48 protein-coding genes (1 of these 48 only partly in view) are annotated in these 56,973 nt (G+C 70.5%); 31 read left to right on the top strand and 17 right to left on the bottom strand.

The genetic code is table 11. From position 1 onward, the window contains the following. A protein-coding gene (locus ACGFNP_RS52385; protein ID WP_393331307.1) for a LacI family DNA-binding transcriptional regulator crosses the window boundary here: on the bottom strand, positions 1 to 1,080 show its 5' portion. It extends 24 nt beyond the left edge of the window; only the first 1,080 of its 1,104 coding nucleotides appear in the window; its start codon is at positions 1,078 to 1,080; the stop codon falls past the left edge of the window. A gap of 139 nt (positions 1,081 to 1,219) precedes the next feature. Between ACGFNP_RS52385 and ACGFNP_RS52380 the strand changes: the two genes are divergently transcribed. The 7 genes from ACGFNP_RS52380 to ACGFNP_RS52350 are packed head-to-tail and all read left to right on the top strand — an operon-like array spanning position 1,220 to position 13,679. After that, complete coding sequence (locus ACGFNP_RS52380) at positions 1,220 to 4,282, top strand: alpha-mannosidase (protein ID WP_393331304.1); 3,063 nt, start codon at positions 1,220 to 1,222, stop codon at positions 4,280 to 4,282. Further along, complete coding sequence (locus ACGFNP_RS52375; protein ID WP_393331302.1) at positions 4,279 to 5,559, top strand: extracellular solute-binding protein; 1,281 nt, start codon at positions 4,279 to 4,281, stop codon at positions 5,557 to 5,559. Before ACGFNP_RS52380 ends, ACGFNP_RS52375 begins: the two co-directional genes overlap by 4 nt. Next, complete coding sequence (locus ACGFNP_RS52370) at positions 5,556 to 6,452, top strand: carbohydrate ABC transporter permease (protein ID WP_393331300.1); 897 nt, start codon at positions 5,556 to 5,558, stop codon at positions 6,450 to 6,452. Before ACGFNP_RS52375 ends, ACGFNP_RS52370 begins: the two co-directional genes overlap by 4 nt. Then, positions 6,452 to 7,288: a carbohydrate ABC transporter permease gene (locus ACGFNP_RS52365; RefSeq protein WP_358320948.1), complete on the top strand. Its 837-nt coding sequence runs from the start codon at positions 6,452 to 6,454 to the stop codon at positions 7,286 to 7,288. The genes ACGFNP_RS52370 and ACGFNP_RS52365 overlap by 1 nt, the downstream gene beginning before the upstream one ends. A 1-nt stretch (position 7,289) precedes the next feature. After that, on the top strand, positions 7,290 to 8,591 hold the full coding sequence (locus tag ACGFNP_RS52360; protein WP_393331297.1) for a glycosyl hydrolase: 1,302 nt from the start codon (positions 7,290 to 7,292) through the stop codon (positions 8,589 to 8,591). Next, positions 8,578 to 11,007, top strand: coding sequence for a glycoside hydrolase family 3 N-terminal domain-containing protein (locus ACGFNP_RS52355; protein WP_393331295.1), 2,430 nt, complete (start codon positions 8,578 to 8,580; stop codon positions 11,005 to 11,007). The genes ACGFNP_RS52360 and ACGFNP_RS52355 overlap by 14 nt, the downstream gene beginning before the upstream one ends. After that, positions 11,007 to 13,679, top strand: a complete 2,673-nt coding sequence (locus ACGFNP_RS52350) for a hypothetical protein (RefSeq protein WP_393331292.1) — start codon at positions 11,007 to 11,009, stop codon at positions 13,677 to 13,679. Before ACGFNP_RS52355 ends, ACGFNP_RS52350 begins: the two co-directional genes overlap by 1 nt. 36 nt (positions 13,680 to 13,715) lie before the next feature. Here the strand turns inward: ACGFNP_RS52350 and ACGFNP_RS52345 are convergent, their stop codons facing one another. Further along, positions 13,716 to 15,323, bottom strand: coding sequence for a CocE/NonD family hydrolase (locus ACGFNP_RS52345; protein ID WP_393331289.1), 1,608 nt, complete (start codon positions 15,321 to 15,323; stop codon positions 13,716 to 13,718). A gap of 212 nt (positions 15,324 to 15,535) precedes the next feature. Between ACGFNP_RS52345 and ACGFNP_RS52340 the strand changes: the two genes are divergently transcribed. Both ACGFNP_RS52340 and ACGFNP_RS52335 read left to right on the top strand, forming a co-directional pair. Next, a complete protein-coding gene (locus ACGFNP_RS52340; RefSeq protein WP_393331286.1) occupies positions 15,536 to 17,143 on the top strand; it encodes a phospholipase A2 in 1,608 nt (535 codons plus the stop codon). A 101-nt stretch (positions 17,144 to 17,244) separates the two neighbouring features. Continuing rightward, complete coding sequence (locus ACGFNP_RS52335) at positions 17,245 to 19,653, top strand: S8 family serine peptidase (RefSeq protein ID WP_393331283.1); 2,409 nt, start codon at positions 17,245 to 17,247, stop codon at positions 19,651 to 19,653. Here ACGFNP_RS52335 and ACGFNP_RS52330 read toward each other — a convergent pair. Then, positions 19,635 to 20,858 (bottom strand): MFS transporter, encoded by a 1,224-nt coding sequence (locus ACGFNP_RS52330; RefSeq protein WP_393331280.1) that lies wholly within the window; start codon positions 20,856 to 20,858, stop codon positions 19,635 to 19,637. The two genes, ACGFNP_RS52335 and ACGFNP_RS52330, sit on opposite strands and share 19 nt — an antisense overlap. A 226-nt stretch (positions 20,859 to 21,084) precedes the next feature. Here ACGFNP_RS52330 and ACGFNP_RS52325 point away from each other — a divergent pair, with 226 nt between their 5' ends. Continuing rightward, entirely contained in the window at positions 21,085 to 22,149 is a 1,065-nt protein-coding gene (locus tag ACGFNP_RS52325) for a LysR family transcriptional regulator (protein WP_393331278.1), read from the top strand. On the opposite strand, the gene ACGFNP_RS52320 is transcribed toward ACGFNP_RS52325, so the two are convergent. Beyond that, positions 22,150 to 22,722 carry a TetR family transcriptional regulator gene (locus ACGFNP_RS52320; protein WP_358320922.1) on the bottom strand — a complete coding sequence of 191 codons (573 nt, stop codon included), beginning with the start codon at positions 22,720 to 22,722 and terminating at the stop codon, positions 22,150 to 22,152. Between the two features lie 80 nt (positions 22,723 to 22,802). On the opposite strand from ACGFNP_RS52320, the gene ACGFNP_RS52315 reads away from it, so the two are divergent. Continuing rightward, a complete protein-coding gene (locus ACGFNP_RS52315; RefSeq protein ID WP_393331273.1) occupies positions 22,803 to 24,326 on the top strand; it encodes a carboxylesterase/lipase family protein in 1,524 nt (507 codons plus the stop codon). Here the strand turns inward: ACGFNP_RS52315 and ACGFNP_RS52310 are convergent. Beyond that, the gene (locus ACGFNP_RS52310; protein WP_393331270.1) at positions 24,312 to 25,214 is read right to left on the bottom strand and encodes a LysR family transcriptional regulator; all 903 of its coding nucleotides are present in this window, start codon (positions 25,212 to 25,214) and stop codon (positions 24,312 to 24,314) included. The genes ACGFNP_RS52315 and ACGFNP_RS52310 overlap by 15 nt on opposite strands. 80 nt (positions 25,215 to 25,294) lie before the next feature. Between ACGFNP_RS52310 and ACGFNP_RS52305 the strand changes: the two genes are divergently transcribed. Both ACGFNP_RS52305 and ACGFNP_RS52300 read left to right on the top strand, forming a co-directional pair. Beyond that, complete coding sequence (locus tag ACGFNP_RS52305; RefSeq protein WP_393331268.1) at positions 25,295 to 26,521, top strand: MFS transporter; 1,227 nt, start codon at positions 25,295 to 25,297, stop codon at positions 26,519 to 26,521. A 2-nt stretch (positions 26,522 to 26,523) separates the two neighbouring features. Then, a complete protein-coding gene (locus tag ACGFNP_RS52300) occupies positions 26,524 to 27,405 on the top strand; it encodes an SDR family oxidoreductase (protein ID WP_393331266.1) in 882 nt (293 codons plus the stop codon). A gap of 280 nt (positions 27,406 to 27,685) precedes the next feature. On the opposite strand, the gene ACGFNP_RS52295 is transcribed toward ACGFNP_RS52300, so the two are convergent. Next, positions 27,686 to 28,357, bottom strand: a complete 672-nt coding sequence (locus ACGFNP_RS52295) for a TetR/AcrR family transcriptional regulator (protein WP_393331263.1) — start codon at positions 28,355 to 28,357, stop codon at positions 27,686 to 27,688. A gap of 720 nt (positions 28,358 to 29,077) precedes the next feature. Between ACGFNP_RS52295 and ACGFNP_RS52290 the strand changes: the two genes are divergently transcribed. From ACGFNP_RS52290 to ACGFNP_RS52265, 6 genes are read left to right on the top strand one after another with little or no spacing between them, the layout of a single operon-like run. Next, on the top strand, positions 29,078 to 29,227 hold the full coding sequence (locus tag ACGFNP_RS52290) for a hypothetical protein (RefSeq protein ID WP_358320905.1): 150 nt from the start codon (positions 29,078 to 29,080) through the stop codon (positions 29,225 to 29,227). After that, on the top strand, positions 29,227 to 30,195 hold the full coding sequence (gene iolC, locus ACGFNP_RS52285; protein ID WP_393331260.1) for a 5-dehydro-2-deoxygluconokinase: 969 nt from the start codon (positions 29,227 to 29,229) through the stop codon (positions 30,193 to 30,195). The genes ACGFNP_RS52290 and iolC overlap by 1 nt, the downstream gene beginning before the upstream one ends. Further along, positions 30,192 to 31,094: a deoxyribose-phosphate aldolase gene (locus ACGFNP_RS52280; RefSeq protein ID WP_358320899.1), complete on the top strand. Its 903-nt coding sequence runs from the start codon at positions 30,192 to 30,194 to the stop codon at positions 31,092 to 31,094. The genes iolC and ACGFNP_RS52280 overlap by 4 nt, the downstream gene beginning before the upstream one ends. Further along, positions 31,091 to 31,963 (top strand): 5-deoxy-glucuronate isomerase, encoded by an 873-nt coding sequence (iolB, locus tag ACGFNP_RS52275; protein WP_393331257.1) that lies wholly within the window; start codon positions 31,091 to 31,093, stop codon positions 31,961 to 31,963. The genes ACGFNP_RS52280 and iolB overlap by 4 nt, the downstream gene beginning before the upstream one ends. Next, positions 31,960 to 33,912 carry a 3D-(3,5/4)-trihydroxycyclohexane-1,2-dione acylhydrolase (decyclizing) gene (gene iolD / locus ACGFNP_RS52270; protein ID WP_393331254.1) on the top strand — a complete coding sequence of 651 codons (1,953 nt, stop codon included), beginning with the start codon at positions 31,960 to 31,962 and terminating at the stop codon, positions 33,910 to 33,912. The genes iolB and iolD overlap by 4 nt, the downstream gene beginning before the upstream one ends. Then, complete coding sequence (locus ACGFNP_RS52265; RefSeq protein ID WP_358320891.1) at positions 33,909 to 35,402, top strand: CoA-acylating methylmalonate-semialdehyde dehydrogenase; 1,494 nt, start codon at positions 33,909 to 33,911, stop codon at positions 35,400 to 35,402. Before iolD ends, ACGFNP_RS52265 begins: the two co-directional genes overlap by 4 nt. A 62-nt stretch (positions 35,403 to 35,464) precedes the next feature. Here ACGFNP_RS52265 and ACGFNP_RS52260 read toward each other — a convergent pair whose 3' ends face one another. After that, positions 35,465 to 36,490, bottom strand: coding sequence for a LacI family DNA-binding transcriptional regulator (locus ACGFNP_RS52260; protein ID WP_393331251.1), 1,026 nt, complete (start codon positions 36,488 to 36,490; stop codon positions 35,465 to 35,467). A gap of 169 nt (positions 36,491 to 36,659) precedes the next feature. Here ACGFNP_RS52260 and ACGFNP_RS52255 point away from each other — a divergent pair, with 169 nt between their 5' ends. From ACGFNP_RS52255 to ACGFNP_RS52230, 6 genes are all read left to right on the top strand, one after another. Beyond that, a complete protein-coding gene (locus tag ACGFNP_RS52255; protein WP_393331248.1) occupies positions 36,660 to 37,856 on the top strand; it encodes a Gfo/Idh/MocA family protein in 1,197 nt (398 codons plus the stop codon). Beyond that, a complete protein-coding gene (locus ACGFNP_RS52250) occupies positions 37,853 to 38,845 on the top strand; it encodes a sugar phosphate isomerase/epimerase (RefSeq protein WP_358320883.1) in 993 nt (330 codons plus the stop codon). The genes ACGFNP_RS52255 and ACGFNP_RS52250 overlap by 4 nt, the downstream gene beginning before the upstream one ends. A 227-nt stretch (positions 38,846 to 39,072) precedes the next feature. Continuing rightward, the gene (locus tag ACGFNP_RS52245) at positions 39,073 to 40,188 is read left to right on the top strand and encodes a sugar ABC transporter substrate-binding protein (RefSeq protein WP_358320879.1); all 1,116 of its coding nucleotides are present in this window, start codon (positions 39,073 to 39,075) and stop codon (positions 40,186 to 40,188) included. Between the two features lie 42 nt (positions 40,189 to 40,230). Next, complete coding sequence (locus ACGFNP_RS52240; RefSeq protein WP_393331244.1) at positions 40,231 to 41,283, top strand: ABC transporter permease; 1,053 nt, start codon at positions 40,231 to 40,233, stop codon at positions 41,281 to 41,283. 2 nt (positions 41,284 to 41,285) lie between these two features. After that, positions 41,286 to 42,074, top strand: a complete 789-nt coding sequence (locus ACGFNP_RS52235) for an ATP-binding cassette domain-containing protein (protein WP_358320874.1) — start codon at positions 41,286 to 41,288, stop codon at positions 42,072 to 42,074. A gap of 1 nt (position 42,075) precedes the next feature. Beyond that, complete coding sequence (locus ACGFNP_RS52230) at positions 42,076 to 42,942, top strand: sugar phosphate isomerase/epimerase family protein (RefSeq protein ID WP_393331241.1); 867 nt, start codon at positions 42,076 to 42,078, stop codon at positions 42,940 to 42,942. A gap of 4 nt (positions 42,943 to 42,946) precedes the next feature. On the opposite strand, the gene ACGFNP_RS52225 is transcribed toward ACGFNP_RS52230, so the two are convergent. Next, positions 42,947 to 43,111, bottom strand: a complete 165-nt coding sequence (locus tag ACGFNP_RS52225) for a hypothetical protein (RefSeq protein ID WP_393331238.1) — start codon at positions 43,109 to 43,111, stop codon at positions 42,947 to 42,949. 140 nt (positions 43,112 to 43,251) lie between these two features. Between ACGFNP_RS52225 and ACGFNP_RS52220 the strand changes: the two genes are divergently transcribed. Continuing rightward, a complete protein-coding gene (locus ACGFNP_RS52220) occupies positions 43,252 to 43,401 on the top strand; it encodes a helix-turn-helix transcriptional regulator (RefSeq protein ID WP_393331235.1) in 150 nt (49 codons plus the stop codon). A 16-nt stretch (positions 43,402 to 43,417) separates the two neighbouring features. Here the strand turns inward: ACGFNP_RS52220 and ACGFNP_RS52215 are convergent, their stop codons facing one another. Beyond that, a complete protein-coding gene (locus ACGFNP_RS52215) occupies positions 43,418 to 43,894 on the bottom strand; it encodes a hypothetical protein (RefSeq protein ID WP_358320865.1) in 477 nt (158 codons plus the stop codon). A 358-nt stretch (positions 43,895 to 44,252) separates the two neighbouring features. On the opposite strand from ACGFNP_RS52215, the gene ACGFNP_RS52210 reads away from it, so the two are divergent. The 3 genes from ACGFNP_RS52210 (at position 44,253) to ACGFNP_RS52200 (ending at position 48,740) form a co-directional block, all read left to right on the top strand. Beyond that, complete coding sequence (locus ACGFNP_RS52210; RefSeq protein ID WP_393331231.1) at positions 44,253 to 45,149, top strand: alpha/beta hydrolase; 897 nt, start codon at positions 44,253 to 44,255, stop codon at positions 45,147 to 45,149. Between the two features lie 76 nt (positions 45,150 to 45,225). Continuing rightward, complete coding sequence (locus ACGFNP_RS52205) at positions 45,226 to 47,028, top strand: ABC transporter ATP-binding protein (protein ID WP_393331228.1); 1,803 nt, start codon at positions 45,226 to 45,228, stop codon at positions 47,026 to 47,028. Further along, complete coding sequence (locus ACGFNP_RS52200) at positions 47,025 to 48,740, top strand: ABC transporter ATP-binding protein (protein WP_393331224.1); 1,716 nt, start codon at positions 47,025 to 47,027, stop codon at positions 48,738 to 48,740. The genes ACGFNP_RS52205 and ACGFNP_RS52200 overlap by 4 nt, the downstream gene beginning before the upstream one ends. Before the next feature lie 62 nt (positions 48,741 to 48,802). On the opposite strand, the gene ACGFNP_RS52195 is transcribed toward ACGFNP_RS52200, so the two are convergent. After that, positions 48,803 to 49,744 (bottom strand): RNA polymerase sigma-70 factor, encoded by a 942-nt coding sequence (locus ACGFNP_RS52195; protein ID WP_393331221.1) that lies wholly within the window; start codon positions 49,742 to 49,744, stop codon positions 48,803 to 48,805. A gap of 88 nt (positions 49,745 to 49,832) precedes the next feature. Here ACGFNP_RS52195 and ACGFNP_RS52190 point away from each other — a divergent pair, with 88 nt between their 5' ends. Beyond that, positions 49,833 to 51,242 carry an FAD-binding oxidoreductase gene (locus tag ACGFNP_RS52190; protein ID WP_393331218.1) on the top strand — a complete coding sequence of 470 codons (1,410 nt, stop codon included), beginning with the start codon at positions 49,833 to 49,835 and terminating at the stop codon, positions 51,240 to 51,242. A gap of 40 nt (positions 51,243 to 51,282) precedes the next feature. Here the strand turns inward: ACGFNP_RS52190 and ACGFNP_RS52185 are convergent, their stop codons facing one another. The 5 genes from ACGFNP_RS52185 to ACGFNP_RS52165 form a co-directional block, all read right to left on the bottom strand. Continuing rightward, positions 51,283 to 51,768: an Ohr family peroxiredoxin gene (locus ACGFNP_RS52185; protein WP_393331215.1), complete on the bottom strand. Its 486-nt coding sequence runs from the start codon at positions 51,766 to 51,768 to the stop codon at positions 51,283 to 51,285. A gap of 38 nt (positions 51,769 to 51,806) precedes the next feature. After that, positions 51,807 to 52,550 (bottom strand): hypothetical protein, encoded by a 744-nt coding sequence (locus ACGFNP_RS52180; protein WP_393331212.1) that lies wholly within the window; start codon positions 52,548 to 52,550, stop codon positions 51,807 to 51,809. 183 nt (positions 52,551 to 52,733) lie between these two features. Continuing rightward, positions 52,734 to 53,654, bottom strand: a complete 921-nt coding sequence (locus ACGFNP_RS52175; RefSeq protein WP_358320844.1) for an RNA polymerase sigma-70 factor — start codon at positions 53,652 to 53,654, stop codon at positions 52,734 to 52,736. Between the two features lie 70 nt (positions 53,655 to 53,724). After that, a complete protein-coding gene (locus tag ACGFNP_RS52170; RefSeq protein WP_393331209.1) occupies positions 53,725 to 53,958 on the bottom strand; it encodes a hypothetical protein in 234 nt (77 codons plus the stop codon). A 158-nt stretch (positions 53,959 to 54,116) separates the two neighbouring features. Next, positions 54,117 to 54,872 (bottom strand): SDR family oxidoreductase, encoded by a 756-nt coding sequence (locus ACGFNP_RS52165; protein WP_358320839.1) that lies wholly within the window; start codon positions 54,870 to 54,872, stop codon positions 54,117 to 54,119. A 285-nt stretch (positions 54,873 to 55,157) separates the two neighbouring features. Here ACGFNP_RS52165 and ACGFNP_RS52160 point away from each other — a divergent pair, with 285 nt between their 5' ends. Beyond that, positions 55,158 to 55,823, top strand: coding sequence for a nitroreductase (locus ACGFNP_RS52160; protein ID WP_393331204.1), 666 nt, complete (start codon positions 55,158 to 55,160; stop codon positions 55,821 to 55,823). Between the two features lie 30 nt (positions 55,824 to 55,853). Here ACGFNP_RS52160 and ACGFNP_RS52155 read toward each other — a convergent pair whose 3' ends face one another. Then, positions 55,854 to 56,246 carry an EamA family transporter gene (locus ACGFNP_RS52155; protein ID WP_393331201.1) on the bottom strand — a complete coding sequence of 131 codons (393 nt, stop codon included), beginning with the start codon at positions 56,244 to 56,246 and terminating at the stop codon, positions 55,854 to 55,856. 539 nt (positions 56,247 to 56,785) lie between these two features. Beyond that, positions 56,786 to 56,973, bottom strand: a 188-nt coding sequence (locus tag ACGFNP_RS52150; RefSeq protein WP_393331198.1) for a hypothetical protein, incomplete at its 5' end; no start/stop codon positions are given.

The raw sequence follows: 56,973 nt of genomic DNA, 5'->3' as shown, positions 1-56,973 counted from the left end.
GTCGGCTGGAGGCGCGGTGCTGGCGCGTATGACGAGGTCGGGGGTGGGAGCCTGCACCGCGCGGGGCTCCGGACGCTCGGCCATCACGTGGAGCAGTTCGGTCGCGGTGAGCGTGCCGAGCGCGTACGTGTCGCGGGTCAGCGCGGTGATCGGGGGATGCGGCAACTGGGTGAGGATGGAATCGTCGAAGGACAAGATGGAGACGTCGCCGGGGACCCGTACGGACCTCTCGGTGGCCACGCCCAGCCCCGCCGCCGCCATGACGTCGCTGTCATAAATGATCGCCGTGCACCGGGGGCTCGCCTCCAGCAACTGGCGCGTGGCCGACGCTCCTTGGGTGTCGGAGTAGTCGGTCGCCACGCTCACGATGTCGACGCCGAGCGTTTCGCGCGCGTCGGCGACGGCCTGGAGGCGGCGTCGTGTGTGCTGGTAGGAGGGGATGCCGCTGACGTGGCCGAGGAACCGGTGGCCGAGCGCGGCGAGGTAGGCGAGGACGCGGGTCATCGCCGCGTGGTCGTCGACCCAGACGCTGGTCAGCGGCAGGGGAGCCCCGTGGCCGCCCAGGATGACGGCGGGGATGCCGAGGCCGGCGATGAGCCGCGGCCGGACGTCGTCGACCGTGAGGTCGAAGAGCACCAGCCCGTCGACCCGGTTCTCGGCGGCCCAGCGGCGGTAGACCGCCACCTCCGCCTGGGGATCCTCGACGATGAGGAGCTGGGTGGCGATGCCCTCGTTGGACAGGCGGGACTGCAGGCCCGACAGGACGTGCGCGAAGAACGGCTCGACGCCCAGCGTGCGGGCCGGACGGGCGAGGACGATGCCGACCGCGTCGTTGCTGGCCCCCTTGAGGGAGCGCGCGGCCCGGTGCGGGCGCCAGTTGAGCTCCTCGGCGACCTCGAGGATGCGCTTGCGCGTCGCGTCGCTGATGCCGGGGCGGGCGTTGAACGCCAGTGACACCGCAGAGACGGAGACGCCCGCCAGCCGCGCGATGTCGGTGCTCTTCAGCCGGGCCGGTGGGGCGGGCGCCGAGGGCTCGGGGGAGCCGGATGAAGCAGGCGGAACCTCGTCGTTCGGTGGCATCGCTCCTCCATCGTCGTTACGCAAACGAGATGATCCTCCCTCGTGACCATGAGAACTAAACCGTATTAGTCTTCGGTCACTTGCCACAACTAAAACGTTTCAGGCATATTGTCACACCTCCGCTACGGAGAGGCGCGCGATGCACAACCTCCTCAGCCGCACCCTTGAGCGGCTCGACCGCGTGCGGCGAGACCGGATCCTGCCCCGGATTCACACCCGGTCGGCAGGCGTCGAGGTCGAGGCATGGACCGTCGCGGACGACGGGGAGCCGGTGAGCGCCCGGCACGCCCTCGGGCTCGCCCGCGACCCCGGCCGTACCGCGCCCGGCTACCGTCCCTTCCCGCTGGGCGCGGCCTGGGGACAGGCCTGGGCCACGACCTGGTTCCGGATCCGCGGCACGGCCGGGCAGCAGGCCGGTCCCCTTGACCTCGTCCTCGACCTGGGCTGGTTCGACCACTCCGTGGGCGGCCACTGTGAGGGCCTGGTCTTCACCCCGGACGGCACGATCGTCAAAGGCCTGCACCCTCGGCAGCCCCACGTCCGGTTACGCGGAGACGGAGCCGTCCCCGGCCTGCTCGACGCCGACGGCACGTTCGTGCTCTACGTCGAGGCGGCGGCGAATCCGCTGCTGCTCGGGTTGCCGCCGTTCGTCGTCACCGATCACGGTGAGAAGGGGGCGGAGGAGCCGTTCGAGCAGTTCAGGCTGCGCCGCGCGGAGCTCGCCGCGTTCTCGCCGGAGATCCACGCCCTGGCCTGCGACCTGGACGTCGCCGGTGGCCTGGCCGCCGAGCTGAGCGCGGACGAGCCGCGGCACTGGCGGCTGCTGCGCGCGATAGAGGAGGCCCTGGATGTCTACGACGAGGCGGACGCCGAGGACGGCGCCCGGCGGGCGCGCGCGATCCTGGCTCCCGTCCTGGCCGCGCCCGCGCACGCCAGCGCCCACCGGATCACCGCCGTCGGGCACGCGCACATGGACACGGCGTGGCTGTGGCCGCTGCGCGAGACGGTACGCAAGCTCGCCCGTACGGTCTCCAACGCGCTCGCCCTGCTCGACGCCGACCCCGCGCTGGTGTACACGATGTCGGCGGCCCAGCACTTCAGCTGGCTCGAAGAGCACTACCCGGAGCTGTTCGATCGGGTGCGGCACCACGTTGAGCGGGGCCGGTTCGTACCGGTCGGCGGCATGTGGGTCGAGGCGGACGGCGTCATTCCCACCGGCGAATCGATGGTGCGCCAGCTCACCTACGGCAAGCGCTACTTCATCAGCCGGTTCGGCCGCGAACCACGGGAGATGTGGCTGCCCGACTCGTTCGGCTACTCGGGCGCCCTGCCCCAGTTGGCCCGCCGGGCCGGGTCCCGCTGGTTCCTGACCCAGAAGATCTCCTGGAACGACACCACGGTCTTCCCGCACCACACCTTCTGGTGGGAGGGCATCGACGGCACGCGGATCTTCACCCACTTCCCACCTGCGGAGACGTACGCCGCCGAGGTGACCGCCCGCGAGCTCCGCCACGCGGTCACCACCTTCAAGGACAAGGCGATCGCGTCCCATTCGCTGCTGCCCTACGGGTACGGCGACGGAGGCGGCGGACCCACCAGGGAGATGGCCGAACGGCTGCACCGCTTCGCCGACCTGGAAGGCGCGCCACGGGTGACCTCCAGGTCGCCGGCGGAGTTCTTCCAGGAGGCCGAGGCCGAGCTGCTGGACGCCGGATCCCTGGAACCGGTCTACCGTGGTGAGCTCTATCTGGAGCTGCACCGGGGCACCCTGACCTCGCAGACGGCCATGAAACAGGGCAACCGGCGCTGCGAGTCGCTGCTGCGGGCGGCCGAATACCTCAGCGCGGCGGCGAGCACGCTGCGCGACGCGCCCTACCCGCACGCGGACCTCGACGAGATCTGGCGCACCGTGCTGCTGCACCAGTTCCACGACATCCTCCCCGGAACCTCGATCGCCTGGGTGCACCGCGAGGCCCGCGACACCTACCGGATGGTCGAGGAACGGCTGCACGATCTGATCAAACAGGCCACGGCGGCACTGGGCGGCGAGCGGGCCGACCCACTCGCTGCGGCGGAACCGAGTGCGGCCGTCGTCGAGGTCACCGACGGCGAGGCCGGCGCCACCGTACTGGATGACGGTCTGCTGCGGGTCGTGGTGGACGGCGGCGGCCATGTCGTCTCCCTCCTCGACCAGCGCGGCGGCCGGGAGGTCGTCCCGCCCGGGCGGCGCCTCAACGAACTGCAGCTCTTCCGCGACGAGCCGGTGCGCTGGGACGCCTGGGACGTGGACCGGCACGTGCTGCGCCACCCCCAGGTGCTCGACGACGTCACGAGCCGGAAGGTGATCCGCGACGGATCCGACGCAGGCGTGGAGGTGGTCCGGCGGACCGGCGCGTCCACGATCACGCTGACCATGTGGTTGCGGGCCGGCACCGGGCGGTTCGAGACCGAGTGCGCCGTCGACTGGCAGGAGCGGGAACGCCTGCTGAAGGTGGCCATCCCGGCGCGGGTCAGCGCGCGGACCGCGCGGTTCGAGACCCAGTACGGGTACGTCGAACGCCCGCTGCTCGCGAACACCGCGTCCGAGGAGGCGATGTTCGAGGCCGCGATGCACCGCTACGTGCAGGTGGCCGACGCCGACTTCGGCCTCGCGATCGTCAACGACACGATGTACGGAGCCGACGCCCGCGCCGACGGCGACTCCACCGTCGTCCGGCTGTCCCTGCTCCGGAGCGCGCGCTTCCCCGACCCCCACGCCGACCAGGGCACGCACGCCTTCCGCTGGGCGGTGCTGCCCGGCGCGGACGTGCCCACCGCCGTCGAGGCCGCCTACGCGTTCAACGCACCCGACCTCGCCGGGCTGTCGCCGATAGCACCGCTGGTCCGCCTGGAGCTCCTCACCGGCCACGCGGTCGTCGACTGGGTGAAGCAGGCCGACGACTGCTCCGGTGACCTGGTCGTCCGCGTGTACGAGACCCAGGGAGGACGGGCGAGCGCACGGATGCACTGCCACGAGGAACTCGGCGCGGGAGCCGTCCTGTGGGAGACCGACCTGCTCGAACGAGAGCTCACCGGTGACGAGGACCTGCCCCTGGCCGTGGGGCCGACACACCGTTCCGTGAGCGAGGCCCGGCTGGATCTCGGCCCTTTCCAGGTGGCGACCCTGCGGATCGCCGCCCCACCCAAGGAGGACATCCAATGAAAAGATGGACCGGTGTCGCGGCACTCGCCCTAGGATCGCTACTGCTGTCCGGGTGCGGCGGCGGCGATCCGACGCCGCAGGCCTCTGGCGGGGCGCTGTCGGGCACGATCAAGTTCCAGACCTGGAACCTGAAGAACGACAAGTTCACGCCCTACTTCACCGAGCTGATCGCGGCCTTCGAGAAGGAACACGCCGGCACGAAGATCACCTGGGTGGACCAGCCCGCCGAGGGCTACCAGGACAAGCTGTCGGCCGACGCCGCCGCGGGGGCGCTGCCCGACGTCGTCGACATGGGACCCGAGGCCGCCTACACCCTGGCCCAGGCCGGGGTCCTGCTCGACCTCAGCAAGGCCGACCCCCAGGCCAAGAGCCTGTACCTGGACAAGGCGTGGGAGGCGATGACGTTCAGCGGGCTCGGCGGCGGAACCTTCGGCTACCCGTGGTACCTGAACACCGGGCCGTCGTTCTTCAACACGGCGCTGTTCAAGAAGTGCGGTCTGGACCCGGCCAAGCTGCCCGCCACCTATGACGAGCTCTTCAGCCAGGCCGAGACCATGGCCAAGAAGTGCTCGGACGTGTCGATGATCGCCCGGATGCCGGTCATCGAGATGTTCGGTGAGGCCGGCGTGCCCCTCATGGACGCCGCGGGCAAGAAGTTCACCTACAACGACGCCAAGGGCGTGGAGCTGGTCGAGCGCTTCAGGAAGCTGTACGCCGGCAAGGGCCTGACCCAGGAGTCGCTGAACAACCTCCAGACCAAGGAGGTGGAGGAGTTCAAAGCCGGGCGGCTGGCGTACCTGTCGGGCAGTTCCTACACCCTCAACGACCTGAAGGAGACCGCGCCCGACATCTACAAGGCGCTCGGGATCGGGCCGCGGATCAGCACCGCCGCCCCCAACATGTACATCGAGTCGCTCGTCGTGAACGCCACCGGCAAGAACCAGCCCCTGGCCACGGCCTTCGCCAAGTACGTGACCAACGCCGCCAACCAGCTCGCCTTCGCCAAGAAGGCCTCGGTGTTCCCCTCGTCGGCCGGGTCTATGGACGACGAGTACTTCACCAAGGACGACGGCGACCCCGCCACGAAGACGCGCCTGGAGAGCGCCGCCCAGGTCAAGAAGGCGGTCGTGTGGTGGCCGCCGGCCTTCTCCGGCTCGGCCGACGCCGACACGCTCCGCGAGCAGATCGCCCAGGCCCTGCTGGGCAAGAAGTCGGTGCAGCAGGCGCTGGACGAGTCGGTCAAGTACTCCAACGACCGGCTGGCCTCGCACGGATGACCGACTCCACCCCGGCCACCCACAAGTGGCGCGTGACCCCCTGGTTGTTCCTGGTGCCGGGCCTGGCCGTCGTCGTGCTCCTGGTCCTCGTGCCGTTCCTGAACACGCTGCGGCTGGCGTTCACGGACTCCATGCTGCTGCGGCCCGGGGACTTCGTCGGACTGGACAACTTCCGGCGGATGTTCGCCGACGAGCGGTTCGGCACCGCGCTGCTGAACTCCAGCCTGTACGTGGTGTGCGTCGTGCCGTTCATGGTGGTGCTGCCCCTGGTCCTCGCCTCGCTGCTCAGCGGGGCCGGGCGGCTCATGGGGTTCTTCCGCACCACCATGTACCTGCCGGTGATCATGTCACCGGTGATCGTCGGCCTGATCTGGACGAACCTGCTCGACAAACGCGGCCTGGTCAACGAGCTGCTCGGCACGCTCAAGCTCGTCGCCCAGCCCGTGCCGTTCCTCACCGACCGCTGGCTGCTGCTGTTCAGCGCGATGTTCGTCACCGTGTGGACGGGCCTGGGCTACTACATGGTCATCTACCTGGCCGCGCTGGCGAACATCGACCCCAGCCTGTACGACGCGGCGGCGATGGACGGCGCCGGCCCGGTACGCGCGTTCCTGAACGTCACCGTTCCGGGCGTGCGCTCGACGATGGCGCTCATCGGCGTCCTGTCGTCCGTGGCGGCCTTCCGGGTCTTCGGCGAGATCTACGTGCTCACCGACGGCACCGGAGGGGTGGGCGGCGGCGATCTGACGATGACCATGCTCATCCAGCGCGAAGGCACCGGCCTGCAGGCGCGTACCGGATACGCCGGCGCGATCAGCCTGGTCATGTCCGTCATCCTCGGCGCGCTGCTGATCGCGCAACTCGTGATGCAACGCAAGCAGAGGTCTTTCTGATGTCCACCCGACGTCGCTTCTCGCCGGGTTCGGCCGTGCGTTACCTGATCCTGGTCCTGATGGCCGTGCTGCTGGCCGGCCCCCTGCTCTGGCAGCTCTCGCTGTCGCTCAAGGGCGCCGGCGACGCGCTGTACACCCGGCCGCCCGAGCTGATCCCCGGCCATCCCACGCTGGGGAACTTCTCGACCGTGCTCGATCGCATCCCGGTGCCCCACTACCTGCTCAACTCGCTGACCGTGGCCGCCATGGCCGTCGCCGGCAACGTCGTGGGCGCCACCTGCGCCGGTTACGCACTGGGCAGGCTGCGCTTCCGCGGCCGCGGGGTGGCGGCCGGCATCTTCGTCGCCGCCCTGCTCGTCCCGGCCGAGACGGTCCTCATCTCCCAGTTCCTGCTGGTCAGGGCGGCCGGTCTGGCCAACACCCTGATCGGCGTCGTCCTGCCGACGATCGTGGCCGCGCTGAACGTGCTGCTCATGCGCAACGCGTTCGCCAACCTGCCCGCCGAGTTCGACGAGGCGGCCGTCATCGACGGCGCCAACGCCTGGCAGCGGTTCATCCGCGTCTCCGTCCCCCAGGTCAAGGGCGTCATCACCGTCGTGGCGATCTTCGCCTTCGTCGGCTCGTGGAACGACTTCCTGTGGCCCCTCATCGTGCTGTCCGACGAGGACAACTACACCCTCACCGTCGGACTGAACCGGCTGCGCGGCACCTTCTACGACGATCCGCGCCTCATCGCGGCCGGCACGATCATCGCCCTGGTTCCCATCGTCACGTTCTTCGCCGTGTTGCAGCGCTACTTCTTCCGCGGGCTCGAAGCGGGAGGCTTGAAAGGGTGAAATGCTGAGATTCGGGGTCAACTACACGCCCTCCCGGGACTGGTTCTACTCCTGGCTGGATCCGGACTGGACGGCTACCCGGCGCGACATGACGGCCCTGGCCGGGCTCGGCCTGGATCACGTCCGCGTCATGCCGCTGTGGCCCGTCCTGCAGCCGAACCGGACGCTGATCCGCCGCCGCGCCCTCGACGACGTGCGTCACGTCGTGGAGATCGCCGGCGAGGCCGGTCTCGACGCCAGCGTCGACGTCCTGCAGGGACACCTGTCGGGCTTCGACTTCGTGCCGAGCTGGCTGACGGACTGGCACCGCCGCAGCATGTTCACCGACCCGGACGCGATCGGCGCGCAGGCCCACCTGGTCGAGGCCCTCGACGAGCACCTGCGCGACCTGCCCAACTTCCTCGGCCTGACCCTGGGCAACGAGGTCAACCAGTTCACCTCCGCCCTGCACCCGAGCCCGATGCCGGCCACCGCGCAGCAGGTCACGGCCTGGCTCCGGGCGCTGCACGGCGAAGGTCCGCGCGACCGGCGCCACTTCCGGCTCAACGCCGAATACGACGCCGTCTGGTACGCCGACGGTCACGCCTTCACCCCCGCGCACTCCACCCGGCACGGCCAGATGAGCGTGATCCACTCGTGGATCTTCAACGGCACGGCGCAGGGGTACGGCGCGATGTCGCACGAGAGCGTCAGCCACGCCGCGTACCTCATCGAGCTGTCGCGCGCCTTCGCCCTCGACCCGGCCCGCCCGGTGTGGCTGCAGGAGGTCGGCGCGCCGCTCAACCACCTCACCGAGGACCAGGCGCCGGACTTCTGCGAGGGCACCGTGCGGGCGGCGGCCGACAGCGACGCCCTGTGGGGTGTCACGTGGTGGTGCTCGCACGACGTGGAACGCGGGCTGGCCGACTTCCCCGACCTGGAGTACAGCCTCGGCCTGATCGGCGCCGACGCCGGCGTCAAGCCGATCGGCAGGCGCTTCGCCGAACTGGCCGCCGAACTGCGGCACCGGCCGCGCCCTTCCCCACGGCGGGAGGCCGTCGTCGTCCCGGTCGACGCCGAGGACGTCCCCGTGTCCCGGGCGGAGCTCTCTCCCGGCGGCGGCGTGTTCGAGACCTGGATGAGCCGCGCCCGCGCCGGAGCCCGGCCCGCCGTGGTCACCTCCACGGTCGCGGGCGACCCGTCGGCGCTACGCGCCCGCGGCATCGAACGGCTCGTCCACGCCGAGCCGACGGGTCGCACCTTCTACAGCTCGGTCGCCGATGTCGAGGTACTCGAACGGATGGCCGCACATGCTGATCGTTGAGCCCGGCAGCGGCAGCGGCAGCGGCAGCGGAAGCGGAAGCGGGAGCGGGAGCGGGAGCGGCGGTGGCGGTGGCGGTGGCGGTGGCGAGCCCGGGACCAGGACCGGCATGGGGCCGGGGATCGGCGTCGTGGAGCCGCTGCTCGCCGAGCTTTCCCTGCGGGAGAAGGTCGGCCAGCTCAACCAGCGCCTGTTCGGCTGGCAGGCCGTCGAGCGGGCTCCCCGGGGCGGTTTCCGGCTCACCGACCTCGCTCGTGCCGAGCTCGATCGGTGGGGCGGACTCGGCGCACTGTACGGGGTTTTCCGCGCCGACGCCTGGTCGGGCCGCTCGTGGGCCGACGGGATCCGGCCGGAGGAACGCGCCGAGGTGGCCGCCCTGGTCCAGGACGAGGTGTCGCGGGCGGGCGGGCGCCACATCGGAGTGCTGCTGTCCGAGGAGGCCCCGCACGGGCACCAGGCGCTGGGCGGGACGCTGCTGCCGACCAACCTCGCGGTGGCCGCGGGGTGGGATCCGGCGCTGCTGACCGAGGCCGCGGCCGCCGTCGCGGCCGAGCTCGCGGCCAGCGGGGTGCACCTGGCGCTGGTGTCCGCGCTCGACCTGCTGCGCGACCCACGCTGGGGGCGGGCGGAGGAGTGCTTTGGCGAAGATCCGCTGCTGGCCGCGGAGCTCACCAGAGCGCTGGTGATCGGCATGCAGGGTAGTGATCGCGGCGCGGTGGGCGGCGGCGGAGTGGCGATCGTGGTCAAGCATCTGGCCGCTCAAGGCGAAGCCGTCGGCGGGCGCAACGGCCAGTCCGCCGTCATCGGCGCCCGCGACCTGCGCGAGCTGCACCTCCCGGCGGTCCGGGCCGCTGTGGAGGCTGGGGCGCTGGGGTTCATGGCGGCTTACAACGACATCGACGGGGTGCCGTGCTGCGCCAACCGCGACCTGCTCACCGGCTTCCTGCGGGCCGAATGCGGCTTCGACGGAATCGTCATGGCCGACGGCCTGGCCGTCGATCGGCTCACCTCGATGACGGGCGACCCGACGGCCACCGCCGTGGCGGCGCTCGAGGCCGGCGTGGACCTGTCGCTCTGGGACGAGTCCTTCGGCCTGCTGGAGCAGGCCGCCACCGAGGACCCGCGGGTGGCCGAGCTGGTCGACACCGCCTGTCGCCGGGTCCTCACGCTCAAGCAGCGCTTCGGCTTGCTCACGGAAAGCCTGCCTGCGGCCACCGCGCCCGTCACGCTCAACCATCGCGAAACGCTCGCCCTGGCCGGCCGCGCCGCCGACGGCCTGTCCCGTCGGCTGGCCCGGCAGTCGCTGGTGCTGCTCCACAATGGCGGCGGGCTCCTGCCGCTGGACCGGCGGGCGCTGACCAAGGTGGTCCTCGCCGGTCCGAACGCCCGCGACGTCACCGCCCTGCTGGGCGACTACGTGCCGCCCCTGCCCCCGGGGTCGGCCGCCGGCCTGGACCTGGCCCTGCGGCAGGCGCTTCCCCACGCCGAGGTGAGGTGCGTGTCCGGCGTGCCGACGGTGGCCGACCTGAGCGGTGCCGAGGTGAGGTGTGTATCCGGAGTGCCTACGGCGGCCGATCTAAAAGGCGCTGACGTAGTGATCCTGGCGCTCGGCGGGACGAGCCACCGTACGTACGCGGAGGACTTCGCCGCCAACGGGGCGATCGCGGGTCCGGCGACCGTCGCGACGGCAGGGGAGGGCGTCGACCTGGCCGACCTCTCCTTGCCAGGCGGTCAGGACGACCTGGTCGCCGAAGTTCGCGCGCGGGCCCGCTGCCCCGTGGTGGCCGTCGTCATCGCCGGCCGTCCGCATGTGCTCACCGGCGTGCTCGCCCACACCGACGCCCTGCTGTGGGCCGGTTACCCCGGTCCGCACGGAGGCCATGCGATCGTCGACGCGCTGCTCGGTGTCCACGAGCCGGTCGGCCGCCTGCCGTTCACCGCACCACGCCATCCGGGGGCCGTGCCGGTCCGCCACAACGACCGGCACCCGGCCCATGGTGTCTACCAGGACGCGCCGGACCCGGTGCTGTTCCCCTTCGGCTCCGGCCTGCGCTACCGGCCCGTGCGGTTCGACCGCCTGACCGCGTCGGCGCATGCGGCCACGGTCCGGGTGAGCGTCGAGGTCGTCAACCCCGCCGATGCCGAGGCCGAGGTCATCGTGCCGCTGTTCGGGCACCGGGCCGGCGGCGTCGTGCTGCCTCGCGTACGCGAACTGCTCGCCTTCCGCAGGGTCACCGTCCCGCCGGGCGCCCGCGTCACCGTCGCCTGGGACCTGCCCGCGGCGCGCTGCTTCGCCGAGGGCGCGGCGGACCGGGCCGTCACCGACCTGTACGTCGAAGACCTCCACGAGACCCTCCGACCGTTCAGCCACCCAAGGCCGCCAGCGGCCGAGCTCATTCTCAACAGTGAGGAGTTGTGATGGCCCGATCACCTCGCACCGGCAGACGGGTGACGACCCGTGCGGGCACCGCCGCCCTGGCCGCGATGCTCACCGTCGTGCTCGCCGCCGGCGGCGCCGCGGCCAGCGACACGCTGCCCTGGACGGGCGACAGCGCGGCCGGTGCCCACCAGCCCTACCAGCACGGCTACTCCGTCACCGACCTGCTGCGCTGGAACCCCGCCGACGACGCCCACGCCGAGCTGTTACGCGCCAAGGTGCCGCTCCAGAAGCGCAACCCGGCCAACGCCGCCACGCAGCGCACCCCCGCCCTGCCCGCCGACACCCAGCTGCTGACCCTGGCCGGCGACTACGGCAACGCCTTCTTCGAAAGCCACCCTTACACCAACGAGTTCAGCCAGTACCTCTTCAACTACTGGCAGTACGCCGACTTCTACGCCTCCTGGCACGGCATGCCCACCGAGGGGGTGCCGGTGAGCTACTACGACCCGGCCAAGGACTGGCGGGAGAAGTGGTTCGAGTTCGGGATGCTCAACCTGCCCAACCCCGGCTACACCAACGCGGCCCACGCGAACGGGGTGCGCTCGCTGGGGTGCGTCTTCTTCTCCGACAACGACCGCGGCGACCAGACCTACGCCGAGCTCCTGGTCCGCGACGCCGACGGCGGCTTCCCCGTCGCCGCCAAGCTCATCCAGCTCGCCAAGTTCTACGGCTTCGACGGCTACTTCATCAACCAGGAGGCGAAGCTGGCGCCGGCCGACATCCCGGCGTACAAGGAGTTTCTGCGGCAACTGCGCGCGGGCGGCATCTACGTGCAGTGGTACGACTCCATCAACAGCTCCACCGGCGCCATTTCGTACCAGAACGAGTTCAACTCGGTCAACGGCCCGTTCGTACGCGACGCTCAAGGTGACGTGTCCGACTCCATCTTCCTCAACTACTGGTGGAACAGGACCAAGCTCACCAACTCCAAGAACTACGCCGCCGGCCTCGGCCTGAACGCCCGCAAGAGCGTCTTCGCCGGCGTCGAGGCCGGGCAGTACCAGTTCGACCAGCCCTACAACCTCGACGACAACCTCGACGCGAGCGGTGCGCCGATGAACGCCATCGCCACCCTCGGCGCCGACTTCGTCTCCTCCGACTACGCCGGCAAGACCGACGACGCGGCCCAGCGAGACGTCTTCGACCGGGAACGCCGCTGGTGGACCGGCTCCTCCCAGGGCGCCACCACGCCAGAGGGCAGCTGGAAGGGAATCTCGAAGTACATCGCCGAACGCTCCGTCATCGGCGGCACCACGTTCGCCACCTCCTTCAACACCGGCCACGGCCTGTCCACCTGGACCAAGGGCCGACTGTCCAACCCGAAGGAGTGGGGGAACGTCAACCTCCAGGACCTCCCGGTGACCTGGCAGTGGTGGATCGACGCGGCCGGAACCCCCCTTCGCGCCGACTTCGACTACGGCCCCGCGTACACGCCGGCGAGCCGGTTCTCCTACCAGAAGATCGGCGCCTACAACGGCGGCAGCTCCCTCGTCCTCAGCGGCACCCTGGACAGCGACAACACCGCGCGGCTCTACAAGACGGACCTGAAGCTCACCAAGCGCTCGACCCTTGAGCTGACCTACAACAAGCCTTCGGCGAGCGACGACTCCGAACTCCGGCTCGGCCTCGTCCTCGCCTCCGACCCGGCCAAGGTGATCCAGCTTCCGCTGACCGGCTCGGGCCGGCACACCACGGGCTGGACCACCGGGTCGGCGGACCTGTCGGCGTACGCCGGTCAGCGTGTCGCCGCGCTCGGGCTGGTCGTCGCGGCCGGCGCCCGCCCCATCCCGGGATATCAGGTCAACCTCGGCTCCCTGGCCCTGCGCGACGGCCAGGCCAACACGCCCGCCGCGCCGCAGGACCTGCGCATCACCGAGCTGCTCCCCGAGACCGGCGAGCTGTTCCTGTCCTGGAAGCGCTCCGGGTACGACAAGGTACGCCGCTACGACGTCTACCTCGACGACACCTATCTCGGCGGAGTCTACGACGACGTCTACTACGTCAAGCGCTTCACGGCCACGTCAGGAACGATCAAGCTGGTGGCGGTCGGCCCGGACGGGTCGCAGAGCCCGGCGGCGACCACGTCGTTCGACCTGTCCACGGCGCCGGGCGGGGTGAAGACGTCGGCGAAGCCGGACGGCACGCTGACGGCCGCCTGGACGCCTCCGGTCCGGGGGAGCGGCGGGCCCATCACCCTGAAGGTCCAGAGCCTCGACACCGCCCACCCGTACACCAAGGAGGTCGAACTGTCCGGAACGAGCACGGGCACGACGCTGACCGGCGTACCCGTCGACGGCGGCGACTACCTCCTCACCCTGCGGGCGGGAACGGGCACGACCACCGGGGCACGCGGGACGTTCGCCGACGCCGAGATCAGCCCCTATCCGGCCTCGGCGGTGGCGATCAACGGGAACACGTTCACCTTCTCCCGGCCGGCTCTTCCGGACTGGCACACCTTGACCATCCTTGAGGACGGCCAGGCGAAGTCGTTCGCGACGACCTACAGCTCGGGCGCCAAGCCGTACATCATCCGCGGCCGCACCACCCGGGGCGCCGAAACGGTGACCATGTCCAGCGCCACCAGCAAGGTGGTCGCCATCCTGGAGGACTACGCCGGCAACAAGGCCACGACCGTACTGCGCGGCAACTGACCGCGGAAGGGGGGCGGGTCGCCCCGTCCCCCAAGGTCAGGTGCGGACCGGCAGGATCACGGCGGACGGGTGCTCGCGATCGTGGTGGATCTCCTGGTCGGCGGACCGGAGTGTGGTGGCGGTGGCGTGGGGTTCGCCGGTTCCCGGGTTGCGGGCGTAGCGGGGGAAGGCGCCGCTGGAGACCTGGACGCGGATGCGGTGGCCGCGCTTGAAGCGGTACGCGGTCGGCCACAGCGTCACCTTGGCGAGGGTGAGCTCGTCGGCGCCGGACAGGCTCACCAGACCGTCGCAGACGTTGTACGAGCGGCCGCGAGGGTCGACATCGCACAGCCGGACGAACACATCCGCGTACGGCAGGCTGGAGCGGAACCAGATCTCGGCGCTGACCTCGCCGATGACCTCGACGTCCTGGTCGAGCACGCCGGTGGTGTAGATGCGCACGTCCGGACGGTTCTCCAGCTTGGTGTTGTCGGCCCGGCCGGCGCCGCGGACCATGCGCACCCCGCCGACCGCCGGTGTGGGGTCGGCCGGGTCGTAGTGGTACCGGTCGGGCGGTGACTCGCCGGGCGGCTCGGCGGCCAGGTCGCCGCCGGGCTGGAGGTGGAAGCGTCGCGGCGCGTGACCTTCCGGCGGCCAGGAGTCGAAGTCGCGCCAGGTTTCCTGGCCCATCACGTACAGGCGTACCGGCGCGCGCTCCGGTGGCTGCTGCCCGCTGGCGTGGGCGAGTCCGAACGCGATGCTCTCCCGCATCACCGTGCCGTCCATACCGAGGTGGGTCCACGGCCCGACCGTCAGTCGCGCGGGGCGCCCCGCCTCCTGCAGCGTCCGGAAGTCACGGAGCTGACCGGGCAGGAAGATGTCGTACCAGCCACCTATCGAGCTGACCGGAACGCTGACCTGCGCCACCCGGTCCCGGTGGTCGAGCCCGGCCCAGCGCGGAACCGCCGCGTCGTGGGCCAGGATGTCCTGGACGTAGTCGACGCGGTGGCCGGTGGCGGCGACGTCGGACCCGCCGAGCGGCAGGGCGAACAGTGCCCGGCCCCTCTTGCGACCCTGGGTGAGCTGCCGCAGCAACGCGAAGCGGCGTTCCTGGCCGTCCACCTGAACGCCCCACCCGAACGGCGTCTCCAGGGAAAGACCGTCCGCGCGCAGGAATTCCAGCGTCAGCGCCGACTCGGTGACCTGCGTGATCATGGCCTTGACCGTCGGTGGCAGGCTGTCCGCGACGGCCCACTGAACGTAGCCGAGGTAGCTGGCGCCGGCCAGGACGATGGAGCCGCCGAACCACGGCTGCTTCCCCACCCACTCCAGGGTCGCCAGGCCGTCCTCGCGCTCCTGCCGCATCGGGTCGAAGACCCCGCCGGAGCCGAACGTGCCCCGGGTGCTCTGCACCACCACCTGGAACCCGCGTTCGGCCCAGGGCAGCGCCATCGCACCGCCGAAGACTGGTCCGCTGCGTCCGTACGGACTGCGCAGCAGCACGGTCGGCAACCCGTCGCCCCCGGTGCGCGGCGCCCAGCGGTCGGCCAGCAACTCGACCCCGTCGGGCATGGGGACCCGCAGATCGTGGTGGACCGCGATGTCCCGCGTGAGCGGCGGGTCCAGCTTCAGGAAGCGCTGCAGGACATGACTGAGGAGTTTCATCAGTGGTGCTCCTGTTCATGGGGACGGAACCGCCGACTGTCTGCGACTTCTGTGGTAGATCGCCCCCCGGTGTAAGCGAACAAGGTAGAAGCGGCTACCGCGGATGGTAGACCGCCTCATCCAACCGGGGTTTGAAGACTGGCCGCCGATCTCTCCCTACATTTTTGAGCACCGTTCCCCGCCTCGCACGGGGAGTACATGAGGAGAGCTTCATGAGGCGATTAACCATTGTCACCGCGGTCACCGCGGTGATCCTGCCCCTGGTGGCCGTCCTTCCCGGGCAAGCGGCCGTCGCCACGACGGCGGCGGACAGCGACCAGCCCGTCGGCCCCGGCCAGTACTTCTCCGACACCAAGACCTTCGAGCTCAACGAGATCGACGCCTCGGCGGGCGCGATCGGCCGCAAGCACGGCGTGGCCGCCGTCGACGGCAGTCTGGCCCAGCCGAAGGCGGTGCCGGCCTCCCGCGCCGACCTGTCGGTGTTCGGGCCGGGCTGGCAGGCCGAATTCCTCGGCGGGACGACCGGCCGGAAACTCGACATCCTCAGCAACGCCGTCCAGGTCACCGAGCTCGACTCGGGGGAGAAGGTCGCATACGCGTTCAAGAGCAGCGCATCCTTCCCCGACGGCGGCGAGGTGCGGCGCTATGAGGCCGAGAACGGCTCCAAGCTCACCCAGACCACCCGCTGGGACGCGACGGCCGGCACGATGAGCACCACCATCAGCGAGACGATCGCCACCAACCTCGGCACCACGGAAGCGGGCGACGACGGGTTCACCGACGACAGCGGCAACCCGATCAGCTCGGCCAACCTCAACCAGGTCTACACCTGGCAGCAGACGGGCGTCTCCCAGGGCGACACCTGGCGGGTGACACGCGTCGGCACGAACGCCTTCGGGACCTCTACCGTGCAGTACGACACGCAGGGCCGGGTCGCCACCGTCACCGAGCCCGCCGGCGGCGAGGAGCCTGCGAGCACGCTGGCCTTCACCTACGCGACCTCCACCACGGCCACGGGCACGGCCTTGGGCGACTACGCGGGCCGCCTCAAGCAGATCACCCAGACGGCCGGTTCGGGAACGCCTGAGACCGTGGCCGCGTACGGATACGACACCGCCGGCCTGCTGCGCAGCATGGCCGACCCGCGCGACAGCAGCATCCCGCCGGCGACCTACGGCTACGACCCGACCGGGCGGCTGACCACGATCGACTCGCGTATGTCGGGCGCCTGGGCTCTGGCCTACACCGGAGACTCGGCGCTGCCGGCCGCGACCGCCACCTCCACCACCAGGTGGCCGGACGCCTCCGACAGCGAGCCGCCGGCGCTCAGCCCGGCCGCTCCCGGCAGCGTCCCCAGCGGCGGCGTCGCGGGCCCGATGTCGTACCCGGCCTCCTGCTGGGCCGCCGTGCACTGGCTGTATCACAGCCGCAACTGCGCGGCCTGGGCAGCGCACTACGGCTGGCACGCGCCGTACTGGAGGCAGCTGCCCACCAAGCGCTGGGTGGTCGGCATCCTCTACGACCACTGCACCAATTCACCGGATGCTCCGTCGGGATTCAATTTCCGTGCCGCCTGCGACATGCACGACTACGGCTACGGACTGATCGGAAACAACTGGAAGAGGTGGTATTACCCGTACTACCTCGACACCAGCCGTAAGACCGACGTGGACGTCCTCTTCTACACCACCCTGCGCGACTGGACGTGCACCGCTTACAGCAAGTGGGTGCGGGGGCTCTGCAAGAGCATCGCGTGGACCTACCGGCAGGCCGTGCGCAAGGGCAACCCCAAGAACGGCGCGAACGCGACCAAGGACTAGTGACCCGGACCCGCGGACGCCGCTCGTGGTGGCGTCCGCGGGTGCCGTGATTCAGGCGTGGATGTTGTGCAGTTCCTTCGTGGCCCTGAGCGGAGACCGTGATGAACCGACCTCTGATCCGTCGCATCATCGCCGTGGCGGCGATCCTGCTCTCCTCGATGGCGGTCGCCGCCGACGTCTCCGCCTCGGCGCTGAGCCCGGGCACGTCGGCGGGCCCATGGGTGGAGCCCGGCCTGGCGCAGAAACTCGCGGGCGGCGCCCATACCAGGGTGAACGTGGTGACGAAGGCCCGCGCGGACCTGCCGGCCGCGGCGAGCGCCGGGCAGGTGCTCCAGACGTTGTCCGTCTTACCCGTGGTCACGCTGCGCGCGGACCAGGCGGCATTGGCGCGGCTGGCCGCCCAGCCCGGCGTGGTCAGCGTGTCGGAGGACCGGCCGGTGCCGCCGACGCTCGGTCCGAGCACCGCGCTCATCGGCGCCGACCGTACGCGCGCGGCAGGTCTGACGGGCGAGGGAAGCGTGGTGGCGGTGCTGGACACGGGCGTGGCGGTCAACCACCCGTTCCTGGGCGGCCGGGTCGTGGCCGAGGCGTGCTTCTCGCCCATCGATCCCGACTACTCGGCCACCAGCCTGTGCCCGGACGGTACGGACCAGCAGGAAGGGCCGGGCTCGGCGGACTCGGAAAGCGGCCCGTGCGCGGCCGTCGAACTGGACTGCGACCACGGAACACACGTGGCCGGCATCGTCGCGGGTGACGGCGAGGGATTGGACGGCGACGATGGCAGCGGCGTCGCACCGGGGGCTGACATCGTCGCCATCCAGGTCTTCAGCAAGTTCGACACCGAGGACTTCTGCGGAGTGGGCGGGACGCCGTGCGTGCTCAGCTTCACCAGTGCCCAGCTGGCCGGGCTGGAGAAAGTCCTGGACCTGAAAGGCGAACTCCCCATCGTCGCGGCCAACCTGAGCCTGGGCGGCGGCAGATACACCGCGTCCTGCGACACCACCGACCCGCGCAAGCCCGCCATCGACAACCTCCTGGCCGCCGGGGTGGCCACGGTCATCGCCGCGGGCAACAACGGCTACCCGGACGCGATCAGCGCCCCGGCCTGCGTCTCCTCGGCCGTCGCCGTGGGCAGCACCACCAATGACGACACGGTCTCCTCCTTCAGCAACCGCGGCCCGCTTCTCGACCTTTTCGCCCCGGGATCCGACATCATCTCCTCGGTGCCCGGTGACGAATGGCGCTCCATGAGCGGGACGTCCATGGCCGCCCCGCACGTCGCCGGCGCGCTGGCGGTGTTGCGCCAGGCCTTCCCCAACGCGGGGGTGGCCGAGCTGGTGTCGATGCTCAAGGAGAGCGGCAAGAGCATCAGCTACTCCGGCGCGACGACGCCACGGATCCAGCTCGACGACGCCACCCTGGGAGTGAACCCGAGACCGGGGCCCGACCAGTACTTCCACTCGCGCGGCCGGATCCTCGACAGCGTCCAGATCAGCGCGAACTCCACCATGGCGGTGCAGGTCTCCGGGGTCGCCGGACTGCCCGCGGCGGGGATCCGCGCGGTCGCGCTCAACATCGCCGCCAAGGGCGACTGGTTCAACTCGGGCTCCGTGGCGGTGTACCCCTCCGACGAACAGGAGCCCGAGAGCAACACCCTCTTCTACGACCCCAACCGCTGGGCCTCCACCATGGTCATCGCGAAGGTCGGCACGGACGGGAAGATCAAGGTGGTGAACAGGAGCGCCGCCCCGGTCCGCGTGACGCTGGACGTCCACGGCCACACTCGCGCCCAGGCCGCCACCACCGTGGGCGGCACCTACCTGCCGATCTCCCCGGTACGGATCGCGGACCGGACCGTCCTCCCGGCATGGGGGAACGTGCAGCTGGCGACCTCCGCCATGACCGGCCTGCCCACCTCCGGCGTGGACACGGTCGCGCTCACGGTGATGGTGAAGAGTGCCGCTACCGGGACGATCCGGGCCTACGCCGCCGGTGACGTCTATCCCGTCGACGCCAACATCGACTACCCCGCCAACGTCGCGGCGCAGTTCTTCACCATCGTCAAGCCCGGCTCCGACGGAAAGATCAACCTCCACAACCTCGGCGCCAACACCGTGGAGATCTCCGTTGACGTGAGCGGCTATTACACCGCCGCCCAGCGGGGATCGACCGTCAAGGCGATCCGTCCGATGCCGGTGGCCAAAGCCGTCACCATCACCGCGGGCGGCACCCGCGTGCTGAACTTCACCGGCGTGCCGGACATCCCCGCGTCCGGCGTCTCCGCCGTGGGCCTGACCGTCGCCGCCAAGGCGACCGCGGCCGGGGTCGTGTCGGTGGTTCCCGCGAGCGGGCCGAGCACCGCCCGGGTGGTGGCGTACGCGGCGGGCAAGGACACGACCGGCTTCACGACGGCCGCGCTGCGGCCGGACGGAACGGTCGTGCTGAAGAACGAGGGCACCTCGCAGGTGACCGTCTCCGTGGACGCCTACGCCTACTTCCCCGCCCGATGACTGTCCTGAACGATGCGGCCTCCGTCGCCCAGGGAGGCGCGCGCGTCCGCTCGGCCGTACCACCAGGTGAGGGCCGCCGCGGCCACGGCAAGCACAGCAGCGAGCGGCGGGAGAGCCGCGGCGCCGGCGGCGTCGAGGGCGATCCCGCCGGCCGCGCCGGACAACGAGACCGCCAGGTACACCGCGGACTGATTCAGCGAGGCGACCATCGGCTGCGTGCCCGCCGGTGCGTAGCTCATGATCAGGTGCTGCTGCGGCGTCGTGACGGTGAAGGAGAACACGCCGCAGGCCGCGACCGCCGGCAGCGCCGTCGCGTACGAGCCGCGCAGCGCCGGCACCGAGAGGAAGACGAAGGCGAGGAGCAGCGTGCCGGCGATCACGACGCGGCGGGGACCGCGACGGTCGGTGAAGTGCCCGGCCGCCAGGTTCCCCACCGTGCCGGCGACCCCGAACACCAGCAGCAACACCGCCAATCGGCCGCCCTGACCGCCGGTGGCCGGCTCGTACACGGCGCTGAGGTAGGTGTAGGGGACGTAGATCCCGGTGAACGCCACGACCGTGGTGGCGAGCACGCCGAGCACCCGCCGGTCGGCGAGCGGGGCGAGCCGCTGCCGCCACCCGCCGGCCGGGCCGTGGCCGACATCGGGCAGGCGGCCGACGATGACCGGGACCACGACCAGGGCCAACGCCGTGACCAGCCACATCGTGGCCCGCCAGCCGAGCGCCGCGCCCACCGCGGTGCCCAGCGGGGCGCCGAGGGCCAGCGACGACGTGAGTCCGAGCATGACGATCGCGATGGCCCGGCCACGGCGCTCGTCCCCGGCGAGCGCCGCCGCGGTCGCGCTGGCGGTCGCCGCGTAGAGCGACGCACCGCCCGCGGCGACCACCCGGGCCGCCAGCACCAGGCCGTACGCGGGTGCCAGCGCGGTGATCACGTTGCCCACGGCGAACAGCGCCAGCCCGGCGGGCAGCACGACCCGCCGCGACCAGCCCGCGGTCAGCGTGGCCAGCACCGGGGCCAGCACGGCGTAGGCGATGGAGAAGACCGTGACGAGCTGGCCCGCCGCGGCCACGCTGACGTGCAGCGACCGGGCGATCTCGGGGAGGATGCCGGCGATGACGAAGGCGTCCGTGCCCACGGCGAAGGTCCCGAACGCCAGGATCGCCGCGTGCGTCTGCCAGCGCCCGGTGGGCTCTCTCGTCACGATCGCCCCGCCCGCGCGGTGTGCGGTGTGGTCTCGTGAAGGACGTCGTGCCTGCCTTTCGGGCAGGCGGAAGCCGTTATGACAATCATGAAGTCTCCAAAGCAAGGGAATGTGCCGATGCGACCAGAGGGGGAGTCGGTCGTCGGCGGGACCGCACGGCTGAGTCAACCCGGCCCGGCGGTGAACCTGAAGGACCGATCGGATCACCATTGATACCCTCGCGGATATGAATGATCTGGAGGTGCGGCAGCTCCGGTACTTCGTGGCGGTCGCGGAGGAGCTGCACTTCGGGCGGGCGGCCGAGCGGCTGGGCATGGCGCAGCCCCCGTTGTCCCGGGCGATCCGGACGCTGGAGCGCCGAGTGGGCGTGCGGCTGCTCGAACGCACCACACGTCACGTCGCACTCACCACAGCGGGAGAGGTCTTCCTGCGGGACGCGCGGACCGCCCTCGACGCGGTCACCGCGGCCGGTCGGCGCGCCCGGCACGCGGGCCGGTCCGAGCCGCGGCTGCGACTCGCGCTCAAGGCCGACCATGACGCCGGGCTGCTGCCGCCGATCCTCGCCGCCTATCGCGGTGAGGAAGCGGCGCTCGCGGTGGAGTTGGTGCTCGGCGGGCGGGACGAGCAGGCGCCGGCTCTGCGCGACGGCCGGGCCGACGTCGCGCTGCTGACCGGCCCCTTCGACGGCCGTGGCCTGGACCAGCTGCCGCTGCTGACCGAGCCCCGCCTGGTCGCCCTGGCGGCGGCCGATCCGCTGGCCGCCCGGTCACACCTGCGCCTGGCCGACCTCACCGGCCGTAAACTCCCCAGCGGAGCCCCCGCCGACCAGGGCGGCTTCCCACCGCCGCACGCCGCCACCGCCCAGAGCGATGGCGAGCGGCCGTACACCGCCATCGCTCAGGGCGACAGTGACCGGCCGTACGTCGCCATCGCCAAGTGCGTCAGTGAGCCGCCGTACGCGGCCATCGCCCAGAGCGATGGTGAGCGCCCGCAGACGACACGCCGCGGGCTCGTGACCGCGTCCGGGCAGAGCGTCACGGACATGACGCAGATCTTGAAGCTGGTCGAGCTGGGAAGCTTCGTCTGCTTCCTCCCCGCCTCGATCGCACGCATCTACCCGCGGCCCGAGATCGCCTACCGTGCCGTCGACGACCTGGAGCCGGTCACGCTGGCCGTCGCCTGGCCGCAGGACGCGCGCTCGGCGGCCGTCGCCGCCTTCGTCCGCACGGCCACGGCGGTCGCGGAAGCCTCTCCCGCGAAGACGGGAGTGCCGCAGCGGGCGGCCACCTGATCACGGCCGCTGTTCGGCGCGTACGAACGCCGTCGACAGGCGCAGCAGGCGGTCCGCCAGTTCCTCGGGGTCGAGGGGGTCCGCGGCGTCGATCAGCCAGTCGTTGACGATCGCGCCGGTCCCGCCCGTGATCAGCGTCGCGAAGTCCCGCACCGTGGCCTCGTCGAGGTCGCCCAACAGCTCCCGCACCCCGGCCACGGTGATGAGCGAGCCGAACAGCCTGTTCAGGGCCCGGGTCATGAGGAAGGCGCATGATCCGGTGAGCATCGCGCGGTAGAAGGACCGGTGCCGGGCGAAGTGCCGGGCCATCGCCAGCATGCGCGCGCGACGCGGTGCGCCGCTGTCCCCGACCTCGGGCATCAGCTCCCGTTCGACCAGGTCGGCCGCGGCCGCCACGAGGAGCGCGTCACGGTCGCCGAACTGCAGGTAGACCAGCTGCCGGCTGACGTTCGCGGCGTCGGCCAGGTCGGTGATGGGCAGAGCGGTGGTGCCCCGCTCGGAGACCAGGCGTACGGCGGCGGCCATGAGCGCGGCGCGGGAGCGGAGCACTCGGCGGTCTTGTCGATCCTGCATACCCCTGGACACTAGACACGTGTTAAAAAATAGACAACTGTTAAATCACTCGCTTTACCTGTCGAAAGCAAGGAGCCGCCATGTCCGCACTCGAGCCCGAAGTCCGTACCACCGCCGGTGTGGTGCGCGGCCGCACGGAGGACGGCCTGGTCGTCTTCCGCGGCATACCGTTCGCCGAACCCCCGGTCGGGGAGACCCGCTTCCAGGCGCCGCGGCCCGTGCGCGGCTGGGACGGGGTCCGCGAGGCGTACGCCTTCGGCCCGCCCGCCCCGCAGGATGTGAACATGGCCGGCCGTGGCGGCGGCGAGTTCCTCATGGACACGGGCGACGACTGGCTGACGGTCAACGTCTGGACGCCCGACCCCGATCCGGCCGCCCGCCGACCGGTGATGGTGTGGATCCACGGCGGCGCCTACAAGCTCGGCTTCTCCGGCAGCCCCGGCTACGACGCCCAGCACATCGCCCGCGACGGCGACGTGGTGTTCGTGTCGCTGAACTACCGCCTCGGCATCGAGGGCTTCGCCCGCATCGACGGCGCGCCCGCCAACCGGGGCCTGCTCGACCAGGTCGCCGCCCTGGAGTGGGTGCGGGAGAACATCACGGCGTTCGGCGGCGATCCCGGCCAGGTGACCGTGGCCGGTGACTCGGCCGGTGCCGGGTCCATCGTCGCGCTGATGGCCATGCCGAGCGCGGCGGGGCTGTTCCGGCGGGCCGTCGCGCAGAGCGTACCGGGCACGTTCTTCTCCGATGCCCTGGCCCGGGACGTCGCGACGGCCATCGCCGCCGAGGCGGGCCTGCGTCCGACGGCCAGGGAGCTGGCGGGCGTGGATCCACGGCAACTGCCGAAGCTCGGGCAGACGCTGGAGTCGAAGATGCGGCAGTACGAGGACCGCTGGGGCACATTCGCGCACACGCTCTCCCTCTTCTCCCCGGTCGTCGACGGCGAGGTGCTGCCGGCCGCGCCCTGGCAGGCGCTGGCCGGTGGCGCGGGACGGGACGTGGAGCTGATCATCGGTCACACCCGTGACGAGTGCCGCACGTTCCTCCTCTTCGCCGGACAGCTCGGCAAGATCACCGAGGAGCAGGCGACGGAGGCGCTGCGCCTCTTCGGCCCCGCGGAGGACGGCGAACGGGCCTACCGCGCGGCGTTCCCGAACGCCTCCGCCGAAGAACTGTACGAACTCGTCCAGAACGACTGGCTGTTCCGCATGCCGACCCTGCACCTGGCCGAGGCGCACACCGCCGGGGGCGGACGGGCGTACCTGTACGAGCTGACCTGGCAGTCCCCGGGCAGCGGCGGAGTGATGCGCGCCTGCCACGGCCTGGACGGCCCGCTGCTGTTCGGCACCTACGACGCGCATCTGGGCCCGGTGGCCATCGGCCCCGAGCACACCGCCGAGGCCCGCGAGCTGACCACCCAGATCCGCACGGCCTGGACGTCCTTCGTCACCTCGGGCGCCCCCGGCTGGCCCGCGTACGACTCCCAGCAGCGCCAGACCCGGATCTTCGACACGCCCGGGGCGGTCAGCGCGTACCCCGAGGAGACCTCACGCCGCCTGTGGCAGGAGCACGTCTTCGAGGCCCTTCCCCTACTGGCCACCTGACGGTTCTGAGGATTCCGCCGCCGAGATGCCGAGGGCGGACAGGAACGCCGCGGCGGCAGGGGAGGGAGGGAAGCGGCTCCAGATGAGGTGCTCCATACGGGCGGGGGCGTCGCGTAGCCGGAGGACGGGCAGGTCGGGGAGCTCGCCCACGAAGGCGGCGGGCAGCATCCCGATGCCCAGGCCCTGCCGGATCAGGCGAGCCATGAAGTCCACGGTCGTCACCTCGAAGGCGACCTCGCGCCGGACCGCGGCCGCCGCGAACGCCTCGTCCGACTGGGCCCGCGCGGCGCTGCCCGGGGGGAAGTCGACGAACGGCTCGTCCGACAGCTGGTGCAGGTCCACGCGGTCCTCGTCCGCCAGCGGGTGGCCGGGCGCGACCACGGCGACGAGGTCGCCGCGTGCCAGTTCGTGGCCGTGGACGCCCTTGGGTCGTACGCCCACGGGCAGCCCCAGGAAGGCGACGTCCAGGGTGCCCTGACGTACCCGTTCGATCAGCTCTTCGCTGGCGCCGGAGCGGAGGCTGATGCGCACCTGCCGATGCCGCAGGTGGAAGTGCTTCAGCGTGGTCGGGAGATCGACCGCCGCGACGGTGGGGATGGCGCCGATGGCGAGCCGGCCGCGGATCTCGCCGTCGACGGCGGCCACCTCGGCGCGGGCTCGTTCGGCGGCGTCGAGGGCCTGGCGGGCCGCGGGGAGGAACGCCTCGCCCGCGGGGGTCAGCCGGACGCGGCGGCTGGTGCGGTCGAACAGCTTGGCGCCCAGCTCACGTTCCAGACGGGCGATCTGGTGGCTCAGCGCGGACTGGACGACCAGGCACTGCTCGGCGGCGCGGGTGAAGTTGCTCGTCTCCGCGACCGCGACGACGTAGCGCATCTGCTGAAGCTCCATGGATCAATCGTGATGCACGATCGTAGTTGATGACAAACATGTGTTGGACTCATTGATCGCCCGTCGCCCAGGCTAGGCGCATGACGACAAGACCTCACGTGAACGGCGGGCTGCTCCTGCTCATGTCGACGGCGACCGGACTGGCGGTCGCGGGCAACTATTTCGCGCAGCCGCTGCTCGACCTCATCGGCCGGGAGTTGAGGGTCGGGCCCTCGCTGGCGGCGCTGGTGGTGACGGCCGCGCAGAGCGGGTACGCGCTGGGGCTGATCCTGCTGGTGCCGCTCGGCGACCTGGTGGAGCGGCGGCGGCTGGCGGTGTCGCTCTACGCGGCGACCGCGGTGCTGCTGCTGGTGTCGGCGACCGCCGCCAACGGCATGGTGCTCCTGGCCAGTACGGCGCTGACCGCGCTGACCTCGGTGGGAGCGCAGGTGGTGGTGCCGTTCGCGGCGACGCTGGCCGACCCGGCCGAGCGCGGCCGGGTGGTCGGCACGGTGATGACCGGGCTGATGCTCGGCCTGTTGCTGGCGCGGACCGCTTCCGGAGCGCTGTCGGAGCTGGGCGGCTGGCGGACGGTCTACTGGGTGCACGCCGTCCTGATGGCGCTGATGGCCGTCCTGCTGCGGATCTTCCTGCCCCGGCTCGGCGGCGACGGCCGGCACCTGTCCTACCTGGGGCTGCTGCGCTCGACGGTCGCGATGTTCCGGTACGAGCCGTTGCTGCGCTGGCGGTCAGGAATCGGCGCGTTGAGCCTGGCCTCGTTCAGCGTGCTGTGGACGGCGCTGACCTTCCTGCTGGCGCGGTCGCCGTACGGCTGGACGGAGTCGGCCATCGGCCTGTTCGGCCTGGTCGGCGTGGTGGGCGCGCTGACCGCCACGGTGGCGGGGCGGCTGGCCGACCGCGGGCACGTCCAGATGGTGACCGGCGGCGGGACGGTCCTGCTGCTGGCCTCCTGGACGGCGATCGCGGCGGGGGCACGCTCGCTGGTCTGGCTGCTCGTCGGCGTGATCGTGCTGGACCTGGCGCATCAGGCGGTGCTCAACAGCAGCCAGAACGTCCTCTACGCGCTCCGGCCCGAAGCCCGCAACCGGATCAACTCCGCCTTCATGACCGCCTTGTTCCTGGGCGGCGCGGTGGGCTCCGCGCTGACCTCGGTGGTCTGGGTGAACGGCGGCTGGACCGGCGTGTGCGTCCTGGGCGCCACCCTCTCGGCCGGCACCGTCGTGCTCTGGCTCCTGGAGCGCTTCACCATCAACCGGGCGGCACGGCAGCCCCTGGTCCGAATCCCCGTCACCACCAAAGGAGAATGAGCGTGCCACGCACCGTACTGATCACCGGAGCCACCGGAACCGTGTCCACCGCACTGATGAAGGCGCTGGACGGAGCCGAGGTGGACCTCCGTGCTCTCGTCCGCGAAGAGTCCAAAGCGGACGGCCTCCGCGCCGAGGCCTTCGTCGGTGACCTCGATGACGCCCGGTCGCTGCCGCCCGCCTTCAAGGGGGTGCAGGACGTGTGGCTGCTCACCCCGAACGGCCCGCGCGCTCCCGAGCACAACATGAACGCCGTGTGGGCCGCCCGCCAGGCCGGTGTGGAGCGCATCGTGCGCCTGTCCGTCGTCGGCGCGGCCCACGACGCGCCGAACCGCAGCGGCAGACTGCACGCGCTGTCCGACCGGGAGACCGAACGGTGCGGCATGCGCTGGACGATCCTGCGCCCCCACTGGTTCATGCAGAACCTGCTCAACGAGACGGGCGACATCTCGGCCACCGGCACGTTCTCGCTGAACCTGGCCGCGGCGCGGATCGGCATGATCGACGTCCGCGACATCGCCGAGTGCGCCGCCCGCGTGCTCCTCGACGACCCGGACCGCCACCACGGCCGGACGTACACCCTCACCGGTCCGCGCTCGTTGACCTTTGACGAGGTCGCCGACCAGCTGGGTCGCGCTCTCGGCAGGTCCATCACGTACCTGCCGGTCGGCGACGACGCCAAGCGCGAGACCCTGCTCGGCTACGGCGTCCCGGCCTGGATCGTCGACATGCTCGAGGAGTACGCGCGGGCTTATGCCTCCGGCTGGGGAGACCTCACCACCGATACGGTCGCCGACCTTCTCGGCCGCCCCCCGCGCGACCTCGCCGACTTCGTCCGCGACCACGCCACGGCCTTCACCTCCGACGAAGGACCGAAGCCGTGACCCGCTGGTCAACCGCGAAATTTCGGGTTAACTCCTCGGTGGCCACGCCGGATGAGGCCGAGCACGGCCAGGCCGGATTCACCGCCGCGTACTGGCCTCTTGCCAGTAGGAAGGCATCCCGCCAGGTGAACCTGCACGGCGGGTCATTGCGGGAAGGCGACGGCCTGTTGCCGCGCGTTGTCCGCGGTGCAGAGCCGGCTCGACGCCGTGACCGTCCTGCGGCTGAACGCGACGGGCGCCGACCTGTAGACGCGCGATCCTGGTCTTGGCCGGCCCGAGCTCAGCCAGCGGACTGACCAGGGGAACGGTGGGCCGGACCCGTTGGCGTCGTGAGGTGGGTGGCGACGATCGCGTCGATCAGTTCGTCCATCGGCGGCCAGGGAAGGATGGGGCGAGCCGTCCGGAGGCTGAGAACCCCGTGGAGGGCACCCCATAGGGACAGCGTGGCCAGCCAGGGGTCGGTGATCTTGGCGATGCCGGCATCGGCGCAAGCGGAGATGACCCGCTGGACCGCCTGGATGGCCGGGAGGCCGGGGCGTTCATCCTCGGTGATCGCCCGGGGAGGTTTGCCGGTGGAGCCGGGCACGGTGAACATCACCTGATAGGCGTTGGGGTGGTCCGCGGCGAAGCGGCAGTAGGCGTGGGCGGCGGCGTGCAACTGGTCGGCGGGGTCGGTGTGCTCGGCGATGGCGTTTTCCAGATGGCGGGCCAGGACGGCGAAGTGCTCCTGGTAGACGGCGAGCAGGAGTGCCATCTTGTCGGGGAAGTGCAGGTAGACGCTGGTTGCGGCGATGCCGACCTCGCGTGCGACCGCACGCAGTGACAGGGTCTCGTGGCTGGCCCCGTGCTCCAGGAGCCTGTTGGTGGCGGTGATGAGATCCTGGCGGAGCCGATCTCCCTGGCCGCGCCGGTTGGGCGTGTGGCGGGCGGTCTTGTCGGGGTCCGGTGTCATCGGTGTCCTCCAGTGAGCGTCATGACGTGTCCGCATCCGGACGCCAAGTGCTCTTGACGGTCGCGACTCACATGTTCAGGCTACATATTAGCGCTACGGCGTAGCCGCACACGTTGTGTCCGGCCAAGCATGGCAGAAAGCGCGAGGAGAAGGTTCCAGGCGAGCGGATCCGCTGGGTTCCCTTCGCCGTCAGGAACGAGATCTCGGTGAACTGTGAAGAAGGCGTTGATCGTCCCTCGAGAACCCTCGTGGGTGTACGAGGCGCAGGTCCGGGCGGGATCGACGGTGGTCTCTGTCGCCACCGTGGAAGGGTCCTTGGCGGTCATGGTCCCGGCCGCGGGAGCCGCCTTCACATCAGGCACGACGTTGCGCATCCGCGGACGCGGCCTCGCGGACTCCGCGTTCACGATGCCCGAAGTGCCGGCATGAGCCCGGTACCCTTCACCTCGGCCTGAGCGGCGCGGTGAGACGGGCTCGTCCCCGCGTGCCGCGCCGCGGATCATCACGCCCACTCGGACGGCCACAGCACCAGTTTAGCTGATCTCATCAATATGACGTTACGCCAAGATGTCAGGACAAAGTCTTGACGTAGGCTGTGTCCGCGAGGCAGGCTTCACATCATCGTCGACCACCTTGCCCAGGGGTGGGCTGGAGGCCTTACGCGTCGCGGAGTCGGGCGAATGCCGAGAGCCCGTCGCGCTTTCTGAGGATGGAGTTGCCATGACCACCCCGTTCACCCCGCCGGTGGGCCACCGCATCGCCGGTCCGGCCGTCCCGTGGGGGTCTGGTGCCGGGGCAGCCGGCCCGGCTCCCGCCATCCGAGCGTCGAGCACCGGCACGGCTCGGCGGGCGCGGCGGGGGTGTGAGTGATGGCGCAGTCATACGACCTGGTGTCCATGGGCCGGTGCGGGGTGGACATCTACCCGCTCGACCACGGCGTCGGCCTGGAGGACGTGGAACGGTTCGCCAAGTTCCTGGGCGGCAGCGCGACCAACGTCGCGGTGGCCGCGGCCCGGCACGGGCGCCGCGCGGCGATCGTCACGCGGACCGGGCGCGACCCGTTCGGCCGCTTCGTCCGGCGGGCGCTGCGCGGATTCGGCGTCGACGACGTCTTCGCCGGTGAGGTCGACGGGCCGCCGACCCCGGTGACGTTCTGCGAGATCTTCCCTCCGGATCATTTCCCGCTGTACTTCTACCGCTATCCGATCGCGCCCGACCTGCTGATCGAGCCGGAGGAGGTTCCGTTCGACGCCGTACGCGAGGCCGGGGTCTTCTGGGCCACCGTCACAGGGCTGTCGCAGGAGCCGTCGCGCTCGGCGCACTTCGCCGCCTGGCGGGCCCGTGGCCGCCGCGCGCACACCGTGCTCGATCTCGACTACCGGCCGATGTTCTGGCCGGATCCGGGCGAGGCGAGCGCGCAGGTGAGCCAGGCCCTGGAGCATGTCACGGTGGCGGTCGGCAACCGGGAGGAGTGCGAGGTCGCGGTCGGGGAGGCCGACCCCCGGCGGGCGGCGGACGCCCTGCTGGAGCGGGGCGTCGAGCTGGCGATCGTGAAGCAGGGGCCCAAGGGGGTGCTCGCCGCGACCGCGGACGAGCGCGTCGAGGTGCCGCCCTTCCCGGTGACGGTCGTCAACGGGCTCGGCGCCGGCGACGCCTTCGGCGGCGCGCTCGTCCACGGCCTGCTGTCCGGCTGGGACCTGACCCGCATCCTGCGCTTCGCGAACGTGGCCGGCGCCATCGTCGCCGGCCGGCTCGAATGCGCCGACGCGATGCCGACGGAGGCCGAGGTCGAGGCAATCCTGAAGAGCGCACCGAACAGTGGAGAGGACCGACGATGACGACCCAGACGCCGAGTCGCCCCGGCATCGCCGACCTGACCGAGATCCGGGTACGCGAGCCGCACCGGATCACCGAAGGCTGGGCCGCCCGCCGGCGGCGCGACCTCGTGGGCGCGGACGGCAGGCTGCTCATCGTGGCCGCCGACCACCCGGCCCGCGGCGCGCTCGGCGTGCGCGGGGACGCCAGGGCGATGGCCTCACGGGGCAACCTGCTGGAACGCCTGACGACTGCGCTGGCGCGCCCCGGTGTGGACGGCGTGCTCGGCACCCCCGACATCCTGGACGACCTGCTGCTGCTGGGGGCGTTGGAGGACAAGGTCGCGATCGGCTCGATGAACCGGGGCGGCCTGCAGGGCGCGGTCTTCGAGCTGGACGATCGCTTCACCGCCTACACCGCGGAGGAGATCGTCGCCCGCGGCCTGGAGGGCGGCAAGATGCTCACCCGGATCTGCCTCGACGACCCCGGCACGGCCGCCACGCTGGAGGCCGGCGGCCGGGCGGTCACCGAGCTGGGCGCGCACGGCGTCATGGCGATGGTGGAGCCGTTCCTGTCGGTCCGCCGCGAGGGCCGGGTGCACAACCTGCTCGACCCCGACTCGACCATCACCTCCGTCCACATCGCCGCCGGGCTCGGCGCCACCAGCCGGCACACCTGGCTGAAGCTGCCCGTGGTCGAGGAACTGGACCGGGTCATGGACGCCACGACCCTGCCCACCCTGCTGCTGGGCGGCGACCCAAGCGGCCACCCCGACGAGACCTACGCCAGGTGGGGGAGCGCCCTGCGGCTGCCCGCCGTGCGGGGACTGGTCGTGGGAAGGGCGCTGCTGTTCCCGCCCGACGGCGACGTGGCCGCGGCGGTGGACCTCGCCGCGGGGCTCGTCCACGGAGACAGGTCATGAACGACAACGAACGCTGGGTCCGGTCGTACGGCACGGCCGCCGAAGGGCCCTTCCAGGTGTCGATCACCGACAACGTGCCCGGGTGGGCCCACACGAGCCTGCGCGTGGCCACGCCGGCGCCGTTCGAGCGGGTGGAGCTGGACACCGGGGACAGCGAGATCATCGTGGTGCCCCTGCGGGGCGGCGTCGACGTCACGGTCACCGACCACGCGGGACGGCACCACAAGGCTCGGCTGGCCGGACGCGAGAGCGTGTTCGCCGGGCCCACCGACGTCGTCTACGTTCCCAGGGGCGCCGCCCTCACGGTGACCGCCGGCGAGCATCCGGCGAAGATCGCGCTCTGCGGAGCGAAGGCCGCCAAACGGACCGAGCCGCCGCCGTTCCGGCACCTGGCCGCGGCCGACGTCCCCATCGAAGACCGCGGCGCCGGCTCGGCCGCGCGCCAGGTGCGTAACTTCGGGGTCCCGCAGGTGCTCGACGCCGACTCGATCATCGCCTGCGAGGTGATCACGCCCGCCGGCAACTGGAGCTCCTACCCGCCGCACAAGCACGACGAGGAGCGCGACGGCCTGGAGACCGAGCTGGAGGAGATCTACTACTTCGAGGTCCAGGCCCAGGACGCCCGCGACGGCGCGGACCCCGTCGGCTACCAGCGCGTGTACGGCACCGCCGAACGCCCCATCGACGTCCTGACCGAGGTCCGTACCGGCGACGTCGTCCTCGTCCCGCACGGATGGCACGGACCCGCGATGGCCCCGCCCGGCTACGACCTGTACTACCTCAACGTGATGGCCGGCCCCGGCGCCACCCGGGCCTGGCTGATATGCGACGACCCCGCCCACGCCTGGCTCCGAGGAGGAAATCCATGACCGGCACGGTACGCCTGACCGTCAGTCAGGCCGTCGTGCGCTTCCTGGCCGTCCAGTGGAGCGAGCGCGACGGGCGGCGGCAGAAGCTGTTCGCCGGGTGCTTCGGCATCTTCGGCCACGGCAACGTCGCCGGGCTCGGCCAGGCGCTGCTGCAGGACGAGCTCGCCGACGACCACCCGGACCGCCTGCCGTACGTGCTGGCCCGCAACGAGCAGGCGATGGTGCACACGGCCGTGGCCTACGCCCGCCAGAAGGATCGCCTCCAGACCTGGGTCTGCACGGCGTCCGTCGGCCCCGGCTCGACCAACATGCTCACCGGGGCGGCGCTGGCCACCATCAACCGGCTGCCGGTGCTGCTGCTGCCCTCGGGCACGTTCGCGACGCGGGTGGCGGGGCCGGTGCTGCAGGAGCTGGAGGCGCCGTACGCGGCGGACGTCACCGTCAACGACGCCTTCCGCCCGCTGTCGCGCTTCTTCGACCGGGTCAACCGGCCCGAGCAGCTGCCCTCGGCGCTGCTCGGCGCCATGCGGGTGCTGACCGACCCGGTGGAGACCGGGGCGGTGACGATCGTGCTGCCGCAGGACGTGCAGGCCGAGGCGTTCGACTGGCCGGTGGAGCTGTTCGCCCCGCGGGTCTGGCGGGTGGGCCGGCCGCTGCCGGAGGCCGCCGACATAGCCGAGGCCGCGGCGCTGATCTCGGCGGCCCGGCGGCCGTTCGTCGTGGCGGGCGGCGGGGTGCACTACTCCGGCGCCGAGAAGGCGCTGCGCGCGTTCTGCGAGGCGACCGGCATCCCGGTGGGGGAGAGTCAGGCCGGCAAGGGCGCGCTGCCGCACGGCCACCCGCAGGCGATGGGCGCCGTCGGCTCGACGGGCACCACCGCCGCCAACGCGCTGGCTCGGGAGGCCGACCTGGTGATCGGGATCGGCACCCGCTACAGCGATTTCACCACCGCCTCGCGCACCGCCTTCCAGGATCCGGGCGTGCGCTTCGTCAACGTCAACGTCGCGCGCTTCGACGCCGGCAAGCTGGCCGGCCTGTCGGTCGTGGCCGACGCCCGCGAGGCCCTGACCGCGCTCACCCAGGCACTGGACGGCCACCAAGTGGACCCGGCCTACCGGGAACGGCAGGCCGGGCTGTGGCGCGAATGGGACGCCAAGGTGGAGGCGGCCTACAACCCACCCCCGGAGGTCACCGGAGCGCTCGCCGACGGCGTGCTCACCCAGGGCACCGTGCTCGGCCGCGTCAACGAGCTGTCCGACCCCGCGGACGTGGTGGTGTGCGCGGCCGGCTCCATGCCCGGCGACCTGCACAAACTGTGGCGGGTACGCGACCGCAAGGCGTATCACGTCGAGTACGGCTACTCCTGCATGGGCTACGAGATCCCGGGCGGCCTCGGCGTCCGGCTGGCGGACCCGGACCGGGACGTCTTCGTCATGGTGGGCGACGGCTCGTACCTGATGATGCCGACCGAACTGGTCACCGCCGTCCAGGAACGCATCAAGATCATCGTCGTCCTGGTCCAGAACCACGGCTTCCACTCCATCGGCTCGCTGTCGGAGGAGCTCGGCTCGCAGCGCTTCGGCACCAGCTACCGCTTCCGCGACGCGGCCACCGGCCGGCTGGCGGGCGACCGGCTGCCGGTCGACCTGGCCGCCAGCGCCCGCAGCTTCGGTGCCACCGTCATCGAGGTGCGCGACCGGCAGGAGCTCGAACAGGCGATCAAGGACGCCAAGGCCGCCCCGGCGGACGGCGGCCCCGTCGTCATCCACGTCGAGACCGACCCGCTGGTGCACGCCCCGGACAGCGCGTCCTGGTGGGACGTCCCGGTCAGCCAGGTCAGCGAGCTCGGCACCACCCGCCGCGCCTACGAGCGGTACACGACGCACAAGGCCGCGCAACGCCCCCACGTGGCCCCGACACCCCGCGACCCGGAAGGACCACTACGTTGACCACCCGCATCACCCACCTCATAGGCGGCCGTTCCTGGGAAGGCACCTCCGAGCGCGCCGGCGACGTGCACAACCCCGCGACCGGCGCCGTCACCGGCCGCGTCGACCTGGCCTCCGCCGACCTCGTCGGCCAGGCCGTCGCCACGGCGAAGGCGGCCTGGACCGGCTGGGCCGGCACCTCGCTGGCCAAGCGCGCCCAGGTGCTGTTCGCCTTCCGTGAGCTGCTGAACGCGCGCAAGCACGAGGTCGCCGAGCTGATCACCGCCGAGCACGGCAAGGTCCTCGACGACGCGCTCGGCGAGGTCACCAGGGGGCTGGAGGTCGCCGAGTTCGCGTGCGGCATCCCGCACCTGCTCAAGGGCGGCTTCAGCGAGAACGTCTCCACCCGGGTCGACGTGTACTCCATCCGGCAGTCGCTCGGCGTCGTGGCGGTGATCTCGCCGTTCAACTTCCCCGCGATGGTGCCGCTGTGGTTCGTCCCGATCGCCATCGCCTGTGGCAACGCGGTGATACTCAAGCCCTCCGAGAAGGACCCGTCGGCGGCGGTCGCCATGGCCCGCCTGTGGACCGAGGCCGGCCTGCCCGACGGGGTCCTGAACGTCGTGCACGGCGACAAGGAGGCCGTGGACGCCCTGCTCACCCATCCCGACGTGCGGGCCGTCTCGTTCGTCGGCTCCACCCCGATCGCCCGGTACGTCTACGAGACCGGCACCGCGCACGGCAAGCGGGTGCAGGCCCTCGGCGGCGCCAAGAACCACATGCTCGTCCTGCCCGACGCCGACCTCGATCTCACCGCCGACGCCGCCGTCAACGCCGGCTTCGGCTCGGCCGGCGAACGCTGCATGGCGATCTCGGCGCTCGTCGCGGTCGACACCATCGCCGGCGAACTCGTCGAGAAGATCAAGGACCGGATGCGCAAGCTGCGCACCGGCGACGGCACCCGGGGCTGCGACATGGGCCCGCTGGTCACCCGCCAGCACCGCGACAAGGTGGCCGGGTACGTCGAGTCCGGGCTCGCGGAGGGGGCGAGCCTGGTCGTCGACGGCCGGGACGGGAACTTCGACGGCGACGCGGACGGCTTCTGGCTCGGACCCACCCTGTTCGACGACGTCACCCCCGACATGTCCATCTACCGCGACGAGATCTTCGGCCCGGTGCTGTCCGTCGTCCGGGTGAAGTCCTACGACGAGGGCCTGGCCCTCATCAACGCCAACCCGTACGGAAACGGCACCGCCATCTTCACCAACGACGGCGGGGCGGCACGGCGCTTCCAGAACGAGGTGGAGGTCGGCATGGTGGGCATCAATGTGCCGATCCCGGTGCCGGTGTCGCACTACTCCTTCGGTGGCTGGAAGAACAGCCTGTTCGGGGACACGCACGCGCACGGCACGGAAGGCGTGCATTTCTTCACCCGTGGCAAAGTCGTCACCTCCCGCTGGCTCGACCCCTCGCACGGCGGCCTCAATCTCGGTTTCCCGCAGAACGACTGACGGCCCCTCGCCAAAAGAAAGGACACGCATCTGTCATTAAATGACAAATTCGAATTCCCGGATTATCGCGGGGAAAGGCCGGTGCTGCCGCGGACGATGAGACGTGTGGGAAGCAGGATCTCGTGGCGTTCCTGATGGACGCCGTCCAGCCGGTCCGTGGCCGCCTGGACGGCGAGCCGGGCCTGCTCCAGCGGTAACTGGCTCACGGTCGTGAGGGCCATGCGGGGGTGCCGCGCCATGAGGCTGTCGTCGAAGCCGGCCACCGACACGTCGGCCGGCACCCTGCGGCCCCCGCTCTCCAGCGCCTCGATCAGCCCCAGCGCCGTGCGGTCGTTGAACGCGACGATGGCGGTGACGCCCGCGCCGGAGTCGAGGTGCCGCAGCGCCTCAGCGCCGTGACGCTCGGTGAGCCCTCCGGGCAGGACGACGGCCTCGAGCCCGTGGCGTAGCACGGCCGCCTGGTAGGCGTCCCGCCGGACGGCGGAGATGGGCCCCGGTCCGCCGTCTACGTGCGCGATGCGCCGGTGGCCGAGCGCGACCAGATGGTCGACCACGTCGGAGATGCCCTGCTGGTCGTCGGCGCGGACCACGTCCACGTTCGGCAGGTCGAGCGGGCGTCCTACGCAGACCGTCGGGACGTCCTGGATGAGGTCGGCCAGCTCGCTCTCGGGCATCGTCGGCCCCAGCAGCAGGAGCGCCTCGCACCGGAAGTCGATGAGCGTCTCGATGGCCCGCCGCTCGTCGTGGGTGGCGGTCATGGCCCCCAGCACGGTCTCGTACCCCGCGGCGTCGACCGTCGACTGGATCTCCTCGGCGAGCTCCCCGTGGTAGAGGTTGCTGGGAAGAATGGTCACGCCGATGAGCCGCGTCCGCCTTTTGGCGAGCAGCGTGGCGTTCCTGTCCTTGCGATATCCCAGGCGTTCGGCGACGGCCAGGACGCGCTTGGTCGTGGCGGCGCTCGGTCCCGCCGAGCCGCTGAGCACCTTCGAGACCAGGCCTTTGGACACGCCGGCGGCGGCGGCGACATCAAGGATCGTGGGCCGGCGGCGCCCTGGCCGGGGCGGTGTCGGAGCGGTGTGGTCGGCCATGTGGTCACCATAATGCCGATGGCTTTGTCAGCACAAACCCTTGACATATGCCTGTAACAAGTCGCATGCTCGGCGCATTCACTTAAACCGGTTTCCAAACCGGCTGTGCGGGCGGTTTACGCGATGCGGACGCCCCTATTCAGTTACGCCCATGATCCAAGGAGCTGGCATGCCCAACGACCACATCGGCGTCGCCGTCATCGGTGCCGGGATGGCCGGAAGATCGCACGCCGCCGGCTATCGCGGCGCCACGACGACGTACGGCCCGGGTCTGCCCGATGTGCGGCTGGTGGCGATCGCCGACGTGAACGAGGACTTCGCGCGGGAGACCGCGCGCCGGTTCGGGTACACGCGGGCGGAGACGTCCTGGCAGGCCGTCGCCGAAGCCCCCGACATCGACGTCGTGAGCGTGGTGGTCGCCAACCATCTGCACCGGGAGGTCGTCGAGGGCCTCCTGGCGGCGGGCAAGCACGTCCTGTGCGAGAAGCCTTTCGCGCCGACCGTCTCGGAGGCCGAGGCCATGGTCGCCGCGGCCAGGGCAAGGCCGGAGCTGCGGGCGGGGGTCGGCTTCACCTTCCGCCGTTCGCCCGCGATCGCGGCGGTCAAGCGGCTGGTCGACGACGGGTCGACGGGGCGGCCGATCCACTTCAACGGCCACTACTGGTGTGACTACGGCGCCGACGCCTCGGGGCCGATGAGCTGGCGGTACAAGGGCGACCCCGGCTCGGGCGCGCTCGCCGACATCGGCAGCCACCTCGTGGACCTCGCCGAGTTCCTCTGCGGCCCGATCCGGTCCGTCCGGGGGACGACGCTGTCGACGTTCATCACCGAGCGCGCGCTGCCGCTGGGCGCCGCGGTCGGGCACGCCGCTGCGACACTGAGCGACGAGCGCGAGCCGGTCGAGAACGAGGACCTGGTCACCTTCACCGCGACGTTCGCATCAGGGGCCACGGCGACGATGTCCGCCTCCCGCGTCGCGCTCGGCCTGGCGAACTCCCTCGGTTTCGAGCTGTTCGCCGAGAACGCCGCAGCGACCTTCGACCTGCTGCGGGCCGGCGAGTTCGGCTACATGGACCGCGCGGTGGAGGGGCCCACCAAGGGCTACCGGCAGGTGGCCGTCGGCCCGGACCATCCCTACCTCACCGGTGGCCTGCCCATGGACTTCCCCGGGGTCGGATACGGGCAGAACGACCTGTTCGTCTTCCAGGCCCGGGCGTTCCTGGAGCAGGTGGCCGGGCTCGACCGGCTGCCCAGGGTGCCCTCCTTCGAGCACGGGCTGCACAACCTCCGGCTCCTCGCCGCCATCACCGAATCGGCCCGCAACGGCGGAGCCGAGGTCAAGATCTCACAGGAAGAGAACCGATGAAGCTCGGCGCCTACACCGCGTGCCTGCACGACAAACCGCTTCCCGAGGCTCTGGCCATCCTCAAGGGGATGGGCCTGGACAGCGCGGAGATCAACTCCGGCGGGTTCATCCCGGAGCCGCACCTCCCGATCGACGACCTCTTCGGCAGCGAACAGGCCCGCCAGGACTACCTCGGGCTCTTCGCCGAGCAGGGGATCACGCTCACCGCGCTCAACTGCAACGGCAACCCCCTGCACCCGAACCCCGTCGTGCGGGAGAAGCACGCGAACGACCTCCTGCGGTCGCTGGAACTGGCCTCCCTCCTGGGCGTCAAACGCGTGGTCACCATGTCGGGCACGCCGGCCGCCAGCGCCACCGGGACCAACCCGGCCTGGAACGTCCTGCCCTGGGACAGCGCCTACCTCGACGTACGGGACTACCAGTGGAACGAGGTCGCGATCCCGTTCTGGAAGACGGTCCAGTGGCGGGCGGCCCACTTCGACGTCAAGGTGGCGATCGAGATGCACCCGCACAACGTCGTCTACAACCCGGCGACGCTGGAACGGCTCGCCGAAGAGATCAACGCGACCCACGTCGGCGCCGAGATGGACCCCAGCCACCTGTTCTGGCAGGGCATCGACCCCGTGGAGGCGGTCGATCACCTCGGCTCGCTGGTGTACAACGCCGCGGCCAAGGACACCAGGATCAACCCGGCGGCGCGGGTGAACGGCGTCCTCGACGACCGATTCGGCCGGGTCCTCCCGGACGAGCCCGGCGCCGTCGGCCTCGGCGGGCCTTACACCCTGTCCCGCTGGCCGCAGAACTCCTCCTGGGACTTCGTCGCCGTCGGCCGCGGCCACGACGTCACCTGGTGGACCGCCTTCCTGCGGGCCCTGGAGAAGGTGGACCCGGACATGGCCGTGAACATCGAGCACGAGGACCAGGAGCTCGACCAGCTCGAAGGCCTGGCCGCCGCGGCCAAGACCCTGCTCGAGGCCGCGGGCCGCTAGACCGTGGAACGCCGAGCGATCCGCACCGTCTGTCGCGTCGGCACCACCAGTGCCACGTCCCCGGCCCGCTTCACGTGCATCGGCGCGACCCGCTGTGAACGCGTGAGCGCGCACCCGGTCCCGCGATCGGCCTTGCCGGTCGCCATCCGACATACCCCCCGATATATCGCGCGCTCCGACCGAGACATCTGTCGCGCCGGCGCATCACACGAAGGAGTACCGCAACCATGGAAGGCACCCGAACCCGGCGGCGTCCACCCGGCCTCCCCGGTCTCACCAGCGGCCCCAAGCGCCACAGCCGCCTCCCGCTGACGGCGATCGGCCTGTTCGCCGCCCTGGTCCTGACCGCCTGCGCCAGTGGCAAGGCCACCACCGGCGCCACCAGCCAGCCCGCCGCCGGTGCTTCCAGCGCCGCCGCGAACACCGCCGGATCCGGTGGCGGGAAGGTGTCCCTGTTCGTCATCGGCGGCAAGTCCGACGACCCGTTCTGGTCCGCGGTCAAGCGCGGCGCGGACGACGCCGCCAAGGTCGTCAAGGCCAACGGCGGCAACGTGACCTGGCTCGGCCCGCAGAACTACGACAACCTCGGCCCGGACGCCGCCAAGCTCATCCTCAGCGCGAAGAGCCAGGGCGCCACCGCCATCATCGGCGCCGACTGGGTCCCCGAGGCGCAGAACGACGCCTTCAAGGCCGCATCCAGCGGCGGCGTCCCGGTCTTCCTGTTCAACGCCGGCGGCGCCGAGCAGGCGAAGAACGTCGGCGCGCTGACCTACACCGGCTCCGAAGAACAACTGGCCGGCAAGGCCGGCGGCGAGTTCTTCGCCAAGAACGGCGCCAAGAACGTCCTGTGCGTCAACACCCTTCCCGGCGCCGTGAACACCGAGGCCCGGTGCAAGGGCGTCGCCGAGGGCATGAGCGGCGGCGGCGGCAAGTCCACCCAGTTGCCGCTGCCCTCCTCCAACTTCGGCAACCCGACAGCCGTGACCCAGGCCATCAAGTCGGCCCTGCTCAAGGACGACTCCATCGACGGGGTCGTCACCATCAGCACCGGAGACGCCGACAGCTCGGCCGCCGCCATCGAGCAGGCGGGTGGCGGAGCCAAGATCAAGCTCGGCACGTTCGACATGAACGAGGCCCAGCTCAACCGCATCAAGGCCGGCAAGCAGCTCTTCTGCATCGACCAGCAGCCCTACCTCCAGGGCTACCTCGCCGTGTCACAGGCCTACGCCTACAACGCCTACGGGCTGCTCATCTCGCAGAACACGCTGCTGACCGGGCCCGCCATCATCAACGCCGGCAACGTCGACGCCGCGATCTCCGGTGTCCAGGCCGGCGTCCGCTGATCCGCCCGGCACCGCCCGTCACTCCTTTGAGGTGAAAGAGCAATGACCGTCCAGATCTCCGACACGGCCCGCCCGGCAGCGGCCGGGACGTCGTCGGGACGTTCCCTGCGCAATCTGACGTACCGTCCGGAGGCCGGCGCCCTCATCGGAACCTTGGGGGTCTTCGTCTTCTTCGCCATCTTCGGCGGCACCCATTTCCTCGCCTCCGCCGGCACCGCGGCCTGGCTGAACGTCGCCGCCGAACTCGGCATCATCGCCCTCCCGGTCGGCCTGCTCATGATCGCCGGCGAACTCGACCTGTCGGTCGGCTCCGTGCTCGCGGCGAGCTCGATGACCCTGGCCATCGTCTCGGGCTACTGGGGCGCCCCGATGATCCTCGGCATCGTGCTCGCCCTCGGTGTCGGCGTGACCGCGGGAGCGCTCAACGGGCTCATCGTGACGCGGACCAACGTGCCGTCGTTCGTCGTCACCCTGGCGACCCTGTTCGGGATGGCCGGGCTGACCCTCGGACTGTCCCGCGTGATCACCGGTACGACCAGCGTCGCCCTCAACCCGGACCCGGGGTCGAAGGCGGTCTTCGGCACCCTCATCGCGGGCCAGTTCGAGGTGGCGATCCTGTGGTGGATCGTGGTCGCGCTCGGCGTCGGGTGGATGCTCCAGATGACCAAGTACGGCAACTGGATCCTCGCCGTGGGCGGCGACAAGGAGAGCGCCCGCGCGGCCGGAATCCCGACCAACCGGCTCAAGATCGCGCTGTACACCGGGAGCGGGTTCGGCGCCGCCCTGGTCGGCGTGATCCAGACCATCCTCTACAACGGCGCCCAGGTCGCCAACGGGCAGTCGTTCGTCTTCAACTCCATCATCGCGGTGGTGGTCGGCGGCGTCCTGCTGACCGGCGGCTACGGGTCCGTCGTCGGGGTCGTCTTCGGCACACTCACCTTCGCGATCGTCAACCAGGGCATCTACTACACCGGGTGGAACTCCGACTGGGCGAGCTTCATCCTCGGCGTCCTCATCCTCGCCGCCGTCCTCATGAACAACACGTTCCGCCGGCTGGCGCTGTCGTACGCGCCGCGTTCCGGAAAGAAGGCCTGATCATGACCCAGCCACTCCTTCGCCTCACCGACGTGGGCAAGTCGTTCGTCGGCACGAACGCGCTGGCGGACATCTCCCTGGAGGTGCACCCGGGCCAGGTGCTGTGCCTGCTCGGCGACAACGGCGCCGGCAAATCCACGCTGATCAAGATCCTGTCCGGCTTCCACGCCCCCACGTGCGGCACCATCGAGGTGGACGGGCGGCCCGTCGTCTTCAAGAGCCCGCGCGACGTGAGCGCGTACGGGATCGCCACGGTCCACCAGTTCGGCGGCACCTTCCAGCTCATGACCGTCGGCCGGTCCTTCTTCGTGGGCGTCGAGCCCACCAAGGGCTGGGGCCCCTTCAAGCGCTTCGACAAGCGCCTGGCCGGCGAGATCGCCGTCCGGGAGATGCAGTCCCTCGGCATCACCCGGGTGACCGACGGCAAACGGCTCGTCGGAAGCCTTTCCGGCGGCGAGCGCCAGGCCCTGGCCATCGCCCGGGCCGTCTACTTCGGCGCCAACATCCTCATCCTCGACGAGCCGACCGCCGCGCTCGGCGTCAAGGAGGCCACGCACGTCCTGAGGATCATCATGCAGGCCCGCGCGAAGGGCGTCGCGGTCATCTTCGTCACCCACAACGTCCTGCACGCCATGATGGTCGGCGACCACTTCGCGGTCCTGATCCACGGCCGCAAAGCGGACGACTTCCACAAGGGCGAACGGACGCGCGAACAGATCACGGATCTGATGGCGGGCGGCGAGGCCATGGCGGACCTGGAAGCGGAACTCGCCGACCTGGCGGGGAGCTGACATGAGACTCGCCCTCGACCCGTACATGCTGCGGTCCGTCCCGCTGCTGGAACTCCCCGGCGTCGTGGCCGAGCTCGGCTACGAGTACATCGAGTTGTCGCCGCGGGATGATTTCATGCCGTTCTTCCTGCATCCCCGGGCGGACGACGCGAGAGTCAGGGCCTTCAAGCGGGCCCTCGACGGCGCCGGCGTGCGGGTTGCCTCGATGCTGCCGCTCTACCGGTGGTCCGGCCCCGACGAGGACGAGCGCGAGGCCGCCGTCCGCTACTGGAAACGCGCCATCCAGATCACCGTCGACCTGGGCTGCACCGTCATGAACAGCGAGTTCAACGGCCGCCCGGAGCAGGCGAGCCTGTCGGAGGCGAAGTTCTGGAGGTCCATGGAGGAACTGCTGCCGATCTTCGAGCGCGAGGGCGTGCAGCTCCGCCTCGAACCGCACCCGGACGACTTCGTCGAGGACGGCAAGATCGCCGCCGACATGGTCCGCGGCATCAACTCCCCGCTCGTGTCGTACCTGTACTGTGCCCCGCACACCTTCCACATGGGCGGCGACATCGCCGGGATCATGCGGTACGCCGGCGACAAGCTCACCCACCTGCACGTCGCCGACTCCTACGACCACACCGGCTCCAGCGGCCTGCGCTACATCACCAACCCGCCCGGCAACCCCGCCCGGGTCCACCAGCACCTCGACATCGGCCAGGGCGAGGTCGACTGGGACGAGTTCTTCGACACCCTCGCCGCCATGGACTTCGCCCGCACTCCCGACGCGATCATGACCGTCTGCGTCTTCGCCTGGGAGGAACGCGCCCGCGAGTCGAGCGTCTTCATGCGCGAGGAGATCGCCAAGCGCACGGCGAACTGGTGACCGCTCAGCGTCCTGCTGTGCAGCGCAGCAGGACGCTGCCCGAATCGTCGAACCGGCGGGACAGCCCGCCCGACAGTCTGGACGCGCTGGGCGCGCTCATGGCCCGGACCCGGCGGCTGGTCGAGGCGGCGCGTGTGCTCGCCGCCGGCGCGGCCGCCCGGGAGAGCATGGGCTGTCCACGCCACCCCGTGGATCAACCCGCGCACGACACGGCGGTGGCTTATGTCCGCCGCGCCCGGGGCACCCGCGCCCGGCCGCCGACCGGCTGGGCCAGCCTCACGCCCACCGAGCTGAACGTGGTCCGGGCTCGTGGTGGAGGGCCTGAACAGCCCCGAGATCGGCGCCCGGCTGTTCATGAGCCGCGGCACGGTGAAGATCCACCTGCCACACGTGTACGTCAAGCTCGGCGTCGGCAACCGGACCGAGCTGGCCACGCTGGCCGGCCCTCGGCTGGTCTGACTCCCGCGACGGGGCGTCAGCCGCAGTTGTCCCACTTCTGACGGCCACCACTGGCGACGGCCGGGTCGTGACCGAGCGGCTTGATCGTGCCCCAGAACTTCACGCACCTGCCCTGGGCCCAATACTTCACCGGGCCCGCGTAGGACTTGAAGTTGCCCTTGTCCCTGCGCACGATCGGGTCCTGCTTCGTGTCCTTGATCGGCTTGGCCATGATCGTGAGCTCGGCGCTGACGGGCGTCTTCGTGCCGACGAAGCTCGACTTGATGGTGACCACGCAGTTGTAACCGTTGCTGCGGTTGTAAAGCAGGTAGACCGTGCCGTACTTGCGGCCGCTCGAGGTCTTCACCGGCTGCGTGCCGCCGGTGATGCGCGCGTAACCGGAGCCGCAGATGCTCTCCGGGCTCGCCGCCGCGGCGGCGTTCGCGGGGAGCGCGACGACACCGCTGAGACAGAGTGTCGCCGTGAGGAGGACTGCCTTTGCCGGCATTCGCACCTGATCGTCCTTTCGTAGCTCTTGACCAAAGATCTCGACAAGCATGCCCGAAATTTGGTTATCGGTCCAGGCGTTAGGGACGAACAGCAGGTGACACGCGCCGTTGGTCTTCTGGCCAGGAGAGATCGGCGGCCGTCGTCCGTGCCTTCGCCCGCTGAGCCCGCACGCGTGAAGACCTCCGAGCTGGGCGGTGAATCCGTGGCGCTCGGTGCCGTACGACTGGCGCTCGACCACGTCGAGTACGCGCTCTTCGGCGGGGCGACGTGAGGTCTCATGCGCCGATCGGTGCGCCATTTCGATGGAACACACGACGGATGGCGGATGATCGCGAGGGGTGCCGACCGTGAGGATGGGCGCCATGGATCCCGAACTGGAAGCCTTCATCCCGTTGTTCCCCTCAGCCGATCTGACCGATCCGGTCACCGCGCGCAAGAACCTCGCCGAACTGGCCGGCGCGGCACCGGCGGCGGACACGGCGGGAATGGAGATCGAGGACCGGTTGGTGCCCGCCGATCCGGACGTGGCGGTGCGGGTCTATCGCCCGCGCCAGGCACGGGACGCCATCGTCTGGCTGCGCGGCGGCGGATTCGTCATGGGCGACCTGGACACCGAGCACCCGTGGGCGTCCCGGCTCGCGGACAGCTCCGGCGCGGTGGTGATCTCGGTGGGCTACCGCCAGGCGCCCGAGCATCGGTTCCCGGCCGCGCTGAACGACGCCTACGCCGTACTCACCTGGACGGCCGAGCACGCCGCCGAGCTCGGCATCGACGCCGGGCGGATCGCGGTCGGCGGTCACAGCTCAGGCGCGGGGCTCGCGGCCGCGGTGGCGCTGCGGGCGCGCGATGAGCAGGGCCCGCCGATCCGCTTCCAGCTGCTCAACCAGCCCGAGCTCGACGACCGCCAGGAGACCTGGTCGGCACGGAACTTCACCGACACGCCCTGGATGACCCGCGACAAGCTCACCGCGACGTGGCGGCACTATCTGGGCTCCGCGCCCGCCTCGCAGTACGCCGCCCCGGCACGGGCCGACGACCTGTCCGGCCTGCCACCCGCCTACATCGCCACCGCGGAGCTCGACCCGCTCCGCGACGAAGGCATCGGCTACGCGATGCGCCTGCTGGAGGCGGGTGTGTCGGTCGAGCTGCACCAATGGTCCGGCACCTTCCACGGGTCGCAGGCGATCCCGTCCGCCGAGGTGTCACAGCGGCAGCTCGCCGAACTCTCCGGAGCCCTGCGCCGTGCCCTGGCCGAGTGAGGCGATCGAGATTGACCGAGACGAGATTGACCGAGACGAGATTGACCGAGATGAGATCGACGACGACGGGAATGCGATGACAACCACTGAGCTTGCCGATTCCACGGCGGGACAGAGCATGGCAGGGCTGCTGCGCCCTCATCTCGGGAGTTTCGCCGCCGTCATGGTCCTGCAGGTCATCGGCGCTGTCGCGGGTCTGGCGCCGTTGCTGGCAGTCGTCGAACTGGGTCGGGCTCTGTTGTCGCCCGGCCCGATCGATCAGGGCCATGTCTGGTTCGTCGTGATCGCGGGGGCGGCCGGGTTGTTCGTCCGGCTGCTGTTCACGGCCGCGTCGTCCGGAATCGGGCACCTGCTCGACGGCCAGGTGCAACTGTCGTTCCGCCGGCAACTGGCCGCGCGGCTGGGGCGCGTACCGATCGGCTGGTTCTCCCGGCGCCGGACCGGCGAGCTGGCGAAGGTGGTGGGGGAGGACGTGAGCGCCGTGCATCCGTTCATCGCCCACACCCCCGGCGACCTCGCCTCCGCGTTCGTGGTGCCGCTGGTGTCGCTGATCTACTTGTTCGCCGTCGACTGGCGGCTCACGCTGATCACCCTGATACCGGTAGGGCTGGCCGTGGGGCTGGTTCCCCTGATGATGACCCCGGCCCGGCTGCGTGAGCAGGAGGAGTTCGACGCGGCCATGGGACGGATTTCGAGCTCCGTCGTCGAGTTCGTGCAGGGTATCTCGGTGGTCAAGGCGTTCGGCGGATCCGGGCGCGCCCACCGTAAGTTCCGCACCGCCGCGGACGACTTCGTCGGCATCTTCTACCGGTGGGTGCGTGGCATCTCCGGGATCGCCGCCGGGATGCAGCTGGTGCTGTCGCCGCCGTTCGTGCTGCTGGTCGTGCTGATCGGCGGCGCGGTACTGATCACGGCCGGCGCCATGGCCCCGGCCGACCTGCTGCCGTTCCTGCTGCTGGGGCTGGGCCTGACCGCTCCGGTGGCGGCACTCGGCCACGGCTTCGACGATATGCAGGCCGCCGGGCGCGCGGTCGGACGGATCCGGGACGTGCTCGACGTACCGTCGCTTCCGGAGCCCGCCCACCCGGTCGCGCCACACGGACACCGGGTGGAACTGCGTGATGTTCGGTTCGGTTATGGAGCCGATCACGAGGTGCTGCGCGGGATCGACCTGGTGCTCGAACCGGGGACGGTCACCGCGATCGTCGGGCCGTCGGGAAGCGGGAAGTCCACGCTGGTTCAGCTGTTGCCGCGCTTCTTCGACCCCACCCACGGTTCGGTCGTCCTGGGCGGTGTCGATCTGCGCGAGATCGGCAGCCGGGAGCTCTACCGGACGGTCTCCTTCATGCTCCAGGACGTTCGCCTGCTGCGCGCGTCGGTCGCGGACAACATCGCGCTGGCGGTGCCGCAGGCCGACTTCGACGACGTGGTTCGCGCCGCCCGGCTGGCCAATATTCATGATCGAATTCTCCGGCTGCCGCGCGGATACGACTCGGTGATCGGTGAGGACGCCGGACTGTCGGGTGGCGAGGCGCAGCGGATCTCGCTGGCACGCGCGCTGCTCGCCGACACGCCCGTACTGGTGCTGGACGAGGCGACCTCCTTCGCCGACCCGCAGACCGAACAGGCGGTGCGCCGGGCCCTGGCGACGCTGGGCAGTGATCGCACGATTCTGGTCATCGCCCATCGCCTGGAGACGGTCGCCGACGCCGACACCGTCGTGGTGCTGGAGAACGGGTCGATCGTGGAGCGTGGCAGGCCCGCCGAGCTGCTGGCACAGGACGGGAGGTTCGCCGCGTTCTGGCGATCCCACCGATCGGCGATCGCCGACGAGATCGACACCCATGGTGGCGTACCGCAAGGAGACGAACCCCGATGATTCGAATGCTGCTGCGCGTGCTGGGACACGAGTACGCCCAGCCGGTGCGCCGCACCGTGGCCCTGATGACGGCGACCGCGGTGGTCGAGGGCTTGTCCTACGCACTGCTGGTTCCCGTGCTGCGGGCGCTGTTCGGGAGCAGCCCCGCGGACGCGCGGCCCTGGTTGATCGCGTTCGGGGCGGCGGTCGCGGTCTACGCGGTGCTGCGCTATGTCAGTGATCTGTCCGGTTTCCGCGTCGGGACCACGCTGTTGCGCGGTATGTATCACCGGCTCGGCGATCATCTGGCCCGGCTGCCGATCGGCTGGTACAGCGCCGGTCGCGTCGGGGAGGTCTCCGTCATGGCCGGCCGTGGCCTCCTGCAGGCGATGAGCGTGATCGCGCACCTGCTGGCACCGTTCATCTCCGCTTGTGTGACGCCCCTGACGATCGTCGCCGTGATGCTCGCCTTCGACGGGCGGTTGGGGCTGGCCGCGTTGGTCGCCGCCCCGATCGTGGCGGCGATCCAGATCTGGACGGGACGCTCGACGGCCGCCGTCGATGCGGAGAGCGCCGACCGCGGCCGGGAGGCCACCGGGCGAGTCATCGAATATCTCCAGGCCCAGCCGGTGCTGCGAGCCGGCGGCCGGAGCGTTGAACGCTTCCGGTTGCTCGACGACTCGCTGCGTGAGGTCCAGCGCGCCTCCCGCCGTTCCACGCTGTCGGTGCTGCCCGGCGTCGTGGGCCTGACGCTCACGGTGCAGGCGATGTTCACCGTGCTGCTGGTCCTGGGGGCCTATCTCGCGCTCGGCGGGAGTATCGGCGCGGCGGAGGTGCTGGCGATCCTGGTGCTGGCCGCCCGCTGCGCCGATCCGCTGCTGTCGCTGGCGGAGATGGGCGGCAAACTGCGCGGCGCGCGTTCCGAGCTGGCCCGGCTCGACACGGTGTTGCGCACCGAGCCGCTGCCGGAGCCTCGCGAACCGATCCAGCCGGTACGCCATGACGTGGCGTTCGAGTCCGTGGCCTTCCGGCACGGCGACCGTACGGTGATGGACGACGTGTCGTTGTCCGTGCCGGCGGGACAGCGGCTCGCCGTGGTCGGGCCGTCGGGTGCCGGTAAGAGCACCTTGCTGCAGTTGCTCGCGCGGTTCTACGACGTGGACGCGGGCGCGGTGCGTCTGGGAGGTGTGGACGTACGCGCGATCAGCACGGAGGTGTTGATGGCGCGGCTGGCCATCGTCTTCCAGGACGTCTATCTCTTCGACGGCACGATCGAGGAGAATGTGCGGCTGGGCCGCCCCGACGCCGACGAGGCCGAGGTGCGGGCGGCGGCGACCGCGGCGCGGCTGGACGAGGTGATCGGGCGACTGCCCGGCGGATGGTCGGCGAATGTCGGCGAGGGCGGCGCGCTGCTGTCGGGTGGCGAGCGCCAGCGTGTCTCGATCGCGCGAGCGCTGCTGAAGGACGCGCCCGTCGTCCTGCTGGACGAGGTGACCTCCGCGCTCGACCCGGTGAACGAGGCGGCGGTCCACGAAGGCATCGAACGCCTGATGGCGGGCCGGACGGTGGTGATGGTGGCGCACCGGATGCGGACCGTCCAACGCGCCGATCGGGTCGTCTTTCTGGACGGGGGCCGGATCGTCGAGGAAGGCAGCCATGACGAACTGCTGCGCCGCGGCGGTCGCTACGCCGCTTTCTGGGAAATGTCCATGGCGCCGGTAGCGAAGTCCTGAGGGGCCTCGGCAGCCGTCCTGGCCGAACGGCTGCTCAAGGTCCTTTGGTACCGTCGCCGGGCTCAGCGGCGCAGGGCGGTCTCCCTTTCGATCCGTGACAGCTTCTCGGGATTGCGCACGGCGTAGAGGCCGGTGATGAGCCCGTCGTCGATGCGTACCGCCATGACGGTGTTAACCTCGCCGTCGACCCGGAGAATCAGCGCCGGATAACCGTTGACCTGGGCCGGCCGCAGCGACGCCGCGGCGCCCCACCTGCCCAGTCCGGCGGCCAGTACGTCAGCCACCTGGCCGGCTCCCACGACGGGCTCCAGCGCGGCCTGCACGACGCCGCCGCCGTCACCCAGGAGGACGACATCCGGCGCGAGCAGGTCGAACAGGCGTTGCAGATCGCCCGTCTCGACCGCCCGCTGGAACGCCTCCAGCGCGTCCCGCGTCTCGGCCGGGGAAACGACTCCCCGCGGACGACGCGCCGCCACATGCGCCCGCGCCCGGTGCGCGATCTGACGCACCGCCGCCGGACTCTTCCCGACGGCCTCGGCGATCTCGTCATAGGCCAGATCGAACACCTCACGCAGCACGAACACCGCCCGCTCGGTCGGCTGCAGCGTCTCCAGCACCAGCAGCATCGCCATCGAGACACTGTCGGCCAACTCGACGTCCTCGGCCACATCGGGCGCGGTCAGCAACGGCTCGGGCAACCACGGCCCGACATAGGACTCCCTACGCCGGCCCAGCGCACGCAACCGGCCGAGCGCCTGCCGCGTGACGATCCGGACCAGATACGCACGCTGATCCCGCACCTCACCCAGGTCGACCCCCGCCCACCGCAACCAGGTCTCCTGCAGGACGTCCTCGGCATCGGCGGCCGAGCCCAGCATCTCGTAGGCCACGGTGAACAACAGGTTGCGATGGGCGACGAACGCCTCCGTGGCGGGATCCGGGCGATCGTCCCGGCCCAGCTCCCCACCGCGATCTTCGGGCGCGGTCTGCGACGTGCCGGCCATGGATGACTCCTGTTCACTCTCGACTGTGTCACCCACCAGATGCCGGCCACCGCCGTTTTGTGACACCGATCCTTGTGGCGCACGTCACATGGCCGTGCTGTCACAAGGTTCGGGTCGTCGGCATCTTGTGTTCGTTCAGTGCAACGGAAGGAACGTCATGAGTTCAGAGCTTGAAACCCTTCGCCGTGACTTCGGTGGCGACATCATCGAACCGGGCGGAACGGAGTACGAATCGGCCAGCCGCTCGATCTTGGCTTCCGGCAGTCCGGTCTATGTTCTGCGGCCCAAGACCGTCGCGGACGTGCAAGCAGCAGTCGGATTTGCTGCCGGCACCGGGCTTCCACTGTCCGTACGAGGCGGCGGCCACAGCTTTCCGGGCTTCGGCACCAACGACGGCGGCGTCGTGATCGACCTCAGCCGCCTCGCGAACGTGGAGATCCTCGACAAGGAACGTCATCTTGTACGGATCGGCGGCGGTGCCACCTGGGGCCAGGTCGCGGCAGTTCTGGCCCCGCACGGCCTGGCGATCTCCTCGGGCGACACCAGGAGCGTCGGTGTCGGTGGGCTGACGTTGACCGGTGGCATCGGCTGGAAGGTCAGGAAGTACGGCCTGGCCCTGGACAGCGTGGTCGCCGCAGAGGTGGTCACGGCCAACGCGGAGGTCGTGCGGGCGAGCGCGGAGGTGAATCCGGAGCTGTTCTGGGCGATTCGCGGTGGCGGCGGCAATTTCGGGATCGTGACCGCCTTTGAGTTCGCGGCGCACCCGACGACAGACGTCTTCTACGGCAAGATCGCTTTTCCGGCATCGGAGGCGGCCACCGTGCTCCAGGGTTGGGCGGATTACCTCCGTACCGCCCCCGAAGAGCTCACCTCCATCGCGAGCTTCGCCAATCCCTTCGCCGGCGGACCCGAAGCGCCGGTCGAGATCCAGGTCGCCTTCGACGGCGATGATCCGGAGCTCGCGGCCGAGGCGATCGACCCGATCCGCCGGCTCGGCACGGCGATCGACGACGACGTCGCGCTGAAGCCCTATGCGGACACGCTCGTGGATGGCGCGACCCCGCCGCCGGGCATTCAGCTGGTCACCCGAAGCGCCTTCGTCGACAAGGAATCGGTGTCCGAGGCCCTGCGGATCCTCACCGAGGTCGGGGCGTCGGCGGGGTCGCCGTTCATCGCCGTTCGCAGCGTCGGCGGTGCGGTGTCCCGAGTCCCCGACGACGCCACCGCCTACGCGCACCGCCGAGCGGAGTTGATGTTCGTGACCACCGTCGCGGGTCCGCAGCCGGTCGTCGAGGCCGCTCGACCTGCTCTGGAAGCGATCTGGGGGAGACTCGCACCGCACGTCAACGGCGCCTACGCGAACTTCCTCGCTGCAGCCACCGAGGAGGATGTCGCCGCGATCTATCCAACGGCGACCTATGAGCGGCTCGCGGCGGTCAAGCGTCAGTACGACCCCGGTAATCTGTTCGCCCGCAACCACAACGTCCGGCCTCGGTAAGTCGTGCGGACAATGAGTGATCTACAATGTAAAGCCGGACTCAAGGGGCGAGGCTGATGGTGGCGGGGATGCCCTGGCGGGTCATCTTCGCGTAGGGGCACAGCGTGCTCGCCTGGCCAAGCAGCTCGCCGGCCGTCTCGAGGGCGACTCCGGGCCAGGTCACGACGAGGTCGGCGCTCAGCTGGTAGCCGCCGTCGGCGGGGTCACGGCCGAAGGCGACGGTCGCCTCCACGGTGATCGGTTCGGGGTCGAGGAGGTGCCGGCGGGCCAGCAGGCTGAGGGCGCCGTGGAAGCAGGCGGCGTACCCGGCGGCGAAGAGCTGTTCGGGGTTCGGGCCGGTGGTGTCGCCGCCCAGTTCCCCCGGCATCCGGAGCTCCAGGTCGAGGGCCTCGTCGGCGGAGCGGGCCCGGCCGGTGGCCCGGCCGTGGGCGGAGCTGCCGCCGGTCACGGTGACGCGCGTGGTGTAGAGCGGTTTGAACGCGGAGCCGCTGTAGTCGTGCTCCGTGGACAATCTCGGATCGTTCACCAGTACGCCTTTCGGTAGCACGCCAGGGGGGACGCCGGTCATGAGCGGTGCCAGCGCCGCAACTTGTCGGGGTTCAGCACGATCCACACCGCGGTGACCTCCGTTCCGGCGACGCTCACGCCGACCACCGCCACGGCCTGGCCCGCCCGGCGCAGCACCAGACCCGTCCGGCCGTTCACGGACGCGACGGCCACATCGGTGCCGGGTTGGCCGGTCAGCAAGGCTGTGACGAACCGGGCGACCGCGTCCGCGCCGTGGGTCGGGTGGATGGCGGCGCGTAGTTTGCCGCCACCATCGCTCACGACCATCGCATCCGTGGCCAGGACCGCCCGCAGCGCCGCGGTGTCTCCCGTGCCACAGGCCGCGGCGAACCGGCGCGCGACACGATCGTGTCTGATCAGCATCGCTTGGCGCGACCGGCCCTGGTGATGTGCCCCCTCGCCGGCCCGGCACATCACCAGGCCGGTGAGCGGCTCGGCCCGACGTGCTGGAGTGTCGGTGACGGGCGCCGCGGCCGGTAGCGGTACGCCGGCAGGTGCGTGCGTCGGGGTGGCAGTGGCGAGCAACTCCAGGCAGATGCCTCCGGCGACCCGCGTCAGCCAGGCGCGCGGCACCGCGATCCCGGCGCGCTCCGCATCGCCGAGGGCGTACCAGCGGCGGTAGGTCTCTTGAACGATCCGGTCAGCCGTGCTCTCCGAGCCGAACATCCACAAGGCGATCTCCAGCAGGTGCTGCCGTTCATCGAGCATCTCCGCCAGCGTTCCGGCGCTCACCTCGGTCATCTCCTGCCGCCCTGGTAGCCGGGGGAGTACGCCTGCGACCGGCGCGGCTTCGCCTTGCTCCAAGCCGCGAAATCGGCTTGGCCGCCGGTCCACAGGGTCGCCCACACGATGTCCTCTGTTCTGTCGGTGTCGACAGCTAAGACCGGATAGCCAGTCCTGTTGTGACGCGGCCGTCTTGGGCGGCTAGGCCCTCTTTAGTGGGTGGCGAGCCCGTGATCGTGTGAACGTGTCGAGTTTGGCCGGATTGACGATCCACATGAGGTGATGGATGCCCTGCGGCGAAGCCTCGATAGTGAGCAGCGCGACACCGGTGCGGCCGCCGGGGACGAGCACGCCGGGACGCCCGTTCGCTTCGACCCACGTGAAGTCGGCGCCCGGCCAGAACCGTGGCGCGAACGCGGCGATGAATTTCGCCACGCGGGGGCCGCCCACCAGGGGGAACCGCGCTGCCCCTCTGATGCCGTCGCCGTCGGAGGAGCTGACGACGTCCGCGGCGAACAGGTTTTCGAGCGCGGCGACGTTTCCGGTCTGGGCGGCGGTGAGGAAGGCCGTCAGGAGACGCCGGTGTTCGATCTTGTCGATGGGCTCGCGTCGTGCGGCGGACACGTGCTTGCGGGCCCGGCTCACGAGCTGGCGGACGTTGGCCGGGCTGAGCTGGAGGATGTCCGCTATCTGCGCGTACGGGTAGACGAAGGCCTCACGCAGGACATAGGCGGCCCGTTCGGTGGGGGTCAGTCTTTCGAGCAGGAGCAGAAAGGCGAGTTCGAGTGCTTCGCCGCGTTCGGCGCCGATCGTGGGGTCGGAGCTGGTGTCGACGGGTTCGGGGAGCCAGGGCCCGATGTAGGCCTCGCGTCGCGCTCGGGCGGATTGCGCGACGTTGATGGCCAGGCGGGTGGTGATCAGCGCCAGGAAGGCCGAGGGGTTCTCGATGGTCGAGCGGTCGGTGTTCTGCCAGCGCAACCAGGTTTCCTGCACGATGTCCTCGGCTTCCGCCGCGCTGCCGAGCATCCGATAGGCGATGCCGAACAGGCGCGGCCGCAGCACGACGAAGGCGGAAGCGGCCTCTTCGAGGTCGCTTGCCTCTTCCAGCGATTTCGAACGCATGGTTACCCCCCGCCTTCGCTGCGCTGCTGTCAACTTTTCCACATCGATTCAGCCGGTCGACGTGGGGGTGTCACGCCTCGGCGCTCGGCTCGGGCGGCGGGCTGTCCTCCAACACCTCGACCGCGGCGAGCAGACCCCGCTCGCCGATCTCCTCACGCTCGGCGTCCGTCGGGTCGAACAGCCAGTCGGAGATCGGCAGTGCCATCTCCTCCTCCGGACGGCTCGCCACAGTCTCCGTCAGTTCGATCTCGACCTCGACCTTGAGCTCGTACAGAACGTCGTTCTCGCGCTCCGGAACTGTCATCTTTCCTCCATAGGTGGCTTGAGTGGATGTCCGGCAGGCCGGCTGACCACGTGCATCAGCCGCATGGTCGGCGCGGCCTGCCATGCGGTCGATCTCGGCCTGGGTTCAGTGGTCGCCGGGTGGCTGTCGGACATGGGGATCACCTGCGTGAGGACGGGCTACTTCTTGGTGGCGTTCCGGCCGGGCCAGTCGCGATAGCGGATCTGGCCGAGGGTGGCGCCGTCATCCGGCACCAGCGACCGCTCGAGCAGTTCCTGTCCGAAGTAGTGCGCGTGCGGGTCGGTGACCACCTCACGCGGATCGCCCCAGGAGGCCAGCACCTCACGGAAGAACTCGTCCATCCGGAACTGCTCGGGCCCGCCGACCTCGACCCTGCCGTTCAGCGGCGCTCCCACCGCGACCCTGGCGACCGCCTGCGCGACGTCGTCGCCGGCCATGGGCTGGAAGAGGACGGGCGGCATCCGTACCTTGTCGCCATCCGTGGCCTCGTCGGCGATGCTCCGGACGAACTCGAAGAACTGGGTGGCATGCACGAGCGAGAACGGGATCGGCGATTTCTCGATCAGCTGCTCCTGAGCGATCTTCGCCCGGAAGTAGGCGTTCCCGGGCGGGCGCTCCGTGCCCACCACCGACAGCGCGACGTGGTGCCCGACGCCGGCCGCGGCCTCCGCGGCGAGCAGGTTGCGGGTGGAGGTCTCGAAGAACTCCAGTACGGCGGCCTCCTCGAACGACGGGGAGTTCGACACGTCGATCACCACCGACGCGCCCGCCAGCACCTTGGCCAGCCCTTCGCCGGTGAGCGTGTTGACGCCGGTATTCGGCGACGCCGCCACCGCCTCGTGACCGTGCTCGCCCAGCTTCTTCACGAGCTTCGACCCGATCAGGCCGGTTCCGCCGATTACCACGATCTTCATGGCAGCTCCTTTCTGTCCGCCGGGGCAGCCGCTGCCAACCGGTCTCCAGCTAAGACCGGACAGCCTCCGGGCTTGTGACAGCCGGCTGCTAAATTTTTCTCAGTCCGCGGGCGATGCCATGGACCTTGCTCTGAACGTGCCCATTGACCTGCGGCGATGCATCGGCAGTCCGTGATGGCCGCGACCACGCCGATCCGGGACGTCGCGAGGGAACGACAAGATGTCACATCTTCCGATCCCCGACGGTCCATAAGTAGACATGCTGAGCAGACGGGGGAAGCGATCTTGGACGTCTATGAGGCGGTAACGAGCCGACGGGCGGTGCGCGGATTCACCGACAAGGTCGTCCCGAGGGAGGTGCTGGAGCGCGTGCTGTGCGCCGCGGCTTGGTCGCCGTCCGGCTCGAACCTCCAGCCCTGGCACGCCTACGTGGTGATCGGTGAGCCGCTGGCCGAGCTCAAGAAGCGGGCCGGCAAGCGCGTGGCCGCGGGCGACCCCTGGGACGAGCGGGAGTACGAGATGTACCCGTCCGCACTGAAGTCCCCATACCGCGAGCGCCGATCCGCCTTCGGCGAGGAGCGCTACGGCGCACTCGGCATCTCGCGCGAGGACTGGGAGTCGCGCCAGCGGGCCGCTTCGGCGAACTGGGACTGTTTCGGCGCGCCCGCTGCCCTGTTCTGCTACATCGACCGCGGCCTGGGCCTGCCCCAATGGTCCGACCTCGGCATGTATCTGCAGACGGTCATGCTGCTGCTCCGCGCCGAAGGGTTGCACAGTTGCCCGCAGATGGCGTGGTCGGTGTATCGCAAGACCGTCGCCGAGATCGTGTCACCTCCGGATGGGCTCATCCTCTTCTGCGGCATGTCGATCGGGTTCGAGGACGTCACGGTGGATTACATCCGTACGGGCCGGGCGCCGCTCAACGAAACGGTCACGTTCGTCGAGGGCTAGCCAGAGGCGCGGGGGTGCGGCACCGGCGAGTCATCGTTCCGCCAGGTCAGGCACCGGTGGCGGCTGGGCGGCAGGGGCGGAGCCGGTGGCGGTCTGGGCCAGGAGCGCGCCGGACAACACGATCAGCCCGCCCACGATCTGGAACACGCCCAGCGTCTCCCCGACCAACGACCAGGCCACGATCGCGCCGCCGATGACCTCCAGCGACGCCACAGTGGCGCCCACGGCCGCCGACAGCCGCCGAACGGCGTTCACCCCCAGGATGTACGCCACCACGGTCGCGACCAACACCATCCACAGGTACGCCACCAGCAGAGGCAACCGCTGAGCACCCGCTGCCGGCGTGACGGACACCGTGAACGCCTTCCACGGCAGGTTCCAGGGCCGCGCGAACGGGATCAGCGCCACGGCCGCCCCCGCCATCCCCAGGCGATGAGCCCGAGCGGATGCACGTCGTCGCCAAAGCTATCGTTCATCAGGAAATATCCGGCTGAGCACGCCCCGGCCAGCTACAGCCCGACGAACGGCAACCTGGAGCGCGGGATCCGCAGCGCCTCCGGCCTGGTCAAGGCCAGCACGGTCACCAGCGACAGCCCGGCCCCGGCCATCCGCGCTCAGACGGCTTCGATCGGCGTCAGCCCGGCGGCGTTGAGGTATTTCGCCAGCGGCCCCGAGAACGCGAAACACCCCGAGGACACGAACGCGAGCGCGAGCCCCGCGTACCTCACACCACACCACCCGCATCGTCATGACCGTCCAGCGGCTTCGACACTGGCATGCCCGGACTTACGGCCGCAACGAAATAACGCCAGGCGGCCTCGTTCCGCTCCGAGGAAGCCGCCCGACCCGGACCTTCCCGACCACGCGGCGAGGACGGCCGTCCTCGCCGCGTCCCTTCGTCAAGTCCCGCCGGTTGGCGACACCTGAGCAGACGACCCGTCGCGGGTCGCGCATGGGGACCGTCAGATCTCTTCCACGCTGCTCGGCTCACGCCGGGACAGATCGATACCGAGCTCCTCCGCCGCGCGGAAGACGTCCTCGTCGGAGTCGCGTAGCTCGATGGACATGCCGTCGCTGGAGAGCACCTCGACGTTGAGGCACAGCGACTGCATTTCCTTGATGAGGACCTTGAAGGACTCCGGGATGCCCG

It is taken from the genome of Nonomuraea sp. NPDC049269 (assembly GCF_043197155.1).
GTDB lineage: Bacteria > Actinomycetota > Actinomycetes > Streptosporangiales > Streptosporangiaceae > Nonomuraea.
Note: the sequence above shows the minus strand (reverse complement) of the source record. Positions and strands in the feature narration are given on the sequence as shown.

Coding starts and splice junctions, on each gene's coding strand:
- ACGFNP_RS52380 (WP_393331304.1), top strand. CDS start 1,220: ATGCACAACCTCCTCAGCCGCACCCTTGAGCGGCTCGACCGCGTGCGG.
- ACGFNP_RS52170 (WP_393331209.1), bottom strand. CDS start 53,958: ATGACAGTTCCGGAGCGCGAGAACGACGTTCTGTACGAGCTCAAGGTC.
- ACGFNP_RS52180 (WP_393331212.1), bottom strand. CDS start 52,550: ATGACCGAGGTGAGCGCCGGAACGCTGGCGGAGATGCTCGATGAACGG.
- ACGFNP_RS52295 (WP_393331263.1), bottom strand. CDS start 28,357: ATGACACCGGACCCCGACAAGACCGCCCGCCACACGCCCAACCGGCGC.
- ACGFNP_RS52195 (WP_393331221.1), bottom strand. CDS start 49,744: ATGGCCGGCACGTCGCAGACCGCGCCCGAAGATCGCGGTGGGGAGCTG.
- ACGFNP_RS52210 (WP_393331231.1), top strand. CDS start 44,253: ATGGATCCCGAACTGGAAGCCTTCATCCCGTTGTTCCCCTCAGCCGAT.
- ACGFNP_RS52250 (WP_358320883.1), top strand. CDS start 37,853: ATGAAGCTCGGCGCCTACACCGCGTGCCTGCACGACAAACCGCTTCCC.
- ACGFNP_RS52310 (WP_393331270.1), bottom strand. CDS start 25,214: ATGGAGCTTCAGCAGATGCGCTACGTCGTCGCGGTCGCGGAGACGAGC.
- ACGFNP_RS52350 (WP_393331292.1), top strand. CDS start 11,007: ATGGCCCGATCACCTCGCACCGGCAGACGGGTGACGACCCGTGCGGGC.
- ACGFNP_RS52365 (WP_358320948.1), top strand. CDS start 6,452: ATGTCCACCCGACGTCGCTTCTCGCCGGGTTCGGCCGTGCGTTACCTG.
- ACGFNP_RS52225 (WP_393331238.1), bottom strand. CDS start 43,111: ATGCTCTCCCGGGCGGCCGCGCCGGCGGCGAGCACACGCGCCGCCTCG.
- ACGFNP_RS52290 (WP_358320905.1), top strand. CDS start 29,078: ATGACCACCCCGTTCACCCCGCCGGTGGGCCACCGCATCGCCGGTCCG.
- ACGFNP_RS52325 (WP_393331278.1), top strand. CDS start 21,085: ATGAATGATCTGGAGGTGCGGCAGCTCCGGTACTTCGTGGCGGTCGCG.
- ACGFNP_RS52355 (WP_393331295.1), top strand. CDS start 8,578: ATGCTGATCGTTGAGCCCGGCAGCGGCAGCGGCAGCGGCAGCGGAAGC.
- ACGFNP_RS52190 (WP_393331218.1), top strand. CDS start 49,833: ATGGCCGTGCTGTCACAAGGTTCGGGTCGTCGGCATCTTGTGTTCGTT.
- ACGFNP_RS52315 (WP_393331273.1), top strand. CDS start 22,803: ATGTCCGCACTCGAGCCCGAAGTCCGTACCACCGCCGGTGTGGTGCGC.
- ACGFNP_RS52245 (WP_358320879.1), top strand. CDS start 39,073: ATGGAAGGCACCCGAACCCGGCGGCGTCCACCCGGCCTCCCCGGTCTC.
- ACGFNP_RS52320 (WP_358320922.1), bottom strand. CDS start 22,722: ATGCAGGATCGACAAGACCGCCGAGTGCTCCGCTCCCGCGCCGCGCTC.
- ACGFNP_RS52165 (WP_358320839.1), bottom strand. CDS start 54,872: ATGAAGATCGTGGTAATCGGCGGAACCGGCCTGATCGGGTCGAAGCTC.
- ACGFNP_RS52240 (WP_393331244.1), top strand. CDS start 40,231: ATGACCGTCCAGATCTCCGACACGGCCCGCCCGGCAGCGGCCGGGACG.
- ACGFNP_RS52230 (WP_393331241.1), top strand. CDS start 42,076: ATGAGACTCGCCCTCGACCCGTACATGCTGCGGTCCGTCCCGCTGCTG.
- ACGFNP_RS52345 (WP_393331289.1), bottom strand. CDS start 15,323: ATGAAACTCCTCAGTCATGTCCTGCAGCGCTTCCTGAAGCTGGACCCG.
- ACGFNP_RS52155 (WP_393331201.1), bottom strand. CDS start 56,246: ATGGCGGGGGCGGCCGTGGCGCTGATCCCGTTCGCGCGGCCCTGGAAC.
- iolC (WP_393331260.1), top strand. CDS start 29,227: ATGGCGCAGTCATACGACCTGGTGTCCATGGGCCGGTGCGGGGTGGAC.
- iolB (WP_393331257.1), top strand. CDS start 31,091: ATGAACGACAACGAACGCTGGGTCCGGTCGTACGGCACGGCCGCCGAA.
- iolD (WP_393331254.1), top strand. CDS start 31,960: ATGACCGGCACGGTACGCCTGACCGTCAGTCAGGCCGTCGTGCGCTTC.
- ACGFNP_RS52260 (WP_393331251.1), bottom strand. CDS start 36,490: ATGGCCGACCACACCGCTCCGACACCGCCCCGGCCAGGGCGCCGCCGG.
- ACGFNP_RS52280 (WP_358320899.1), top strand. CDS start 30,192: ATGACGACCCAGACGCCGAGTCGCCCCGGCATCGCCGACCTGACCGAG.
- ACGFNP_RS52375 (WP_393331302.1), top strand. CDS start 4,279: ATGAAAAGATGGACCGGTGTCGCGGCACTCGCCCTAGGATCGCTACTG.
- ACGFNP_RS52255 (WP_393331248.1), top strand. CDS start 36,660: ATGCCCAACGACCACATCGGCGTCGCCGTCATCGGTGCCGGGATGGCC.
- ACGFNP_RS52340 (WP_393331286.1), top strand. CDS start 15,536: ATGAGGCGATTAACCATTGTCACCGCGGTCACCGCGGTGATCCTGCCC.
- ACGFNP_RS52305 (WP_393331268.1), top strand. CDS start 25,295: ATGACGACAAGACCTCACGTGAACGGCGGGCTGCTCCTGCTCATGTCG.
- ACGFNP_RS52200 (WP_393331224.1), top strand. CDS start 47,025: ATGATTCGAATGCTGCTGCGCGTGCTGGGACACGAGTACGCCCAGCCG.
- ACGFNP_RS52360 (WP_393331297.1), top strand. CDS start 7,290: ATGCTGAGATTCGGGGTCAACTACACGCCCTCCCGGGACTGGTTCTAC.
- ACGFNP_RS52370 (WP_393331300.1), top strand. CDS start 5,556: ATGACCGACTCCACCCCGGCCACCCACAAGTGGCGCGTGACCCCCTGG.
- ACGFNP_RS52175 (WP_358320844.1), bottom strand. CDS start 53,654: ATGCGTTCGAAATCGCTGGAAGAGGCAAGCGACCTCGAAGAGGCCGCT.
- ACGFNP_RS52205 (WP_393331228.1), top strand. CDS start 45,226: ATGACAACCACTGAGCTTGCCGATTCCACGGCGGGACAGAGCATGGCA.
- ACGFNP_RS52235 (WP_358320874.1), top strand. CDS start 41,286: ATGACCCAGCCACTCCTTCGCCTCACCGACGTGGGCAAGTCGTTCGTC.
- ACGFNP_RS52335 (WP_393331283.1), top strand. CDS start 17,245: ATGAACCGACCTCTGATCCGTCGCATCATCGCCGTGGCGGCGATCCTG.